Below are 56807 nucleotides of genomic sequence, written 5' to 3'. Positions count from 1 at the left end.
GTCGAATCCATCGGACACGGCCCTTGTGTTTTCCGTCCCCCGGTCCGGGGCAGGACGCCGGAATGACTATTGGTTCTGCCAGGCGGCCGTGGCCTTGTGAAGAGTGTCCGCCACAGTTCCCTGGCCCAGGCACATGGAGGCCATGTCGGTCGCGACCTTGCCCGCCAGCGGTGTGGTGTTCAGGTCGGTCCCGAAGATCGTGGCGTCGGCCAGGATGGGTTTGATGGTCGCGGCCAGGGTCTCCTCCTTGACGGAGCCGTCCAGAGGAATGCCGCCCAGGATCTTCTGGAGTTCCTCCATGCGGGGGTCGGGGCTGAGTTTGATGGACCGCCCGGCGTCGTCGGTTCCCTGTCCATCCGAACCGATCAGGAGCCGCAGCCAGGCGGCGATGATCAGGGGAATGGCCTCCAGGTCGGCCGCGTCCAGCCCCTCGGTTCGGATGTACTTGCTGATGGTATTGCCGTACCTGACAGGAATCTTCTGGGAGGTGTCGGTGGAGATACGCGCCGGGGTGTCGGGCAGTCCGGGGTTGGGGACCCTGATTTCGATGACCTGACGGAGGAATTCCTTGGGGGAGAAGATGCCCGGGTCCTCGACCACGGGCAACCCCTCCACATAACCAAGGCGGGTGACCAGGGCCTTCAGGTCCGGGTCGGCGATGGTCCTGGACATGGTCGGATACCCCAGGAGCATCCCGAAGACCGCCAAGGCCGTGTGGAGCGGGTTCAGACAGGTGGTGACCTTCATCTGGTCGGCGGCGTTGACGGTGTCCTTGTCGGTCATGTAGACCCCGGTCTTCTCCAGTGGCGGACGGCCTGCGGGGAAGTCGTCCTCGACCACCCAGTACCAGGTCTCCTCGGTATTGGTGTATGAGGCCATGGCGGTTCCGCCCTTGGTGCGGAAGGGTGCGGTGTCGGCGATGCCCAGGGCCTCGAGCCGTCGGCCAACCTCCCTGTCGGGGTTGGGGGTGATTCTGTCGATCATGGTCAGGGGGAAGGTGATTTTCTTCCCGTCCCTGAGGTAGTCGCCGAAGTCCTGCCCGGCCAGGTCCCTCTTGATCCACTCGTCAGCCATCTGTCTGACGGCTTGTCCGAACCGTTCCCCGTTTCGGGAGAAGTTGTCGGTGCTGACCAGGGCCAGAGGGAAGGAGCCCGCCTGGAATCGCTCCAGGAGAAGGGCCGTGATGACGCCGATGGCGCTCTTGGCCTGGGAGGGTCCTCCCTCGAATTCCGGGGCGATCCAGGGCAGGGGCTCACCCTTGGCGTCGACCAGGGCGTATCCCTTTTCTGTGATGGTGGTGGTGATCATCTGCAGTCCGGGATCGCGGAAGACCCGTTTCAGGTCCTGCAGGGGTTTCGGATCCTCCCCCAGGGGGTAGGTGCCGGCCACCGAGGCGATCAGCGAGGTTTCCATGGATCCGTCAGCCTTCAGGATGACCTGGAGGAAACGGTCGTCAAAGGGGGTGTAGGCCTGGTCGATGATGGCCGGGTCGAAGGACTCGGCCACCAGGATGCCCCTGTCGGTGGATCCCAGATCCAGGAGTTTCTGGGCGATGGGGGCGTGAACGGCCCTGAAGAGGTTGCCGGCCCCGAAGTGGACCCAGGCGGGCGAACGGTTGGTGGCCTGGCGCATCGCATCGATGTCGAACGATGGCAGGGCCACACCTGTCTCCTGCCAGACCTTGTTTTCGGTATTGATATTGTCACTCAGGTGTAGCATCAGCGTCTTCCTTTGCAAAAAGAACCGTATGCGGAGGCGGGGGCGTCTCCGTCCTGTCCTCTCTGTATATCGAACCTATCAAGCCGGTCCACATCGGCCTCCTGAGTTGCCGTTTGTTTCTCATGACTCATGAGGTTGCCATGGGAAGGCTGGGTTCACCTATACTTGGCCATAAGTAGTACTTGCGACGCAGGCGTCCATTTCGGACGCCGGGGGCCGGTGAGGGGAAGGCTGATACGGATAGATGAAGACCGAAGCGGACTCGGAGGGTGATTCCTCCAACGGCAACCACCGCGTCACCATTTATGATGTGGCCCGTCAGGCCGGTGTTTCCCCCTCCACGGTTTCACGCACCTTCTCACGTCCGGACCGCGTCAGCATCTCGACGTCTCGGAAGGTCCAGCAGGTTGCAGATGCCCTGGGCTACCACAGCGACATGGTCGACAGCCGGCCGGGCACCCAGGGGAGGGGCCTTGTGGCTGTCATCGTGCCCGATCTGGGCAACCAGTTCTTCACCGGGGTCATCCGCAACATACAGGACCAATGCGAGCGCTTTCGATTCGAGACCCTGATTCTGGAGACCAGGGAGTCCATCACCAAGGAGCGCCGCATCGTCGATACAGTGGCCCCTGTTGTTTCGGGTATCATCCTGGTTTCCCCCAGGATGCCTGATGCCATGATTCGCAAGTGTGCCCAATTGCGCCCTCTGATCAGCGTCAACCGCGACGTTCGGGGTGTCTCCAGCATCTGTATCGACGTTTCCAAGGGGGCACGCCAGGCGGTTGATCACCTCCACACCCTGGGCTACCGGAGTTTGACATACCTGGACGGGCCGGCGGCCTCCTGGTCGGGGGGCATCCGGTGGCGGCACATCTTCAACGAGTGCGATGCCAAGGGGATAACCGTCAAGCGTTCGCTACCCTGCGCCCCTACCTTCTATGGCGGCTACTCATACGCCGAGAAGTATCTGGATGACCCCACCGGGGCGGTCATCGCCCATAACGACCTGATGGCCATTGGACTGATTGTGGCCCTGAGGCGGCTGGGTTGTGAGTGCCCGCGAGACGTTTCGGTTATCGGATTCGACAACGACACCATGTCCATGGTCAGTAGTCCACCCTTGACCACCATTCATATGTCCCTGTCGGCCTTGGGCAGGGGGGCGGCCGACCTTCTCATGCAGCGTTTGGCCGGTACGACTTCGACTGCAGCCACTCCGATCGTCCCGGCTCACTTGATCATCAGGCAGAGCACCGGTGCCAGACTGGATAAGCCCTCAGGGCGGAACGTGGCGGAGAGTGAATCCCTATCATGAGTTCCCACTCCCGGCCTCATCGCGTAACCATTAGGGAAGTAGCCGAGAAGGCTGGTGTCTCCCCCTCGACGGTATCCAGGGCTTTCGCCCGGCCGGACCGGGTCAGCGCTGCCACAACCAGGCGGATATTCGTAGCGGCTGATGCCCTGGGGTACTATACGGAGCTGGTCGACACGGTCCCCTCCCGGACCCTGCGCGGAATGGTGGCCATAATCGTTCCCGATATCGCCAACCAGTTCTTCTCCGACATCATCCGTTCAGTACAGCACGAGTGCAACGAGGCCGGTTTCGCTCTTATCGTTGCCGAATCCGAAGAGAGCGCAACCAGGGAGAGGGCGGCTTTCAACAAGATTGCGGCCTATGTTGACGGGGTGATTCTGACATCCTCCCGGATGCCTGAGGCCATGATCCGCAAGTGTGCCCAGACCAGGCCCATCGTCGTGGTCAACCGGACCGTGCGGGGGGTACCCAGCGTGGCAATCAATATCACGATAGGAATCCGACAGGCGGTTGATCTTCTGGTGTCCATGGGATTCGAGCGGGTGACCTACCTGGATGGTCCCTCCTCGTCATGGTCCGTCGGGGTCAGGTGGAACCATACCTCCGAGGAGTTCCGTAAGCGTGGGGTGACGGTTCGGCGCATCTGGCCCGGTTCTCCCACCTTCGTCGGAGGGTATGCCATGGTCGGGCGGTACCTGAAGGACCCCACCGGGGCGGTCATCGCGCACAACGACCTCATGGCTCTGGGTTTCATGGCGGCCATGCGTCGTCATGGTCGCCGCTGCCCGGAGGATTATGTGATCATCGGGTTCGACAATGACACCATGGCCCAGGTCAGTGAACCGCCTCTTTCGAGTGTGGGTAATTCACCGCCAAAGCTGGGCAAGACCGCGGCCACCCTCCTCTTGGAACGGCTGAATGGTCGGACCGACCTGGGGCAGAGCATCATGGTCCCCTCCTACCTGATCGTACGGGAGAGCGTAGGGAAGACCGGAACCCGGTCATCCTGAGGAGGACGGTGTCCCGGCAAATCATGGCAACACCATCCCCATACCTTTCCCGGCGCGGATAGGCTGACCCATGGTATATACGAGTTCCGATTCCATGCGGTCCCGACTGCCTCCTTGCCCTGTGCACAGGCGGCTCCTGAATTCATGGGGGCAGGAATCCCGGACTCGCCATTTTCGACTAAGGAGTTTGCAGTGGCTTTCCTGGATGATGACTATCTGCTCGGGACGCAGCTTTCCCGGGAACTCTTCCATGATGTGGCTGAGGATCTGCCCCTGGTGGATTATCATTGCCACCTCCACGCCAAGGAGATCTACGAGGATCCCAACTTCGGCAATATTGTCGATGCCTGGCTTACTGATGGGCATAACTACGGCGATCACTACAAGTGGAGGTTGGAGAGGGCCAACGGGGTGCCTGAACGGCTGATAACCGGTGACGGTGACCCATGGGACAAGTTCCTGGCCTACGCACAGACCATGGAAGAGGCCGTGGGCAGCCCCGTCTACCTCTGGACCCATATGGAGCTCCGTCGTTACTTCGGCATTACCGAGCCCCTGACCGGCAGGTCCGCCAAGTCCATCTTCGAGCAGACCAACGAGCAGCTGGCCACCCCGGAGTTTTCGCGCAGGGCCCTCCTACGCCGGATGAAGGCCAAGGTAGTCTGCACCACCGATTCTCCCGAGGACAGTCTGGAATACCATGAGCTCTTTGCCAAGGAGGGGGAGTCCTTCAGGATGGTTCCCGCCTTCCGTCCGGATGTGGCCCTGAATCCGACTGCCGACGACTATGGGGAGTGGATCGGTGTCATGGAGTCGGTCTGTGGCAGGTCAATCAACGGTTTCGGCGACCTGGTCGATGCGCTGAGGGAACGTGTGGACTACTTCCATCGGCACGGTTCCAGGCTTTCCGACCACGCCGTCGATGTGGTGGAGTTCGCACCGGCCACGACCGGGGAACTGGACGCCATCTTCGGCAAGGCCAGGGCGGGCCAGGTTCTCGACGACCACGAGCAGTCCCAGTATCGAGCGGCCCTTCTTCTGGAGCTGATGAGGATTTACAAGGACAAGGGTTGGACCATGCAGCTCCACCTTCATGCCAGCCGCAACAACAATTCGACCGCCTTCCGGGAGCTGGGGGCCGACACGGGCTACGATGCCATTGCCGATGGCCTGGTGGCAGCCCCGCTGGTGGCCCTCCTGGACCAGGCACAGAGCTCGGGCACCCTGCCCAAGACCATCGTCTACTCCCTCAACCCCAATGATTACATGGCCATAGCCACTGACCTGGGCTGCTTCGGAGGCGATAATCGCGGCCAGCTCCAGCTGGGCAACGCCTGGTGGTTCAACGATACGGTCACCGGGATGCGCCGCCAGCTTGAGGTTGTGGCCGAGACATCCCTCCTGGGCAACGCGGTGGGGATGACCACGGACTCCCGCAGCTTCCTCTCCTTCCCCAGGCATGAGCTCTTCCGCAGGGTGCTCTGCGGTCTCCTGGGCGACTGGGCGGCACAGGGTACCATCCCCGATGACAAGGAGTATCTGGCTCCTCTGGTCCGTGCGGTCTCCTATGAGAACGCCCTGGCCCTCTTCGAGGACTGATATATCAGTAGGTTGTGAATAACGTGTTTGCCTATATGAATTGATAATCCGTATAAGCAGGCACGTTCTGTCCTGGAATATTGGGCTGGTTGTCTGTCGACCGTCGGCGGCTGACGGATTGCCGTCCCCTAAGGCCGTGAGCAGGCGTTGGTCCACCAGTTCGGCAGGGTCCTTCATGAATATCCTGTTAGGGTATCCGGCACATCCGAGTGCTCATTTCCCCGCCTGTCCTGCTTGGTATTCAAAGGATCGGCGACAATCGCGCAAGACGGCACGATCCTGATTTCCATGGAACAACCTCTGGTTGATATTGCTGTTTAGGTTCCTCGCCAATCGTTCCCCGACTATGAGGTATCCACTCAAGGAAATGTTTCCATCTGCCCTGGATTGGTCCGGTTCCTCTTTCCGGTGTGCATGGAAAGATGGTATTCATTGCGGGTTGCGGTTCTCTGCCGGTACCCTTGCGCATTGAATTCCTATCTAGGCCGAACATAAGCAATGCGGCTTACGCAGCGGTGTCTTTCTTCATGCTGAGACGTAACCGGCCGTGTGCGCGATGATGCATGTGTACTTGTCGGAATCGCGGATATGACAGCCACGATGTTGCCACGTGGAGAACTGGTCCGGACCGGCGGTCGCAACCTTCGCAAAGGCTGGCAACAAAGTGATTCGTGTCTGAAGCCGCCCATTAGCTTGAAGGTATGAGTGAGACAACGCGACAGTGCATGGTTCCAGAGGGTGGCTCCACGGGATTCGTTCCCACCTGTGATACGGGAGATGACACCGGCCTGAAACATGACTATGTCAAGGAGATACCGGAACGGACCGGGCGGGATACGATCCTCCTGAATCCGAAGGATATGGTGGCCGTGGCCGCCAGAAGCCTGGAACCGGGCGAGAAGGTTCAGGTGGAGGGCCATGGCGAGGTGGTCGTGCTCGACAAGGTCCCCCGTGGACACAAAGTGGCCCTCCGGGACATCCCCAGGGGGGAGGACGTCGTCAAGTACGGCTATGCCATCGGCCATGCCAAGGAGGACATCCATAAGGGGCAGTGGGTCCACACCCACAACCTGGCCACCAACCTGGGGGCCAACCTGGATTACCGGTACCGGCCGGTCACCGACACGGTCAAGCCGGGCAGTCCGTCCGGAACCTTCCGGGGGTACAAGCGTTCGACGGGCAAGGTCGGCATCCGTAATGACCTCTATATAGTCCCCACGGTCGGTTGCATCAACAGTCTCTGCAATGCCATGGCCCGGTCCTTCTCGGCCCGCCACCATGGCAACGGGTCCTTCGACTCAGTGGTTGTGGCCCGTCATCCTTATGGGTGCTCCCAGTTGGGAGGCGACCTTGTCTACACCAGGCGTTGTCTCCAGGACATCGCCACCCATCCCAATGCTGGCGGGGTCCTCCTGGTCGGCCTGGGTTGTGAGAACAACCAGATGGAGGACATGCTGGCAACACTGGGTGATTACGACAAGGACCGTGTCCGTTGGATCATCTGCCAGGAGGTGGAGGACGAGCTGGACGAGGCCGATGCCCTCCTGGACCAGATCAACGAGGCCGCGGCCGGTGACCACCGTGAAGAGGTTCCCCTCTCCGAGCTCAATGTCAGTGTCAAGTGCGGTGGGTCCGATGGCATGTCAGGCATCACGGCCAACCCCCTGGTGGGTCGGTTTGCGGAATGGGTGGTCTCCCAGGGTGGTTCGGTGGTCCTGGCCGAGGTACCCGAGATGTTCGGGGCGGAGCAGGTCCTGATGAGTCAGGCTCGCGACGAGCAGGTCTTCCATGACATCATTGATCTGATCAACGATTTCAAGGGATTCTTCCGCAAATACGACGAGGTCATATCCGACAACCCTTCTCCGGGGAACAAGAAGGGCGGAATCACCACCCTGGAAGACAAGTCCCTGGGGTGTATCCGCAAGGGCGGTCGTTGCGAGGTGGAGGATGTTCTCCACTATGGAGACCACATTCGCAGGCCTGGTCTCTCCCTCCTCCAGACGCCGGGCAACGACCTGGTCTCCAGCACCGGGATGGCCGCGGCCGGAGCCCAGGTGGTCCTCTTCACAACCGGGCGGGGGACGCCCTTCGGAACCTTTGTCCCTACTCTGAAGGTGGCCACCAATACCCCCCTGGCCACCAAGAAACACCGGTGGATCGACTTCAACGCCGGCCGTCTCCTGGATGAGCCGGGTGACCGTGTCTTCGAAGACTTCCGCAGGAAGGTCCTCGCCGTTGTCAACGGGGAGGAGACCTGCAACGAGCGTAACGGCATGCAGGATATAGCCATCTTCAAGGACGGCCCGACCGAGTAGGTCGTATATGGGGCATCGGATACCCGGGCCATGATGGTCCGGGCATTTGCTGTGTCCCGCCGGTTTCCGCGCTTGACCAGTCCGCCGAAGCCCGCCGGGGTTCCGGGGGGTGCCATGCCATAAAAGGCAGGGTCCCAATCGGGGTCCCCCTCTCCTATAGTGATGGGCTGGAGATACTTGCGTGCACCATGATCCAAGAATCGGGAGAGCGATGGAACTTTTCAGAAAGAAGTCGGTGGAGCAGACCCTTGCCGAGACCGGTGAGGAGGGGCGTTCGCTGAAGCGGACCCTGTCCACGTGGGATCTGGCCATCATGGCCGTCGCGGTAGCCGTCGGAGCGGGCATCTTCTCCGTGGGCGCCCAGGCGGCGGCCTTCCACGCCGGACCCGCCGTCATCATCTCCTTCGTCATCGCCGGTGTCGTCTGCGGAGCGGCCGTCATGTGCTACGCCGAGTTCGCTTCGATCATCCCCGTGTCGGGATCCGCCTACACGTTCACCTACACCACGATAGGTGAGCTGGTGGCCTGGATCATCGGCTGGGATCTGATCCTGGAGATGCTGATGGCCGCATCGGTCATTTCCAAGTACTGGGGCGTCTACCTGAATGACCTCATCCATCTGATGGGTGGGAAGTCCTTCTCCAGCAGCTTCCGGCTGGGGCCGCTCACCGTAGACCTGGCACCCCTGGTCGTCGTTGCCCTCTTCACGGTCCTTCTGGTTCTGGGCACCAAGCTCTCGGCCCGTTTCGACGGCGCCCTGACCGTCCTGAAGATCGGCATCGTGGTCTTCGTCATCGTGGTCGGCTTCTTCTACATCAAGGCCGAGAACTACCATCCCTTCATCCCGCCGACCGAGCCCGCCTCCGATGTCCCCGGCGCATCCGTTTCCGGTATCATGGGGCAGCCTCTCTGGCAGTGGGTCTCCGGTATGCAGCCCACCATCTATGGCATTCCCGGCATCCTTTCGGGCGCCGCACTGGTCTTCTTCGCCTTCGTCGGCTTTGATATCGTGGCCACCACCTCCGAGGAGGCCAAGGAACCCCACAAGACCATCCCCAGGGGGATCGGACTGGGCATGCTGATCGTCATCGTCCTCTACATCCTGGTGGCCATCGTCACCACCGGCATGGTCTCCTACAAGGATCTGGCCAAGTCCAAGAGCCCGTCCCTGGCCACCGGTTTCGAGATGGTGGGAGCCTCCTGGGCCGCCAAGATCATCTCCTTCGGCATCGTCGTCGGCCTGACCACCGTGGTGATGGTCCTCCTGCTGGGTCTTACCCGTATCGTCTTCGCCATGAGCCGCGACGGTCTTCTGCCCCGGTCGTTCTCCAAGACCGGCAGGCATGGCACACCCGCCCGGATCCAGATCGCCGGAGGCATCCTGGTGGCCATAGTGGCCTCCTGCTTCCGGATCGACGTCCTCTCCGACATGGTCAACATCGGCACCCTTTCGGCCTTTCTCCTGGTGGCCATCTCCCTGCCCATCATGCGCAAGCGTCGTCCCGACCTGCCCAGGTCCTTCAAGATGCCAGGCAACCCCTGGGTCCCCATCCTGATCGCCCTGGCCTGCCTCTGGCTCATGCTCAACCTGACCGTCCTGACCTGGATCCGGTTCGTGGTCTGGCTGGCCTGCGGCTTCGTCATCTACTTCTGCTACTCCTACCATCATTCCCTCCTGGGCCGTCACCAGCTGACCAGTGACGTTTCCGAGTCCACCCGGGAGGGGATCGAGGACCAGGGGTCCCAATCCGGGGGTAGACTGGACCAAGTTATTCAGGAGGTTCACCTATGACCTACGTCATCGCCCAACCCTGCGTCGATGTCAGGGACAAGGCATGCGTGGACGAATGCCCGGTCGACTGCATCTACGAGGGTGTGCGTTCGCTCTACATCAACCCCAACGAATGTGTTGACTGCGGTGCCTGCGAGCCGGTCTGCCCGGTCGAGGCCATCTTCTACGAGGATGACCTTCCCGATGAGTGGGCCTGGTACAAGGATGCCGCCAGCGACTTCTTCGCCGAGGTCGGCGATGCGGGTGGGGCTGCCGCTGTGGGTTCCTACGATCACGACCCCGAAGGGGTCACGGCCCTCCCTCCCCAGAAGTAAGGCCGCCTGGCCTCGAGACCGATTCCGTCAAGCACGTCGTTAGGGGGTTCCATGGGCTTTCAGACCTTCTCGTCTCCCTATGACTGGTCGCGCATAGACCGCTACCGTCAGATTGCCTCGACCCGGCCCGGAGGCCTGGCCGACCTTTCGGTCGGGTCCCCGGTGGACCCTGTACCCCACTCCGTCCGGGAGGGACTGACCCGCGCAGCCGACGGAAAGGATGCCCATGGATACCCCGCAACCGTCGGGAGTCCCGAACTCCGTCAGGCCCTGACCGGGTGGTTCAGGGATGAACGCGGTGTCGACCTGGCCTCCTGCGGGGCGGCGCTCCTGCCCACGGTCGGTTCCAAAGAAGCCGTTTCGCTGATGGCCTCCCTCCTTCACCTGGGGGAGGGTGACGTGGTGGTCCAGCCGGCCGTTTCCTATCCTACCTATGCCATCGGGACCCAGCTGGCCGGGGCTCGGGTTGTTACGGTGACCGATCCCGCCGACGTGGATTCCTGGGTGTCCATTCCCCGAGTCAGAGCCATCTGGGTCAATTCCCCCTCCAATCCGACCGGCGATGTGGTCGATGTCGAGGGTCTTGCCGCCATCGTCAGGGCCGCCCGCTCCATAGGCGCGGTCGTCTTGAGCGACGAGTGCTATGCCCTCCTGACCTGGACCCCGAGCGGCCCCGCCCGGGAACCGGCTCCCTGCATTCTCGACCCCGATGTCTGCCAGGGGTCCCCGGCAGGCCTGATCTGCCTGTATTCCTTGTCCAAACAGTCCAACATGGCTGGTTACCGTTCGGCTTTCATGGCCGGGGACCCGGACATCCTCGGGCCCATGGCCACCTACCGCAAGCAGATGGGAATGATCATCAGCGGACCGGTCCAGGCGGCCATGGTGGCGGCCCTGGGCGACCAGCAGGCCGTCCAGACCCAGCGTGACCGCTATTACCGTCGCCTCCATGACCTGGTTGCGGCACTGCGATCATTCGGATACCAGGCGACCATGCCCCAGGGAGGTCTCTATATCTGGGTCGGGACCCGGGGTGGGGACTGCTGGGAGGACATGGAGACCCTGGCCGGGCTGGGTATCCTGCCCAGCCCGGGAGAATTCTACGGGGATGCCACCCACCTGCGTTTTTCGGCAACAATCAGCGATGCCGTCCTGGACCTGGTCCTGAACCGGCTCGGCAAGTGACACCTCCAGGCGGTCTGCCAGGGGAATCACTGACTGTGGATGGCCCTCGATCGGGTCTTTTCCGCCTGGTGCGGCCCCTGCCTGGTCCTGCCGGTCAGCGGGGTTCACACCCCCAGTTTCACCGACCCCTTGCCGTACCTGTTCCTGATGGTGTCCATGGCGGCCTCTGCGTGGTCCATCCTCTGGGTGCCTGAACCGGTCTTGTGGCTGCTCTCCTCGATGACATCCTCCAGGGATGGCTGAATGGGGGTCTCCTCCACCCGGCCCAGCCCGGAGGCGCTGACACCTGCCAGACGAATCAGGCGGGGGAGTGGGGTGGTCATCGGCGCCAGGTCCGGTAGTCCCAGCATGCGTTTGAGTAGAACGACCGCCTGGGGGTAGATGCGGTTGGCCGAATTGACGGGCATCTCGAGGGTCTTGGCCTTGGTCATATACCGCAGGTCATCGAAGCGCAGTTTGACAGTGATGGTCCGGGCGATCAGGTCATGGGCCCTGAGGCTGGTGGCCACCTCGTCGCTGCAGGTGCGCAGGAGGTGGCAGACCTGCTCCATGCTGGTCGTGTCGTGCAGGAAGGTGCGCTCGGCCCCGATGGACTTCTCCGGGGGGCGGGGATGCACCCTTCCCTGGTCCTGGCCGCGGGCGGAAAGGTAGAGCATCCTGGCCGTGATTTCCGAACCGGTCGCCCTGACCAGGTCATGCTCGCTCAGCTTGGCCAGGTCGGCCACGTTCCTGATGGCCCAGGCGTTGAGGCGCTTTTCCAGGGCCGGCCCGATGCCCGGAATCCCCCTCAGGGGCATGAGCCGGACGAAATCGGCCTGTCGGGCCTTGGGAATGAGCAGCATCCCGTTGGGCTTGGCGTTGGTCGAGGCCATCTTGGCCACCAGCTTGTTGGTGGCGATGCCCACCGAGCAGGTCACATTGAAGTTCCTGGCCACGGTGGCGCGGATCCACCGGGCGATGGCCGTCGGCATCCCCCATTGCATCAGGGCGCCCGACACGTCCATGAAGCACTCATCCACCGAGACCTGTTCGATCTGGTCGGTGATGTGCGAGAAAACCGTCTCGAAGATCCGATGCGATACGGATCGGTAGTAGGGCATGTCGACTGGCAGGAAGATCCCCTGAGGGCAGAGCCGACGGGCCCTGCTGACGGGCATGGCCGAGTTGACACCGTAGGGGCGGGCCTCATAGCTTGCCGCGGAGACGACGGAGCGGGTGCCGGTACCGATGATGACGGGCTTCCCTTTGAGTTCCGGGTGCCGGGCGATCTCACAGGAGGCATAGAAGGCATCCATGTCTATGTGGAGTACGGTGCATCCGGTCTCGTCATGTCCCCAGTCTCTCTTGGCGGATGCCAGCCTCGGTGCGGTGCTCATGGTTCCATGATAGGCAGGGGTCCCAATGACAACACCGGACAAAACCAACGAGTGCCGGCTGGTCGAAAGGCTTGAGGGAAAAAGGTGAGTATCCAAGATACGTATGACGAATACAAGTCGGGTGCCTTCGGAACCGGTAAGAGCCGTCTCCGGATTCAGCGGTGATCTTCTCTGCGGGGCCATGCATTGATCTGCGTGGCTGTCCGGAATCCGCTCGGCGAGTCCCATCGTGGTGGGATGGTATTCTGGTGATTTGTTCTGGCCTTATCCGGGTGTCCTCCTGATGCCGATGATAGGGTTGGATCCGGGAGACGTGCCTGAGTGGCCGAAAGGGGCACCCTGCTAAGGTGTTGACTGCGCAAGCGGTCCAGGAGTTCGAATCTCCTCGTCTCCGCAAGTGACCGGGAACCGTTGATATCCAACGGTTCCCGGTTTTTCATTGTTGTGTCAGTCAGCCGGGGTTGCCTTCCTTGGACGTGAAATGGGGCCGGGTGTTCCATCAGTGCGCGGGGACCGGGCTCTGCACGGTCTCGAGTTCGGTGGGGGACACCCTGCCTTGGAGAAGATTGGTCAGCGCCCTGCCGAACCCCTCGACCTGGTCGAGGGGGATGTCATAGGTCATGGTCACCCTGTCCGTGAAGGTCTCCTTGACGATGCCGCCCTGGACGGATTCAATGAGTCGGCGCAGGTGGTCGTGGTCGGGGTAGGCGACCGAGATCCGGTACCGGCGTGAGGTCACTATCCTGGCCGGTCTGGCGGCCTCCAGGGCCAGGGAGGCGGCCGAGGAATACGCGCGGATCAGCCCACCCGAACCGAGGAGTATGCCACCGAAGTACCTGGTCACGGTGACTACGCAGTCGGTCAGGTCCTGGCGTCTCATCACCTCGAGGATGGGTTTGCCGGCAGTGCCCGAGGGTTCCCCGTCATCGCTCATGCGCTCGCTGGTGTGCCCATGGGGACCCCAGATGGCGCTGTGGCAGACATGCCGGGCCTTGGGGTTGGCCAGACGGATCTGTTCAACGAAGTCCATGGCCGTATCCTGGTCCGTAATGTGGCAGGCGTTCCCGATGAACTCGGACTTCCTGTCGGTCAGGGATCCGGTGGAAGGGTGGTCGCAAGGGTCCAGGATGGTCTGCATGGCGGTCCCCTCCGGCTTCAGGATCGTTCGGTCTATGGTCTTCCTCCATGGTAGGGCCATACGTCATGGAGTGTCAGGGAAATCATGGAGTGGACATAAGCTTGCACCATGACCAATCCCCAGGACCAGCCGGAACCAGAATCCCAGGACCAGACGAATGATGACCGGGGGGAGGACCACAAGCCCCACGAGGCACTGACCGTCTTCTATGAGCGGCTGAGGCACTCCATTGATGCGGATGAGCTGCATGAATTCGCCCGACGACCCCTGCCCGACAGGGCGGACCAGGCGGCCTTCTCCCGGTTCACGGCACTCCTGGAGGCCGTGGCAGGCAACGGCCACACCCCGGTCGAGGATAGGATCTTCCTGGCCGAGACCATGCCCTTCCCCAACATCCTGGTCAAGCTTTCCCAGGATGCCGATCCGAAGGTGCGTCGGGCGGTGGCTGCCAACCGGGATGACAAGAACTGGCTGGTGGGCCTCCTCACCAAGGACGAGGACCCACAGGTCAGGGCAGCGGCCCTCCTCAACCCCATGACCTCATGGAAGATGCGCCTGGAGGGTGCCCAGGACCCGGCGACCGATCCGGACACCCTGGATTACCTGGCTGGGTTGGGGGTCTCAGAGGAGAAGGACGGACCGATGATTCTGGCCTCCATGGTTCGCAGGGCCGTGGCCCTGAACCCCACCACCCCTGAAGAGACCATCAGAACCCTGGCCCGGGATGACCGTGTCGAGGTCGCCCATGCGGCCCAGGAGCGATTGGGCCGGTAATGTTCGACTCGCGTTTTGACGAACGGGGCTAAGGCGTTACAATTATGGATTGTTGTGTTTCCCTAAGGGGTCCTCAAAGCGCTTTTCCCACTCGCCGTCTAGGACTTTCAGGGAGCCCACGGATAATATGGCCTCTCGCCGGCATGGCAGCATGCAGAGCGGGGAGCCCGAAACACAATGCAAGGAAAAGGTTGAATCGTGAAGACTTTCACCCCGAAACCAGCCGATCTGACTCATGACTGGTATGTAGTCGACGCCACCGATGTGGTGCTGGGCCGTCTGGCCACCCAGGTGGCGGACCTTCTGCGTGGCAAGAACAAGCCCACTTTCGCGCCCCATGCCGATTCGGGCAATAACGTCATCGTCATCAACGCGGCCAGGATCGCCCTGACCGGCGACAAGAACGACAAGGTGCTCTACACCCACTCCGGTCGTCCTGGCGGTCTGCGTCGTGACTCCTATGGCGAGCTGCTCCAGCACAATCCCGAGCGGATCATCACCACCGCAGTCAAGGGCATGCTTCCCAAGAACAAGCTGGCCAAGGTCCAGCTGACCCGCCTGCGTGTCTTCGCGGGTGAGGAGTATCCCCACACCTCCCAGAAGCCCGTTCCCTACGAGATCCACCAGGTCTCTCAGCAGGCCAAGTAGAACCAGAGGAGATAGATCATCATGGCTGAAAACAACAACAGCTCCGCGGTTCTCGAGTCCGAGGAGACCGCAGCTTCCTACACTTCGGAGACCAACGCCGGTGCCGGCACCGGAACCTCCGCCATCGAGCCGGGCTACGGCACCGGCCGCCGCAAGGAGGCCGTCGCCCGTGTGCGACTGGTCCCCGGATCCGGCAAGTGGACCATCAACGGGCACACCCTGGAGGAGTATTTCCCCAGCCGTCTGCACCAGCGCGAGGTCAACTCGCCGATCGTCCTGCTCAAGCTCGAGAACAGGTTCGACATCATCGTCCGCGTCGACGGCGGCGGCGTGACCGGCCAGGCAGGCGCAATCCGCCTGGGTGTGGCCCGCGCCCTGAACGCCATCGACCGTGACGCCAACCGTCCCGCCCTGAAGAAGGCCGGATTCCTGACCCGCGACGCCCGCGTCGTGGAGCGCAAGAAGGCCGGTCTGCACAAGGCACGTCGCGCTCCTCAGTTCTCCAAGCGCTGACCGGCAGGTCACCCCTTACGAACCCGCGGCCTTCGGGCCGCGGGTTTTGTATGTTCGGACCCGTCTCGGTGCGTCTCAGATCCCGGGTGTCCCAATACGAGCAGTGGTTGGAACCGAACGTGAAACTGAACGGAAACTGTTACGTATTAACCAGAAACGGAACGATTCCCCACACGACACGCTACAAACGAACGTCGCCACTCTCAGGGCCGATTTGGTAGCCCCTCTTCGCTATATTGTGACCTTGATCACCATACCGGCGTTGCTGTATGGCTGGTAGACATAGGGTCGTCCGGTTTTCCGGATACCTGACAACTGCTCATTAAGGGGGGCATGTGGTCTCGGACAAGAAGAATATGCACACCAATACGGGGGCTTCCGCCAAGCGGGAGAAAGCTGCGACGGTCAGCCCCGATAAGGAGGTTGATGCCCTGGTGACCAGGGCACAGGCTGCCCTGGAGAAATTTGAGGAGCTCAATCAAACCCAGGTCGACCGGATCGTCGCCAAGGCCTCCATCGCCGCCCTCAACAAGCATCTGGTCCTGGCCAAGCTGGCCGTCGAGGAGACCGGGCGAGGCCTGGTCGAAGACAAGGCCACCAAGAACATCTTCGCCTGCGAGCATGTGACCAACCACCTCGCCAAGCAGCGTACGGTCGGCGTCATCAACGAGAACGACGTGGACGGCATCATCGAGGTGGCCGAGCCGGTTGGTGTGGTGGCCGGTGTCACCCCGGTGACCAACCCGACCTCCACGGCCATCTTCAAGTCCCTGATCGCCCTGAAGACCCGCTGCCCGATCGTCTTCGGCTTCCATCCCTTCGCTCAGAAATGCTCCGTGGAGGCCGCCAGGATCGTCCGTGACGCGGCCATTGAGGCCGGTGCCCCCGAGGATTGCATCCAGTGGATCGAGCACCCCTCCGTCGAGGCCACCGGGGCCCTGATGAAGCACCCGGGTGTGGCCACCATCCTGGCCACCGGCGGCCCCGGCATGGTCAAGGCCGCCTACTCCTCCGGCAAGCCCGCCCTGGGCGTCGGCGCCGGCAATGCCCCCGCCTACGTCGACAAGGACGTGTGCGTGCCCAGGGCGGTCAACGACCTGATTCTCTCCAAGCACTTCGATTACGGCATGATCTGCGCCACCGAGCAGGCCATCATCGCCCACCAGGACGTTTACGACCGGGTGGTGGACGAGATGAAGCGCCGCCGTGCCTACTTCGTCAACAAGGAGGAGAAGGCCAAGCTGGAGCAGTACATGTTCGGAGTCACCGCCTACGCCGGCAAGGACGCCCCCGCTCCCAAGCTGAACTCGGTGGTTCCCGGTAAATCGCCCCAGTTCATCGCCCATGAGGCCGGCTTCGAGGTCCCCGAGGATGTGACCATCCTGGCGGCCGAATGCCAGGAGGTCGGCGAGATGGAACCCCTGACCCTGGAGAAGCTTGCCCCGGTACAGGCCGTCCTCAGGGCCGGCAACAAGGAGGAAGCCTTCACCATGTGTGAGCAGATGCTCCACTTCGGTGCCGGTCATACAGCCGCCATCCACACCGACAACGAGAAACTGGTGCGTGAGTTCGGCCTGCGCATGCACGCCTGCAGGATCGTCTGGAACCAGCCCAGCTCCCTGGGTGGGATCGGTGACATCTACAATTCCATCGCCCCCTCCCTGACCCTGGGCTGCGGCTCCTATGGCGGAAACTCCGTGGCTGGTAACGTCCAGGCGGTCAATCTGATCAACGTCAAGCGCATAGCTCGGAGGAACAACAACATGCAGTGGTTCAAGGTGCCGCCCAAGACCTACTTCGAGCCGAATTCCGTGCGGTACCTGCGTGACATGTTCGGCATCCACCGCGCCGTCATCGTCTGCGACAAGGTCATGGAGCAGCTGGGCATCATCGACAAGATCATCGATCAGCTGCGGGCGCGCCCCGAGTCCGTCACCTTCAGGATCATCGACTACGTGGAGCCCGAGCCCAGCGTCGAGACCGTGGAGCGTGGAGCCGAGATGATGCGTGACGAGTTCGGTCCCGACACCATCATCGCCGTGGGCGGCGGCAGCCCCATGGACGCGGCCAAGATCATGTGGCTCCTCTATGAGCACCCGGAGATCTCCTTCGCCGACGTGCGCGAGAAGTTCTTCGACATCCGCAAGAGGGCCTTCAAGATCCCGCCGCTGGGAACCAAGGCCAAGTTGGTCTGCATCCCCACCTCCTCGGGCACCGGCTCCGAGGTGACCCCCTTCGCGGTCATCACCGACCACAAGACCGGCTACAAGTACCCGATCACCGATTACGCCCTGACCCCCAGTGTGGCCATCGTGGACCCGGTCCTGGCCCGGACCCAGCCCAAGCGCCTGGCCTCGGATTCCGGTTTCGACGCCCTGACCCACTGCATGGAGGCCTTCGTCTCGGTCTACGCCAACGACTACACGGACGCCATGGCCCTGAGGGCCGCCAAGCTGATTTGGGACAACCTGGCGGTTTCGGTCGGCACCGAGGGCGGCAGGACCAAGATCCGGGCCCAGGAGAAGATGCACAACGCGGCCACCATGGCCGGCATGGCCTTCGGGTCGGCCTTCCTGGGCATGTGCCACGGCATGGCCCATACCATCGGCGCCCTCTGCCACATCGCCCATGGCCGGACCAACTCCATCCTCCTGCCCTACGTGATCCGCTACAACGGGCAGATTCCTCAGGAGCCCACCTCCTGGCCCAAATACAGCGAGTACATCGCCGCCGAGCGCTACCAGGAGCTGGCCCACGTCCTGGGCATCGAGTCCTCCTCGCCCGAGGAGGGTGTGGAACTCCTGGCCCAGGCCGTCGAGGACTACCGTGACCAGAAGCTGGGCATGGACAGGTCCTTCCAGGCCGCCGGTGTGAACGAGGACTACTTCTGGAGCGTCCTGGACCAGATCGGCATGCGTGCCTACGAAGACCAGTGCACCCCGGCCAACCCCCGGATCCCCCTGATCGAGGACATGAAGGACATCGCCATCGCCGCCTACTACGGCGTCCCCCAGGAGGAGGGACACCGTCTGCGTGTCAGCAGGGAGGGCGAGGCGGCCACCGAAGAGGCCTCACAGCGCATCTGACCTGCCCAGTGCATGATCGACCGGCCGGTCTCTCCACCGAGAGTGAACTCCCGGTGGAGAGACCGGCCTTGCCATGCCCAAAGCCATGGTACGGACGGGCTCCGGGGTCAAAGCCCGTGCGACACGCCCGGATTATGCTAGGGGTACCCTCGTGGTTAAATAAGGAAGTTGCCTGTTTTGGGCTCGCACATTTGTAATTCACAATAGCGGGTGCAGCACGGGAACCTACCCCACTGGGTTCCTGTTGGCTGTGCATGGATGCGGTTTTGGCTTGCCGGGTGGAAAACCCGCTGAGTCCCGGCCCTCGATGCCCTTGCAACAGGTTGGATAACCAGTTATATAGATCGCTAGAAAGGGCGGACGGCAATGGCGGGACAGAAAATCCGCATCAGGCTAAAGTCCTATGACCATGAGGTCATCGACCAATCGGCGAAGAAAATCGTCGAGACGGTGACGAACGCGGGCGCAACGGTTGTTGGCCCCGTTCCGCTGCCGACTGAGAAGAACGTGTATGTCGTCATCCGTTCTCCTCACAAGTACAAGGACTCCCGCGAGCACTTCGAGATGCGCACCCACAAGCGCCTGATCGACATCGTGGATCCCACGCCCAAGGCGGTGGATTCGCTGATGCACATCGATCTGCCGGCGGACGTCAACATCGAAATCAAGCTGTAAGGGAGGAGGAAACCGTATGGCTGAAGAGCAGAGGAACCGAAAGGCTCTCCTGGGCCGCAAGCTGGGCATGTCCCAGGTCTGGGATGAGAACGGCTTCTTCGTCCCGGTGACCCTGGTGGATGTCTCCACCAACGTGGTGACCGCGGTCAAGAACGAGGAAAAGGACGGCTACCAGGCCATCCAGATCGGCTACGGCCAGATCGACCCCACCAAGGTGACCAGGCCCCTGGCAGGTCATTTCGCCAAGGCCGGTGTGACCCCGCGCCGCCACCTGGTAGAGGTGCGCACCGGTGACGCCGAGAGCTACCAGCCCGGCCAGGAGCTCGGTCTGGACCTGCTGCCCGAGGGCAGCGAGGTCGATGTGACCGGCACCACCAAGGGCAAGGGCTTCGCGGGCACCATCAAGCGCTGGGGCTTCAAGTCCTACCGCCGTACCCACGGTTCGCACAAGAACGAACGTCGTCCCGGTTCCGTGGGCGCATGCGCAACCCCCAGCCGCATCCTCAAGGGAAAGCGGATGGCCGGCCGCATGGGTCACGACACCTCGACGGTCCAGAACCTGACCATCGTCTCCGCGGATGCCGAGAAGGGCGTCATCGCCATCAAGGGTGCCGTCCCCGGCCCCCGCGGCGCCATCGTCCTGGTCCGTTCGGCAGTGAAGGGAGCCTGAAATCATGGCTAAGCTGACTCTGAACATCACGGACGCCACGGGCAAGGCAGCCGGCAAGGTTGAGGCCCCCGAGAACATCTTCGGCATCGCCGAGGATGAGGTCCAGGCCCATGTGCCCCTGATCCACCAGGTCGTCGTGGCCCAGCTGGCCGCGGCCCGCCAGGGCACCCACTCGGTCAAGACCCGTTCCACCATCTCCGGTGGCGGTCGCAAGCCTTGGAAGCAGAAGGGCACGGGCCGTGCTCGTCAGGGCTCCATCCGCGCCCCCCAGTGGGCCGGTGGTGCCGTGGTCCATGGACCCCAGCCCCGCGACTACTCCCAGCGCACCCCCAAGAAGATGAAGGCTGCGGCACTGCGCTACATCCTCTCCGACAGGGCCAATGCAGGGCGCATCCACGTGGTTGATTTCGGCATCGGTGAGACCCCGTCCACCAAGGCCGCCAAGGCGGCACTCCTGCCCCTGGTCGAGAACCGCTTCACGACCATCGTGCTCTCCCGTGAGAACATCAACGAGTGGCTCTCCGTGAGGAACCTGCCCACCGTGCATGTCCTCTTCGCCGATCAGCTCAACACCTACGACGTGGTCACCGCCGAGGATGTCGTCTTCAGCAAGGACGGCTTCGACGCCTTCCTGGCTTCCAGGGGCGACACCAAGTCCGAGACCGTCAAGGAGGCCTGATTCACATGGCAGCAATCCACAAGCCCGCGCACGACATCATCCTGCGCCCGGTCGTCTCCGAGAAGAGCTATGCCAACTCGGACCGCGGCCAGTACACCTTCGTGGTGGATCCTTCCGCCAACAAGGTGGCCATCAAGCAGGCCATCGAGCAGATCTTCAATGTGAAGGTCACGTCGGTCAACACCCTGAACCGCAAGGGCAAGCGCACCCGTACCCGTACCGGATACGGCCAGCGTGCCAGCGAGAAGCGGGCCATCGTCAAGGTGGCCGAGGGGCAGTCGATCGATGTCTTCGGTAGTGGTAACTGAAGGCTAGCCGAGAAAAGTTAAGGAAGAACTACATTATGGCTATCCGTACATATAAGCCGACGACCGCGGGCCGTCGCAACGCATCGGTTTCGGACTTCGCCGAAATCACGCGCTCCAAGCCCGAGAAGTCGCTGGTTCGCAAGCTCAGCAAGACCGGTGGACGCAACTCCTACGGTCGGGTCACCAGCCGTCATCGCGGTGGTGGCCACAAGCGCCAGTACCGTCTCATCGACTTCCGTCGCTGGGACAAGGACGGCGTGCCCGCCAAGGTTGCCGAGATCGAGTACGATCCCAACCGCTCGGCACGCATCGCCCTCCTGCACTTCGCAGACGGTGAGAAGCGCTACATCATTGCTCCTCAGGGCATCAAGCAGGGTGACGCCATCGAGACCGGTCCCAAGGCCGATATCAAACCGGGCAACAACCTGCCCCTGCGCAACATCCCGACCGGCACCATCGTCCACGCCATCGAGCTGAGGCCACTTGGCGGTGCCAAGATCGCCCGCTCCGCCGGTGCGGCCGTTCAGCTGGTCGCCAAGGACGGTGCATACGCCCAGCTGCGTATGCCCTCGGGTGAGATTCGCAACGTCGACGCCCGCTGCCGCGCTACCGTCGGTGAGGTCGGCAACTCCGACCACGCCAACATCCAGCTCGGCAAGGCCGGTCGTGCACGTTGGCTCGGTCGCCGACCGATCACCCGTGGTGAGTCCATGAACCCCGTCGACCACCCGCATGGTGGACGCACTCGTGGTGGCAAGCCGCCAGTGTCTCCTTGGGGCAAGGGCGAGGTCCGTACGCGCAGGCCCAAGAAGGCATCCAACAAGATGATCGTGCGCCGCCGTCCAAATGGTAAGAACCGCAAGTAAGGGAGTGCCGAACAGATGACTCGTAGCATCAAGAAGGGCCCATTCGTCGACGCCCACTTGCAGAAGAAAGTCGACGAGCAGAACGAAAAGGGCACCAAGAACGTCATCAAGACCTGGTCCCGTCGTTCCATGATCACCCCGGACTTCATCGGGCACACTTTCGCTGTGCACGATGGCCGCAAGCATGTCCCGGTCTTCGTCACCGAGGCCATGGTCGGCCACAAGCTCGGCGAGTTCGCCCCCACCCGGACCTTCAGGGGTCACGTGAAGGACGACAAGAAAGCACGCCGCTGAGGCGAGGGAGAGTAGAGACACATGGAAGCTAAGGCAATTGCACGTCACGTCCGCGTGACGCCGCGCAAGGCTCGCCGCGTCGTCGACCTCATCCGAGGCAAGCAGGCGACCGAGGCCGTGACCATTCTGAAGTTCGCCCCCCAGGATGCGGCCATTCCGGTCCGCAAGTGCCTGGAGAGCGCCATCGCCAACGCCCGTGTCAAGGCGGACAAGGCCAATGAGCCTTTCCGTGAGAACGAGCTCGTGGTTCGTGAGACCTATGTGGACGAAGGCACCACCCTGAAGAGGTTCCGTGCCCGCGCCCAGGGTCGTGCGGCCCGCATCAACAAGCGGACCAGCCACATCACCGTCGTGGTGGCCGACAAGGAAGGAGCCCGGTAATGGGGCAGAAAATCAACCCGTTTGGGTACCGACTCGGCATCACCGAAGAGCACCGCAGCAAGTGGTACTCCGACTCCCACAAGCCGGGGGAGCGCTACAGCGACTTCGTGCTTGAGGACGACAGGATCCGCAAGGAGATGAACAAGGATCTGGAGCGCGCCGGCGTTTCCAAGATCGTCATCGAGCGGACCCGTGACCGGGTGCGCGTCGACATCCACACCGCCAGGCCGGGCATCGTCATCGGCCGTCGCGGTGCCGAGGCCGAGCGCGTCCGCGCCAAGCTGGAGAAGATCACCGGCAAGCAGGTTCAGCTGAACATCTTCGAGGTCAAGAACGCCTCGATCGATGCCCAGCTGGTCGCCCAGGGCATCGCCGAGCAGCTGACCAACCGCGTCACCTTCCGTCGTGCCATGCGCAAGGCCCAGCAGGACGCCATGCGCGCCGGGGCCAAGGGCATCAGGATCAAGCTCTCCGGCCGCCTGGGTGGAGCCGAAATGAGCCGTTCGGAGTTCTACCGCGAGGGCCGTGTACCCCTGCAGACCCTCCGCGCCCTGATCGATTACGGCTTCTTCGAGGCAAGGACCACCTACGGTCGCATCGGCGTCAAGGTCTGGATCTACAAGGGCGACATGACCGAGCGTGAGTTCGAGGAGCAGCAGGCTCAGCAGAACAACCGTCCCGGTCGTCGGGGGGACCGTCGTCCCCGCCGTGGTGCCCGCCCCGCCGAGGGTCGCACCCGTCGCGAGCAGGACGCAGCCCAGGAGAACAGCGGTGTGGCGACTCCGCCGGCGGCAGCTGAGGAACAGACCGCAGCGGCCCCCGTCGCAACGGAAGCAAAGGAGTGAGCTGTGCTTATCCCAAAGAGGACTAAATACCGCAAGCAGCATCGTCCCGGTCGTTCGGGCATGTCCAAGGGCGGCAACGAGATCGCCTTCGGCGATTTTGGCATTCAGGCCCTGGCTCCGGCTTACCTGACCAACCGTCAGATAGAGGCTGCCCGTATCGCCATGACCCGCTACATCAAGCGTGGCGGTCGTGTCTGGATCACGGTCTTCCCCGATCGGCCCCTGACCAAGCACGCCCTCGGTTCCCGAATGGGTTCCGGCAAGGGGGCGCCCGAGTTCTGGGTGGCCAATGTCCGTCCCGGCAGGGTGCTCTTCGAAATCGGCGGCGTCTCGGAGGATGTGGCCCGTGAGGCCCTCCGTCGTGCAGTCGACAAGCTCCCCATGAAGTGCCGGATTATTGCACGTGAAGGCGGTGACATCTGATGTCAGTCGGAACAGCCGAATATTCCATCAAGAATCTGAACGAGAAGACCGATGCGGAGATCGAGGACTTCCTGAAGAAGTCGAAGGAAGAACTCTTCAACCTGCGCTTCCAGTCCGCCACGGGCCAGCTGGAGAACACCTCCCGCCTCAAGGCCGTCAAGCACGACATCGCCAGGATGTACACGGTGCTGCGCGAGCGCGAACTGGGCATCAGCCAGGCGCCCTCCGAAGCAGAGGCCGATAGCAAAGCTGAGGAGAAGTAAGCATGGCTGACAAGCAGGAGCGCAACTTCCGCAAGGTACGCACCGGATATGTCGTCTCCGACGGTATGGACAAGACCATCACCGTCGAGCTGGAGCAGCGTTCGACCCACCCCCTGTACGGCAAGGTCGTCCGCAGCAACCGCAAGGTCAAGGCGCATGATGAAAAGAACGAGGCGCATGTTGGCGACTTCGTGAGTATCATGGAGACTCGGCCTCTGAGCAAGACCAAGCGCTGGCGTCTCGACTCCATCGTCGAGCGCGCCAAGTAACAAGTTCGGCCAGGCTCCGCATCCATCCGTCCTCGGGCAGGGTGTCTGCGGAGAACCAGCGCGGCTAAGGAGAATCAATGATTCAGCAGGAATCGCGGCTTCATATCGCCGACAACACGGGTGCCAAGGAGATTCTGGCCATCCGCGTGCTCGGCGGGTCGAAGCGTCGCTATGCCGGCATTGGCGACGTCATCGTCGCCACCGTCAAGGATGCCATTCCCGGCGGGTCGGTCAAGAAGGGCGAGGTCGTCAAGGCGGTCGTCGTCCGCACAGTCAAGGAGCACCGTCGTCCCGACGGCTCCTACATCAAGTTCGACGAGAACGCGGCGGTCATTCTGGGTAATGGCCGTGAACCCCGCGGCACTCGTATCTTCGGGCCGGTCGGTCGTGAACTGCGCGACAAGCGCTTCATGAAGATCGTGTCCCTCGCACCGGAGGTGATCTGAGATGGTGGCCAAGATCAAGACAGGCGACCAGGTCAAGGTCATCCGCGGCAAGGATCGCGGCAAGGAGGGCAAGGTCCTCAGGATCCTCCCCAACGACCGTCTGATCGTCGAGGGTGTCCAGATCGTCAAGAAGCACGTCAAGGCGACCCAGCAGGGCCAGGAGTCGGGCATCGTCCCCACCGAGGCCCCGATTCATCGCTCCAACGTGATGGTGATCGACCCCGAGACCAAGAAGCCGACCCGTATCGGCGTCAACATCAAGGAGGAGGCGCGTGACGGCAAGGTCAAGACCGTGCGCACCCGCTTCGCGAAGAAGTCAGGCAAGGAGCTGTCATGAGCGATACAACCGTTGAAGCACCGGCAGTCCCTCGTTTGAAGCAGCAGTACAGCGAGCAGATCGTGCCCGAGCTGGAGAAGGAGTTCAGCTTCTCCAACCCCATGCAGGTCCCCAAGATCGAGAAGATCGTGGTCTCCATGGGTGTGGGTGCCGCGGCTCGGGACTCCAAGCTGATCGAGGGTGCGGTCAAGGACCTGACGGCCATCACCGGCCAGAAGCCCAAGATCACCAAGGCCAAGAAGTCGGTGGCTCAGTTCCACCTGCGTGAAGGCCAGGCCATCGGCGCCTACGTCACCCTGCGCGGCGTGCGCATGTGGGAGTTCCTGGACCGTCTGCTGACCCTGGCCCTGCCCCGTATCCGCGATTTCCGCGGCATCAGCGACCGTCAGTTCGACGGTCAGGGCAACTACAACTTCGGTCTCACGGAGCAGTCCATGTTCCACGAGATCGATCCCGATCAGATCGATCACCAGCGTGGTATGGATATCACCGTGGTGACCTCCACCAAGAACGATCAGGAGGCCAGGGCACTGCTCAAGCAGCTCGGCTTCCCCTTCAAGGAGAACTGATATGGCAAAAACCGCTCTGAGAAACAAGGCGGCACGCAAGCCGAAGTTCAAGGTGCGTGGCTACACGCGCTGCCAGGTCTGCGGTCGTCCTCATTCCGTCTATCGCAAGTTCGGCCTGTGCCGCATCTGCCTTCGAGAGAAGGCCCACCGCGGCGAGCTGCCCGGAGTTACGAAGTCCAGTTGGTAAAGATCGACGCTGAAGGTCCGCGGTCGCAGCAGGAATCTGCACGGCGGCGGAAACCACGGCGAGGAAGGGCATAAGCCCACATGACAATGACAGATCCCATCGCAGACATGCTCACACGTCTGCGCAATGCGAGTGCGGCCAAGCATGAAACAGTCGACATGCCGTACTCCAAATTCAAGGCGAACATCGCGCAGATTCTCAAGCGCGAAGGCTTCATCGCCGATTACCGCGCCAAGGAGGCGCGCGTCGGGCAGGATCTGGAGATCACGCTCAAGTACGGTCCCGATGGCCGCCAGTCCATTCAGGGAATCAAGCGTGTCTCCAAGCCCGGTCTGCGTCGGTACACCAAGTCGGATTCCCTGCCCATGCCCTTGGGCGGGCTGGGAATCGCCATCATCTCGACCAGCTCGGGACTGATGACCCAGAAGGAATGCCTCGACCGGGGCATTGGTGGCGAGATCGTCGCCTACGTGTGGTGAGAAAGGAGAGCTGAACATGGCATCGCATATTGGTAAGCTCCCCATCGCCGTACCGGCGGGTGTGGAGGTGTCCATCAGGGGCCAGGAATTCACGGCCAAGGGTCCAAAGGGTTCAGACAGCTACACCATCCCCGACGGGGTGGTCGGCAAGGTCGAGGACAACCAGATCATCATGACCCCCGTCGATGATGAGCGTCCCACCCGGGCCAAGCATGGCCTGAGCCGCTCGATCGTGGCTTCCATGGTCGAGGGTGTCTCCAAAGGATACAACAAGCACCTGCTGATCGTGGGTACCGGTTACCGCGTGGTGGCCAAGGGCAAGGGCCTGGAGTTCTCTCTGGGTTACTCGCACACCATCACCGTGAACCCCCCGGAGGGCATCACGTTCGAGACCCCGAACGCCAACGAGGTCATCGTTTCCGGTATCGACAAGCAGGCCGTCGGCCAGGCAGCGGCCAACATCCGCCGCCTGCGCGCCCCCGAACCCTACAAGGGCAAGGGCATCAAGTACGCCGATGAGCACATCATGCGCAAGGCCGGAAAGGCTGGTAAGTGATATGACAGTCACGATTCTAGGTAAAGGCAAGAAGGTCGCCCGCCTGCGTCGTCACGCCCGTCTGCGCAAGCACGTGGTGGGAACCGCCGAGCGCCCTCGCCTGGTGGTCACCCGTACCAACCGCAACATGATCGCCCAGATAGTCGATGACTCCAAGGGGGTCACCCTGGTCAGCGAATCGACGATGGCCTCGGACTACTCCTCCTTCAAGGGGACCAAGACCGAAGCCGCCCGCAAGGTGGGCGAACAGATTGCAGCCAAGGCCAAGGATGCCGGCATCACCGCCGTCGTCTTCGACCGTGGCGGCAACAAGTACCATGGCAGGGTCGCAGCGGTTGCGGAAGGCGCCCGAGAGGGAGGTTTGGCACTGTGAGCGACAATGAGAACACGAAGGAAGCAACCCAGGTGACTGTAGATTCCAAGAACACTCAGTCCGGCCGGGGTGGCAGGAACGACCGGAACGATGATCGCCGTGGCGGTCGTCGCGGCGGCTCCCACGATGGCCGTCGTGACGGTCGCCGTGGTCGTCGCGATCGCGACGACCGCCGTGGTGACGAGCTCCTGGACAAGGTCGTGACCATCAACCGTGTGTCCAAGGTCCACAAGGGTGGACGTACTTTCAGCTTTGCGGCTTTGGTGGTCGTGGGCGATGGCAAGGGCACCGTCGGGGTCGGCTACGGCAAGTCCCGTGAGGTTCCTGCTGCCATCTCCAAGGGCCAGCTGGACGCCAAGAAGCACATGTTCACGGTTCCCCGCATCCGCGGCACCGTCACCCACCCGGTGATCGGCCATGATGCGGCAGGCACCGTCCTCCTGAGGCCTGCGGCCCCCGGTACCGGCGTTATCGCCGGTGGCCCGGTCCGCGCCGTCCTGGAGTGCGCCGGCATCACCGACATCCTCAGCAAGTCCATGGGATCCGCAACGGCCGTCAACATGGTCCGCGCCACTGTGGATGCACTCAAGCAGCTGGAGGAACCCGAGGAGATCGCGGCCCGCCGTGGTCTGCCCCTGGAAGAGGTCGCTCCCGACTCCCTGCTCCGTGCCCGCGCAGCCGGCATCGCCGAGGCCCGTAAGGAGCGTGAAGAGGCCAAGGAAAAGGCCAACGATGACGCTAAGGCAGGTGAGTGATGGCCAAGCAGATCAAGATCACACTGACCAAGGGCCTGGTGCATTCGACTGCACGCCAGAAGGAAAACGTCAAGTCCCTTGGTTTGCACAAGATCGGGCAGTCCGTCATCCGTGAGGATACGCCCGTCTACAGGGGCATGGCCAATAAGGTCCGCCACCTGGTCACCGTAGAGGAGGCTGACTGACAATGGCTAGCGAGAAGCAAGAGCCTACGATCCTGCAGATGCACGATCTGCGTCCGGCTCCCGGAGCCAAGCGCGACCGCATCCGTGTGGGCCGAGGCGAAGGGTCCAAGGGCAAGACCTCGGGCCGTGGCATGAAGGGTACCAAGGCGCGTTACCAGGTGCGTCCAGGATTCGAAGGCGGCCAGCTGCCTCTGTACATGAGGCTGCCCAAGTTGCGCGGATTCCGCAGCCCGTTCAAGAAGCAGTATCAGGTCGTCAACCTTGGGGCACTGAGCGAGCTCTTCCCCAAGGGCGGCGAGATCACCGTCGACGACCTGGTCAAGGGCGGAGCGGTCCGCAAGGGTTACCCGGTCAAGGTCCTCGGGGAAGGTGAGGCCAAGACGGCCTTCACCCTCAAGGGCATGAAGGCCTCGGCCTCTGCCAGGAGCAAGATCGAGGCTGCAGGCGGGTCCATCTCCGAAGACTGAGTATCGGAGGGACTGACCTGCACGGCAGGACATGGTTCATCGGCCCTCCCCGTCTCACGGGCGAGGGCCGATTCCAGATTCGACCAAGGTTGACAGACCCATCGGTTATGCTGGTCGGAGCACAAGGATGAGCGCGGCTTATGGAGAACTCAGGCGCGGTAGGGAAGGAACTTAGGTGAGGACGTTAATCCAGGCCTTCAGAACCAAGGAGCTGAGGAACAAGATCCTCTTCGTCTTTGGTATCATCATCATCTACCGGATCGGTTCATTCATACCGACCCCCGGAGTGGATTACCCCGCTGTGCAGAAGTGCATCACCACAGCCGGCAATGAGGACTTCATAGGCCTGGTCAACCTGTTCTCCGGTGGCGCACTCCTCCAGCTCTCCATTTTCGCACTGGGCATCATGCCCTACATCACGGCATCCATCGTCGTTCAGCTGCTGCGTGTGGTCATCCCTCGGTTCGAGGCCCTGCACAAGGAGGGCCAGTCGGGTGAGGCCAAGCTCACCGAGTACACCAGGTATCTGACCATCGGCCTGGCCATCCTCCAGTCCACCACCATCCTGGTCACCGCCAGGTCCGGCGCCCTCTTCAATGGGGCATGCCAGAGCCAGGTCATCCCCGACAGCTCGGTCTGGAACCTGATCGTCATGGTCCTGATCATGACCGGCGGCACCGGCCTGATCATGTGGATGGCCGAGCTCATCACCGACAAGGGTATCGGCAATGGTATGTCGGTCCTGATCTTCACCTCCATCTGCTCCGGATTCCTGCCGCAGCTTTGGAACATCGGCTGGGGCACCAACGGCAAGAACGGCGACTGGACCAAGTTCGGCATCGTAGTGGCTGTCCTGGTCTTCATCCTGATCTTCGTGGACTTCGTGGAGCTGGCCCAGCGCCGTATCCCGGTCCAGTACACCAGGCGCATGATCGGCAGGAAGATGTATGGCGGATCATCCACCTACCTTCCCCTGAAGATCAACATGTCCGGCGTCATCCCACCCATCTTCGCCTCGTCCATTCTGGCCATCCCCACCCTGATCGCCCAGTTCGGCAAGTCCGATCAGAACTGGGTCAAGTGGATCGACGCGAATCTGGCCGACACCACCTCGGTCTGGTACATCGTCCTGTACTCGGTCATGATCGTCTTCTTCTGCTTCTTCTACACCTCGATCACCTTCAACCCGGACGAGACAGCAGACAACATGAAGGAATACGGTGGCTTCATCCCCGGTGTCAGGGCCGGACGTGCCACCAGCCAGTATCTGAACTATGTCATGAACAGGCTGAATACCGTGGGTGCCATCTACCTGCTCTTCGTGGCCCTGATTCCCACCGTCCTGATCATGCTGCTCAAGATCAATTCCAAGCTGCCCTTCGGAGGCACCACCATCCTGATCATCGCGGGCGTCGGTCTGGACACCCTGCGCCAGGCCAAGGCACAGACCGAACAATTCCAGTACACCGGTTTCCTCCTGGAAGGTGACCACAAGGAGGGCTGAACCCTCCGACCGGGTCCCCCTCGGGAGGATTCGACCACAGACTCTGAAAGGTCTGGCCAGCGGTTTCGTACGGTCCGTTGACCAGACCTTCTTGAATTCGGGAACCGGTCCGCCCTCTTGGACCGGGCAATCACTAGCATACGTAGGTGAGGGTTCCGGCGGACGATTCGCTGAGGACCGGAAAAGCAAGGAATCAAGCAAAGGACAAGGAATGGCACAGCGACTGTTGATCATGGGACCTCAGGGAGTCGGAAAGGGCACGCAGGCGGCCCTGCTCAGCAAGCATTACGGGATTCCGGCCATCTCCACCGGTGACATCTTCCGGTACAACCTGAAGAACGGGACCGATCTGGGCAAACAGGCCAAGGCCTATACCGACAAGGGTGAACTGGTGCCCGACGAGCTGACCAACAAGATCGTCAAGGACCGCCTGGGCATGGATGACGCCTCCCATGGATGGATCCTGGACGGGTACCCTCGTTCCGCCACCCAGGTCGAGGCCCTGGACCAGATGCTCCAGGAGTTGGGCACCCCACTGACGGCCGTGGTGGCCCTGGACGCGGACCACGACATCCTTATGCAACGCATCGCCAAGAGGGCCGAGGAGGAGGGTCGTGCCGACGACACCCCTGAGGCCATCGCCAAGCGTCTGGACATCTATGCCAAGGAGACCGCACCCCTCCTGGACACCTACAGGTCACGGGGTCTCCTGGTGGCCGTGGACGGTCAGGGGGAGGTCGACCAGATCTCCAAGGCAATCGTCGACGAGCTGGACAGGCGCTGAAGGCGCGGAGGGTATTTATCCTTTCTGGCACCTCCAGAGCGTCGATAGCAAAGGGTACGAACCGCAGATAGGATGGTTCGTACCCTTTCGTTTAGCGGAATATGGATTACTGGACCTTCTTGATGAACATGATGACCACTGCACCAACCAAGACGGCAGCCATGGCGACCGGGAAGACCAGGAAGTAGCCACCCGTGGCAACCACGATGGATGAGGTGACGATGGGGGCGATGACTTGGCCCAGGGTGTTGGCCAGGTTGAGGATGCCCAGATCCTTGCCGGCCTCATCAGGATTGGGAAGGACATCAACGTTCAGGGCCTGGTCGACGGCCATGTAGATGCCGTATCCGAGTCCCATGACCGCTGCATAGATCATCATCGAAATCTTGGTGGGCCAGAGCCAGGGGACGGCGATGCCAACGGCGATGATGACCGAGGAGATGAAGACCGGGATCTTGCGCTTGCCGATTCTGTCCGAAAGGGGGCCGGACAGAAGGGAGACAGCCAGGGAGACGAACATGGTGATAACGGCCATGGTCGACACGGTGGATGCCGCCACCGTGTCGCTCTGTTTGATGTACTTCATGCAGATGTAGAGCTGATAGCCCACAATCATGTTGTAGCCGAAGATCATCATCAACCGGCCGATCAGGGCCTTGTAGAAATCACTGGCCCCTTGAGTGGGGGGCCTGAACTGGACGATGACCTGTTTGAGGCTGAAGCGCTCGTTCTCGGCGGTCTTGCCGGGCAGTTCGCGAGGAATCAGCAAGACGGTCCCCACACCGCAAAGGAACCAGCAGATGGTGCCTATAAGGAATCCGACAGTCGGGGTCTTGATGAAAGCGGAACCTATGATTGTGCCAAGCGATTGTCCGACGATCTGGCCGGCTCCATAGAAGGCGCTCATGGTGCCTCGGTACTTCTGTGGGATTCGGTCCGACAGGATGGCCACGCAAGGTGCCAGCATGCAGTTCAGTCCGATTTGGAGCAGCGACCAGGAGGCAACGATGGTGACCAGCGTAGGTGAGATCGAGGTCAGGTAGAACCCGATACCGGCTATGGGGCCACCAATGATGATCCAAGGGGTGCGCTTGCCGAATCTGCTGTTGGAGGCGTCCGACAAGGCGCCGAAGATCACGTTCGATATCAAGGCGAAGATGATACCGATGGAATTCATCGTGCCCAGGATCGTTTCCCCCTGACCAATGCCCAAGGTGTTGAACCGGGCAGGGAGGAGAACTGTGGAGCCGATGGTGCCGGACATCATGAATACGATGCAGAAGAATATGAATCCAGCGCCGAAACGTCCAAGATTCAATGTGCTGACTGGCTTGCCTGTATCTGGTGCCAGTTCGTCCTTGTTTGTAATTGCTGTTTCCATCCCGCACCTTCCTTGGCATTGAAGAATCGGTACAACACTGTTCCGGTTAGTAGTTAGCCATTACTACTAAGTAACTTAGAATATAGGCGGTGCCTTACCTCTTGTCAAAAAACTGGGTATAAAGGCTTCAATTCATTTGGATTCTCATACTGGTCCAATACAATCAGTCTGTGTCTTGTCTGTTCGGGTTGAGAGGGGAGACTGGGATGCCGGAGAGCACCGACGAATCAGGTAGAGGCGGGTCTGGTCGTGTGGTTGTGGAAGATGAAGAGCGAGCCAGTATCAGTCGTCTGATCGGTGGTGAACAGGCTCATCCTGTCCATCCCAGGCGTATGAGTGCGGAGGACCGCTTCGAGCAGATAGTTGATGTAGCCGTACGGCTGATCGGCGAAAAAGGCTACTACGGGATGTCCCTGCAGGATGTCGCCAAGGAGATAGGGATATCCCAGACGGCGGTGATCCATAGGGTCAAGAGTAAGCGGGGCCTCCTTATTGCGGTCGTTGAGCGACACTACGATCGCGATGATGCCATTGATTCCTACCTTGGACAGTTTGAAGACAATGGCCCCATGGCTGGCCGGCTCCCCAGGATTCCCCAAGCGCTGAGGTGCGTGGTTGAGCAGAATGTGCGTCAACCTGAATTGGTCAGGGTCTTCGAGATGCTCAATTCCGAGGCCATGGCCCCCGATCATCCCGCTCATGATTACTTTGCGAGCCGCCCTGCCCGCATGGCGGATTTATACAACAGGCATGAGTGGGCCCTTCCCGACGGGGTGGATGGAGAGTTCGTCTATATGCTGGCCAATGCCGCCATGTATGGCCTGGAGGGACGCTGGCTGGCCAATCCTGAAACCATCGATTTCCTGGCCGAGTGGGATCGCTACGCTGATTACCTTTTCCCTCTGCCGATCTGGGCCGGGTATCGCTGAGACACGTCCTCTAGTTGACAGTCCTTGTCTCTTCAATTAAATTACTCGTCAGTAACTAATAATAACTAGATCAGTTCCGGTATCCAGGGCTTATCGGTTACCACAACCGTATATAAGGCGCACGTTGGTGTGCGCCGGTTCAGGAGAGGCAGAATCATGACAGAGTCAGAGGCAACAGAGCAATATGGCTTATATGAAATCAACCTTCAGGGGAGCGAGCGGGGAAACCCGTACGTCGAGACGCAGCTTAGGGCGGATTTCCGTTCGCGGGAAACCGGTGAGCTGATCAGCGTCAAGGGATTTTATCGCGGCAAGGGGCATTTTTCCATCAGGTTCATGCCATTGACAACCGGCTTGTGGACCTACGAAACCCACAGCAATGATCCGAATCTGGATGACTGTCAGGGTACTCTTGAGGCCGCACCGGCCCGAGGCGAAAACCACGGTCGTGTCCTCCCGGCCAAGGACGTGGTTTCAGGGGAGCGGGCCCAGGTATACGGCAGGGAGCTGCCCTTTCGCTTCGCTTACGAGGACGGCACTGATTACGTCCCCTTCGGCACCACATGCTATGCCTGGATTAGCCAGGACACTGCCGTTCAGGACCAGACCCTGCAGACCCTGGCCACATCGCCTTTCAATAAGGTGCGTATGTGTGTCTTTCCCAAGTTTTATGACTTCAACACGGCCGATCCACCCATGTTCGCTTATCAGGGTTCCATGGCCCAGGGGTTTGACCACAGCAGGTTCAACGAGGACTTCTTCGAGAATCTCGACAGGCGCATAACCCAGCTCGACCAGCTTGGCATTCAGGCGGACGTCATCCTTTTGCATCCCTATGACAAGCCGGAGTGGGGGTTCTCCAGGATGACCACCGACGAGGACAGGTTCTATCTGAGTTATATGGCCCGCAGATATGGTGCCTACAAGAACGTCTGGTGGTCACTCGCCAATGAATATGACCTCATGCCCTACAAGTCCCTCGAGGATTGGCGCAGCTATGCAAGGGTCGTTATGGCAGACGATGCATTCGGCCATCTGCGCTCCATCCACAACTGCCTCACGATATACGATTACAACGAGCCTTGGTGCACCCATTGTTCCATCCAGCGCACGGACGTGACCAGGACCACCGAGGACATCGAGGATTGGAGGCAGCGCTTTCACAAGCCCGTAATCTGTGATGAAGCAGGATACGAGGGCAACATTTACTGGGGCTGGGGAAATCTCTCCGCCCAGGAGATGGTGCGCCGGTTCTGGCAGGGTTGCATGAGGTGCGGGTATGTAACACATGGTGAGACCTTCATCGACAAGGGCCCTCAGATCTGGTGGGCGCATGGAGGTCGTCTGCATGGGGAGTCACCTGCCCGTATCGCCTTCATGCGTGACATCTTTGAGCAGATGCCACGGGATGCAACTCCCCTGGATGCGGGAACGCCCCAGGATGCCGTCTGGCCCCTGTCCTCACCCAAGGCCCCGAATGCCGTCAGTGATGCAGCCTGGGAGAAGGCCGGCCAGTACTGGGATGTTCCTGTGATTCGTAGCGGCGTTGATTACAGCCTGGTCTATTTCGGCTGGTATCAGCCGCTCTACCGTGAGTTCGCCCTTCCCGAGGGGCATCGCTACAAGGTTGATGTGATTGACACCTGGAACATGACCGTGACGACACTGCCTGAAGAATGTCGGGATCGGATCCGGGTCAATCTGGGACAGCGCCAGTACATGGCAGTCCGACTCAGCAGAGTCGCCTAGGATGGTGTGTCGGGGAAGCGGTAGAGGAGGGGTCGGCCTATCGGAGGAATTCGCCTTCGGTATGGGTGATTTCTGGACATCCATCGGCAACATCGCGATGGCTACCTATCTGACCATGTTCTATACGGATGTGATTCATCTGAATCCTGCCAATGTCGCCTTCATGCTCCTGCTGGTGCGATTGGCGGCGGCGATCTGGGATGTGGTGGTCGGCGTGTTGATTGACCGAACAAGGACCAGGTGGGGGAGGGCCCGGCCATGGATGCTGGCCGGGGGTGTCCTTTATGGTCCCTGCTTTTTCCTGCTCTTCCTTGATCCGTGCAGAACGTCCGCTGGCAGGCTCGGATACGCCTGGATATCCTTCATCCTGGTGAATCTGGCTTACTCGACGGTGAACGTGGCATACGCTTCCCTTACCTCACTGATAACCAGTGATGTCGACGAAAAAACCCGGCTCAACATCTTCCGGATGACCACGGCCAACATCGGAGCCATGCTCGTCTACCTGCTGGCCATGCCACTCATTGCTCGACTCGGCGGGGGTGCGACCGGTTGGGGCGTCTTCTTCGGGTGCATAGCGTTCATGATTCCCTTCGGGTACTGGTATACCTTCCGGATGACACGCGAACAGGACCTTGGTGGTGGCCGGGAGGACAGGGTTACCCTAGGCAGCCAGTTTGCCGCCCTGTCGAAGAACCGGTACTGGTGGATCACCCTCGGACTCAATTTCCTCCTATGGGTCTACAACGGCATAGCAAATGGAATGGCGGCCTATTTGGCCAAGTATGTCCTTGGTAATCCGAGCCTTACCTCGGCATTGGGGTTTGCCACGGTCTTGCCGATGATTCTCGGCCTGCCCCTGTCAGGACCCATCATTGCGCGGTTCGGGAAGCGTACCACTTCCCTGGCGGGTCTGGTTCTCGTAGTGGCGGGGAGTCTGCTAATCCGTATCGATTCCTCCAGCCTTGGCATTTTCTTTCTATCCATCCTACTCAGGATGACAGGTATGGTTCCTCTGAATGCATCGTTGAATTCCATGAGTGCCGATGTTGTGGACTATGGCCAGTGGCGTTACGGTGTCCGCTCGGACGGAATGGTCTTCAGCTCCTCCAGCTTCTCCATGAAGGTGGCCATGGGGGTATCGTCGGCGGCCATAGCCTGGGTCCTGTCCGCTTCCGGTTACAAGGCCGAAACCAGCCACCAGACAGAAAGGGCCCTTTCGGCCATGGTGGGAACCTTCGTATGGGTTCCTCTGGTCATGGTTCTCCTTATTGCCATCCTTTTGGTACGATACGATTTGGATGGCAAGATGCGGCGAATCGTCGCGGAGCCCTCTTATTTCCAGACGCGAGCGAATGAACGCTCAGATTGAGCTTTTTCTCTTCCTTCTCTCTTCTTCCCCCCCCCCCCATATCATCTGTACCGGTTGGCTGAAATGAGCGGCCCGGGTCGGGCCTGGTGATAGCCTGATGGTCGACCGGATTCGGGCCGGAAATGCCCGGAAACTGTGTTGAAACTAATGAGGGAGGGCGACTTGAAGGGTTCTACGGCATCCGAGCTCAGATCGGACAAGCAGGAACCGACCCATCCGCAGCACACCATCCGCACCATTTTGCACTCCTTGCGGGAATACCGGAAGGCCAGCCTCCTGACCCCGGCCTTCGTCTTTCTGGAAAGCGTCCTGGAGATCGTCATCCCGACCATCATGGCCTCCCTGATCGATCAGGGTGTCTCCGGGAGATCCATGCCGGCCATCTTCAAGTTCGGCCTGATCCTGTTGGCCTGCTCGGCCGTTTCCCTGGTCTCCGGATTCATGTCCGGAAGGTACGCGGCCATCGCCTCATCGGGCCTGGCCAAGAATCTTCGCAGCGACCTCTTCGCCAAGGTCCAGTCCTTCAGCTTCACCAACATCGACCGTTTCTCCACCGGATCCATCATCACCAGGCTGACCACCGATGTGACCAACCTGCAGAACGCCTACCAGATGGTCATCAGGGTGGGGGTCAGGGCCCCGATCATGGTCATCGTGGCCTGGATCTTCTCCTTCAGGATCTCCAGGCCCATATCCATGGTCTTCCTGATTGCCATCCCCATCCTCGGGTTCGGCCTCATCGGCCTCTCCCTCCTGGTCCATCCGATCTTCGAGCGGGTCTTCCACACCTACGACCACCTCAACAACGTGGTCGACGAGAACCTCCAGGGTATCCGGGTGGTCAAGTCCTACAACCGGGAGGACCACGAGGAGCGCAAGTTCGACGGGATCTCCCTGGCCATATACCGGGCCTTCTGCAAGGCCGAACGGATCATGAGCCTGAACCCTGCCCTGCTCAACTTCTGCATCTACGCTTCGCTTCTGGTCATCTCCTGGATGGGCGCCTCCCAGATCGTGGCCTCCGGGAACAACGCCTCCCTTGGGCTGACCACGGGTGACCTGACCGCCCTGGTCACCTATGCCATCCAGATCATGATGGCCATGAACATGGTCTCCATGATCGTCGTGATGGTCGTCATCTCCCAGGCGTCCGCCGAACGCATCTGCCAGGTCCTGGACGAGGCCAGCACCGTGCACGATCCCGCGAACCCGGTCATGGAGGTGGCTGACGGTTCAATCAGCTTCAGGGACGTGACCTTCCGCTATTCCGACCGGTCCGAGCGCCCGGTCCTGAACCACATCGACCTGGACATCCCCTCGGGCTCCACCCTGGGCATCGTGGGCGGGACCGGGTCCTCCAAGTCCAGTCTGGTCCAGCTCATTCCCCGCCTCTATGACGTGACCGAGGGATCCCTCCAGGTGGGCGGGGTCGACGTGCGCCAGTATGACCTGGCCGTCCTGCGCGACCAGGTGGCCATGGTCCTCCAGAAGAACGTCCTCTTCAGCGGGACCATCGCCGAGAACCTGCGTTGGGGCAATCCCCAGGCCAGCGACGAGGAATTGGTGCATGCCTGCACCCTGGCCCAGGCCGATGGTTTCGTGAATGAGTTTCCCGACGGTTACCAGACCCACCTGGACCAGGGTGGCACCAACCTTTCCGGCGGGCAGCGTCAGCGCCTCTGCATAGCCCGGGCCCTCCTGAAGAAGCCGAACATCCTGATCCTGGACGACTCCACCAGCGCCGTCGACACCAAGACCGACCGGCTGATCCGCCAGGCCTTCAGCCAGGAGATTCCGGACACCACCAAGATCATCATCTCCCAGCGCGTGGCCTCGGTCGAGGACGCCGACATGATCGTGGTCCTGGAGGAGGGTCGGATCCTCGACAGGGGCGCCCACCAGGACCTTCTGCGAACCTGTCGGGAATACCGGTCCATATACGAATCGCAGACCAGGAACCGGGGCAAGGAGGACGAGGACCATGAGTGACGAATCATTCAAGGACCGCAAGCCCCGCCTGGACCGGGCCGCCCCGGGAACCACGCGTCGTCTCCTGGGCTACCTGATGGCCTATCGCTGGCAGCTGGTCGTGATCGTGGTGTGCATCATCATCAGCGCGGGGGCCCAGGCGGCCTCGGCCTTCTTCCTCCAGCCTCTGATCGACCACTACATCCTCCCCCTGGTGGGAGCCACCGACCCGGACTGGGGCCCCCTGATGCGTACCCTGATCCTGATGGGCTGCCTCTATGCTGTGGGGACCTTCTGCTCCTGGTTCTGGAACTGGTTGATCGTCAAGGTGGAACAGGGCACCCTGAAGACCATCCGCGACCAGATGTTCGCCCACCAGCAGGAGTTGCCCATCGGCTTCTTCGACACCCATGAGCACGGCGACACCATGAGCCGCTACACCAACGACACGGACACCCTCCGTCAGGCCATCTCCCAGTCCTTCCCGCAGATGGTCTCCTCGGTCCTCTCCGCCCTGGCGGCCCTGATCTCCATGCTCTGGCTCTCCATCCCCTTCACCGTCCTGACCCTGGTCTTCTCGGCCGTCCTGATCGTGGTCGTCCGGGTGCTGGTCACCCGAAGCGGACGGTACTTCGTCCACCAGCAGCGCTATCTGGGCCAGGTCAACGCCTTTGTCGAGGAGGCCGTCAACGGGCAGAAGGTGATCAAGGTCTTCAACCATGAGGATGCCACGGCCAAGGTCTTCGAGGCCCGGAACGAGGAGCTCTTCCATGCCTCGGCCCAGGCCAACACCTACGGGAACGTGACCATGCCGGTCGTGGGCAACATGGGTTACCTCCTCTATGTCATCCTGGCCATCGTCGGTGGTCTGGCCGGCATCGCGGGGATGAGGAATGCGGGTCTGACCGGGGCGGGGCCGCTCACCCTGGGGACCATCGTCTCGCTCCTGACCCTGTCCCGCTCCTTCATCAACCCCATCGGTCAGGTCTCCATGCAGTTCAACATGGTCATGATGGCCCTGGCCGGTGCCTCCCGGATCTTCGACCTGATGGACCAACCCGCCGAGTCCGACCATGGTACGGTCAGCCTGGTCAGCGTCGAGCTGGCCTCGGACGGCCGCACCATGACCCCGGTCGACCACGAGACCGGGCACTGGGCCTGGAAGCGTGACGTGAACGATGACGGCAGGCGCTCGCTGGAGGCCGCCATGAAGCTACCCGGGGAAGCCCGTGATGTGGCCCTGAAAGCCAAGGACCAGGCCATTACCTCGCCTGACGGGCGCTACACCCTCCTCCAGGGGGATGTGCGGTTCACCGATGTCAGCTTCGGCTATGACCCCAAGAAGCCCGTCCTGCATGACATCACCTGGTTCGCCAAGCCGGGGCAGAAGGTGGCCCTGGTCGGCGCCACCGGTGCCGGCAAGACCACGATCACCAACCTGATCAATCGCTTCTACGACATCCAGCAGGGCCAGATCCTCTACGACGGGATCGACGTGAGGAACATCCGTAAGCCGGACCTCCGTCGTTCCCTGGGCATCGTCCTCCAGGACGTCAACCTCTTCACCGGTACAGTCCTGGACAACATCCGCTATGGTCGCCTGGACGCCACCGACCAGGAGTGTATGGAAGCGGCCAGGATGACCAACGCCGATGGTTTCATCCGCATGCTTCCCCAGGGGTACCAGACCGTCCTGGAGGGGGATGGGAGCGGCCTCTCCCAGGGGCAGCGCCAGCTGATCTCCATTGCCAGGGCCGCCGTCGCGGACCCCCCGGCCATGATCCTGGACGAGGCCACTTCTTCGATCGACACCAGGACCGAGGAGGTGGTCCAGCAGGGTATGGACGCCCTGATGCGGGGGAGGACGGTCTTCGTCATCGCCCACAGGCTCTCCACGGTCCGCAACTCCGATGTGATCATGGTCCTGGACCATGGGCGGATCATCGAACGCGGCAACCATGATGAGCTCATCGCCAAGCACGGTGAGTACTACCAGCTCTATACCGGAGCCTTGGAACTGGAGTAGGTCTCCCTGCCGGTCCGGGGACGGGCGAGGGCCATGAATGTCAGTGGAGGGGGCCGACCCCGATGGGTCGACCCCCTCCATTCGTATCTCAGCGGGTTCCGGGGCGGGTCTGCGCCCTTTCCGGACTCACCGCCCGTGGGTTCAGAGCACGCCCTGGGCCACCATGGCATCGGCGACCTTGGTGAAGCCGGCCACGTTGGCGCCCAGCATCAGGTCACCGGGCTTGCCATACTCCTTGGAGGCCTCGTAGGACTTCTGGAAGATGTCGGTCATGATGTCCTTCAGCCGTTGGTCCACCTCGTCGAAGGTCCACTGGAGGCGGAGGGAGTTCTGGCTCATCTCCAGACCGGAGACGGCCACGCCGCCGGCGTTGGCCGCCTTGGCGGGGCCGTAGAGCAGTCCCTGCTCCTGGTAGACGGCAATGGCCCCGGGGGTTGAGGGCATGTTGGCACCCTCGCAGACCACGGTGCACCCGTTGGCGACCAGGGTCCCGGCGGACTCCTCGTCGATCTCGTTCTGGGTGGCGCAGGGCAAAGCGATATCGCAGGGAACGGTCCAGACGCCCTTGCAGCCCTCGTGGTATTCGGCACCCTGGACCCGGTCGGCGTACTCCTTGATTCGGCCGCGGTGACCCAGCTTGATGTCCTTGACCAGGTTCAGGTCGATTCCATCGGGATCGTAGACGTACCCGTCGGAGTCGGATGCGGTCACCACCTTGGCGCCCAGCTGCTGGGCTTTCTCGGTGGCGAAGATGGCCACGTTGCCCGAGCCGGAGATGGAGACGGTCTTGCCCTGAAGGGAGTCCTGGCGCAGGGCCTTCAGGGCCTCCTGGGTGTAGTAGCAGAGGCCGTAGCCGGTGGCCTCGGTGCGGGCCAGGGATCCGCCGAAGGTCATGTCCTTGCCGGTCAGCACGCCCGAGTACTCGTCGCGCAGGCGCTTGTACTGGCCGAAGAGGTAGCCGATCTCTCGGCCACCCACGTTGATGTCGCCGGCGGGCACGTCGGTGAACTGGCCGATGTGGCGCTGCAGCTCGGTCATGAAGGCCTGGCAGAAGCGCATGACCTCGGCATCCGAACGCCCCTTGGGGTCGAAGTCCGAGCCGCCCTTGCCGCCGCCCATGGGCAGGCCGGTCAGGGAATTCTTCAGGATCTGCTCGAAGCCGAGGAACTTGACGACCGACTCGGTCACGGTGGGGTGGAAGCGCAGACCACCCTTGTAGGGCCCGATGGCCGAGTTGAACTGGACCCGGTACCCCCGGTTGACCTGGACCCTGCCCTGGTCATCCGTCCAGGCCACGCGGAACTTGACCACCCGTTCCGGTTCGACCAGGCGCTCCAGGACGCCGTTGGCCTCATATTCGGGATGCTTGGCCACCACCGGCTCCAGGCTCTCGAACACCTCCCGGACGGCTTGGAGGAATTCGGGCTGGTTCCCGTCGCGGCGCTCTACCTGCTGGTAGACACGCTTGACATATTCATTGGTAAACATGCAAGGCTCCTTAGGTCTTGATGATTCTTGATGGTCGGCTGTGCGACGGGAACCGTGTCCCCATCCACCGGTGTCGTGATTGAGTGAATCGGTCTCATTCTAAAGTCCTGCGCCACCCTGGAACAAGAGCCGGACCGCAATGTGTCTTAGGATGTGGGCACTTGCCTCTCGAAAGCCGGAAAGACCAAGATTCAAAGTTGAGTCTGTCTGACTCAACTTTTTATTCCCTGGGTGAAAACCGGGCATGAAGAGGGCACCCGGGGAATTGAAGATAGTGACAGGCAAGGAAGAGGTCACAGGCCTCGGATGTCCCGTCGGTCGCAGGTTTCTGGGGGCGGCATCGGCGGGGCGCTTGCCGCGGTAACGACTTGACAGCATTAAGGAGTGCAATTATGGCAATGTTCCCTGCATTGATGAACAACTCGATTTTCAGTGATTTCTTTGACGATCCCTTCTTCAACAACTGGCGTGACGCCCGTCGTCAGGATGACGGCAAGGGTGTCGCCATGGCCGGCCCGCTGATGAACACGGATGTTCGTGAGAAGGATGACCAGTATCAGATCGACGTGGATATGCCCGGCTTCGACAAGAAGGACATCTCCCTGCGGTTGGAGGACGGCTACCTGGTGGTCTCGGCCCAGAAGAACGCCGATCAGGGCGACAAGGATGACAAGGGTCAGTGGATCCGTCGCGAGCGGTACACCGGTTCCTGCTCACGCAGCTTCTACGTCGGCGATAATGTCCGCCAGGAGGACATCCACGCCAAGTACACCAACGGCACCCTGGAGATCAGCCTGCCCAAGGCCAGCGTCAAGCAGGTCGACAACAAGCAGTCCATCGCCATCGAGGACTGAGGGCCGCTTTCTGCTCCGGTCCGGCGACGGTCCGGGGTAAAGCCGTATAAGAGCTCCGCGGGTCGATTCGGGATTTCTCCACCCCCTGTCGGTCCGCGGTTTTCCGGTTTGTTCTTCGATTCGGGAGGGACCGCGCCGGTGTCCTGCTATGATGGTTGTGCATGGCAGGCCACATTGGTGCGGCCCCTTTGCTATATCAACACGCCACTTAACCGAGTTGTATCCATTGATGCTATACTTGCAATTTGGCGTGTCTTCTGACGCGTTGTGTAATCAGCCGAGGATCGGATAGAAGGCTTATGGCAAAAGATGGTGTGATTGAAGTTGAGGGGCGGGTCGTCGAGGCGTTGCCGAATGCAATGTTTCGCGTCGAGCTCGAGAACAAGCACATTGTCCTGGCCACCATTTCAGGCAAGATGCGCAAGAACTACATCCGCATTCTGCCCCAGGACAGGGTGGTGCTTGAAATGAGTCCCTACGATCTGAACCGCGGTCGTATTACGTACCGGTACAAGTGATAGGTACACAAGTAAAGGAAAACCATGAAGGTCAGCCCTAGTGTGAAGAGAATCTGCGAGAACTGCCGCGTGATTCGTCGACACGGCCGCGTCATGGTGATCTGCAAAAACCCGCGCCACAAGCAGCGCCAGGGCTGAGCGGATTTCCAGCGGCAACGAAACACAAAGGCGCTGAGTCACAGTCGTCAGACTGAACCCCGGGTGCGCAGGCCCGGGCCGGGAGACCGGAAGACTTGGTGCACGACCTGCGTAGAACAAAAAGGAATCGCAATGGCACGTCTTGCCGGAGTCGACATCCCCAACGAGAAGCGCATCGAGATAGCCCTCACCTACATTTTCGGTGTCGGGCGTACTCGTGCCAAGGAAACACTTGCCGCGACCGGAGTGAATCCGGACACCCGCGTCAAGGATCTCACGGATGAGCAGCTCATTACGCTGCGTGATTACCTCGAAGGCAACTACAAGATCGAGGGTGATCTGCGTCGTGAGATCGACGCCGATATTCGCCGTAAGATCCAGATCAATTGCTATCAGGGCCAGCGCCACCGCAGGGGTCTGCCCGTGCGCGGTCAGCGTACCAAGACCAACGCCCGTACCCGCAAGGGACCGAAGCGCACAGTCGCCGGAAAGAAGAAGGCGACGAAGTAAGGCCGGATTCGGGACAGGGGTTCGCCCCCGCTTATCCCGAGCAAGCAATCAGTAATTCGTTAGAAGGAAACGAGGATCAATGGCAGCAGCAAAGCAGGCCGCGCGCAAGCCTCGTCGCAGGGACCGCAAGTCGGTTCCCGTCGGGCAGGCGCATATCAAGTCAACGTTCAACAACACCATCATCTCCATCACGGACCCCTCCGGCGCGGTCGTCGCCTGGGCATCAGGTGGCGATGTCGGCTTCAAGGGCTCCCGTAAGTCCACCCCGTATGCAGCGGGTATGGCAGCCGAGTCCGCAGCCCGCAAGGCCATGGAGCACGGCGTCAAGAAGGTCGATGTCTTCGTCAAGGGCCCGGGCTCTGGTCGTGAGACAGCCATCCGTTCCCTGCAGTCCGCAGGTCTCGAGGTCGGGTCCATCTCCGATGTGACCCCCCAGGCACACAATGGTGTCCGTCCTCCCAAGCGCCGTCGCGTCTGAGCACTAGAAAAACCATGAATCCACCCGCGAAGACCGGTGTGTGCACCGCCGGTCGGAGCTGAAAGGATAGCAACAGTGCTTATTGCACAGCGTCCGACACTTACCGAAGAAGTCGTCAATGCCCAGCGCTCCCGCTTCACCATCGAGCCCCTGGAACCCGGATTCGGCTATACCCTGGGTAATTCCCTGCGTCGTACCCTGCTGAGCTCCATTCCCGGTGCGGCCGTCACCTCGGTCCGTATCTCCGGAGCCCTGCATGAGTTCACCACCCTGCCGGGTGTGGAAGAGGACGTCACCGAGATCCTCCTCAACATCAAGGGCATCGTGCTGAACAGCGAGTACGACGAGCCCGTGGTCATGTATCTGCGTAAGAGCGGCAAGGGCGAAGCCACCGCCGGGGACATCACCCCGCCGGCAGGCGTCACCATCGCCAACCCGGATCTCCACATCGCCACCCTGGCGGATGATGGAGAGCTGGAGATCGAGTTCACCGTCGAGAGGGGTCGTGGATACGTCCAGGCCCAGCTCAACAAGCAGGACAGCGATGAGATCGGCCGCATCCCGGTCGATTCCATCTACTCCCCGGTTCTCAAGGTCAGCTATAAGGTCGAGGCCACCCGTGTCGAGCAGCGCACGGACTTCGACAAGCTGGTCCTGGATGTGGAGACCAAGCCCGCCATCTCGCCGCGCGACGCCGTGGCATCGGCAGGTTCCACCCTGGTGGAGCTCTTCGGTCTCTGCCGCGAGCTCAACACCCAGGCCGAGGGTGTCGAGGTCGGGCCCGAGCCCGTCGTCGAAGAGGCCGATCCGGAGATGTCAGTGCCGATCGAGGACCTGAACCTGACGCAGCGTTCCTATAACTGCCTCAAGCGCGAGGGTATCCACACCATCGGTGAGCTGGTTTCGCACACCGAGCAGGACCTGCTCGACATCCGCAACTTCGGTATGAAGTCCATCGACGAGGTCAAGGAGAAGCTCGAAGGCATGGGTCTTTCCCTGAAGGCGTCGCCTCTGGGCTTCGACACCAACAATCTCGAGGGGGGCACCTTCTTCTCGCCTGACGACGAGTGAGGTTGCCGTCAACCTTCGTGGGAGCGGATGCCCGAGTTCTGTTATGGTGCCCGTTGAAGTAAGAAATCCCCGGAATCGGATGTTCGGGCGAATGCCCACCTGATTACCGGGGCCTGTAAGGAGATAATCCAATGCCAAAACCCAGCAAGGGCCCCCGTCTGGCCTCCAGCCCGGCCCATGAGCGTTTGATGCTGGCCAACATGGCCACCAGCCTGTTCGCCCATGGTCGTATCACCACCACCCTGCCCAAGGCCAAGAGGCTTCGCCCCCTGGCCGAGCGCCTGATCACCTTCGCCAAGCGTGGTGACCTGGCTTCTCGCCGCAGGGTCATGAGGGTGATCCGCGACAAGTCCGTGGTCCACATCCTCTTCACCCGGATCGCCGAGCAGATGGAGCAGCGCGAGGGTGGCTACACCCGTATCACCAAGATCGCCCCCCGCCGTGGCGACAACGCCCCCCAGGCCGTCATCGAGCTCGTTACCGAGCCTCTGTCCGCCAAGAAGGCCACCGTCAAGGAGGCCGAGGCTGCAGCCAAGGTCGCTGCCAAGGATGATGATGCCGAGGTTGCCGCAGCAGCCGATGCAGCCGTCGCCGAAGGTGCCGCCGACGACGCCGTGAACCAGGCCGTCGAGGCCAACGAGTCCGACACGGACGTGGCCCAGGCCGATGAGGCCGCCGAGGACCTGGAGAAGACGGCCGATGAGGCCGACCAGGCCGAGGCAGCCGCCGAAGAGGACGCCGACGTGGCCGAGGACGCCAAGAAGGCCTCCAAGAAGTAGGACTCACAGGGAAGTCTGCAGGTGCCGGTTCGGACCTGTGTAAAGGGTCGGGAATCACTTCCCGGCCCTTCTCCTTATCAGTGGGCCTATATCCCGTCCCGCCTGGCCCTAAGCCGGGGCTAAACGTCAGCGCGATACGAAGAGCAAAGGACAACCGGTGGCAGAAGTTCGGAAAGAAGGCGGGGCGCCCCAGGTGGAAGGCTCGACCGGCACCGTCCGGCTGCGCCTAGAACTCGCCTACCAGGGTGGGGCCTTCTATGGATGGGCACGGCAGCCCACGCTGAGGACCGTCCAGGGCTGTCTGGAGGAGGCCCTGGCAGTGGTCACCCACCAGCGGGGGAGGAGGGCGGGAAATCAAGGTCCGGTCTGGAACCCTCACCTGGTGGTGGCCGGACGTACCGATACCGGGGTGCATGCCTCCCACCAGGTCTGCCATCTGGATATTCCCAGGGCCCTGTTGGAATCCTGCCAGGGGCACATGGATGTGGATCCGGTGGAGGCGCTGAAACGCCGCCTGCGGCACCTCCTGCCGGCCGACATGGCCCTCCACGATCTGCGCCTGGCTCCTGAGGGATTCGATGCCCGTTTCTCTGCCCTGGAACGGACCTATGTCTACCGGGTCTGTGACCGACCGGACGACCTGGACCCGAGGATGCGAGGATTCGTCCTGCCCCTGGATGGCCAACTGAATCTCGAATCCATGAACCAGGCGGTGGCCTCCTGTCCAGGGCTGCACGACTTCGGGTCCTTCGCCACGGCCAATGAGGGTGGAACCACGATTCGCAAGGTCCTCTATGCCCACTGGGACAGGGTGCCGAGACGCTCCCTGCTTGAAAGGCCTTCCGGGGTTGGGGAGTCTTCCAACTGGGCCGGCCCTGCCTACGACACCCCCGTGCTGGAGTCGGGCCTGGTCTGTTTCACGATTGTGGCCGACGCCTTCGCCCACAACATGGTGCGCTCACTGGTCAACGCCTCCCTGAGGGTCGGGCTGGGCAAGCAGACCGTCTCCTGGTTCTGCCGGAAGGTGGAGCACCCGGTCAGGGAGGGCGCGACGGGTCCTGCCGCCGCCTGCGGACTGACCCTTGAGCATGTGCGGTATCCCTCGGACGACCGGTTGGCCGCCAGGGCGGCATCCATCAGGGCCAAGCGGACCCTTGAGACTTCCTGATTCCATGTGCCAACCGGCTTGAATCAATCGGGAACCACGAACCATTGCGGTCTTTCCGGAGGGTTGCAACAGGGGGCTTGCCGGGCACGAGGGCCCATGGCCTTTATAGGTGTCCCCATCAGTGCGCCACGCGGTTTGCCGGACGGGGAAGGTGTGGCATAATGGAAAAGTTGTTGTTCGGCAGCGTCGTGCAACGACATCGGTTGAGTGTCCGAGCGGTCTAAGGAGCACGCCTCGAAAGCGTGTGAGGGTAACCCCCTCCGAGAGTTCGAATCTCTCCTCAACCGCCATCCAAGCCCCGGGTAACCTGCGGGGCTTTTTTCTTGCCTGATGTCGATCCGGTTCTGTTCAAGTCAACCTGTGTCGTCGGTGCCCTGGAGGACGGCGGGGATGCAGGCGTGGATGGTTTTGGCCAGTTGATCAACCTCCTTGGCGCAGTCCGTCTCCACCCAATGTTTGAGGATCATCGAGAAGCCCGCCTCGAAGTAGATCAGGTAATAGTCGATATCCTCCTGCCGGTCGATGCCGACACGCAGGCAGGCCGGTCTTATTACCTCCTCCAGGAGGCGTTCCTGTCCCTGCTCGATGGGGAAGGTCTTCCTGGTCCTCAGGATCACACTGTAGAAGAAGCGATGTCGGCGTATGTGTTCCAGGAAGGGGCCGAGGGAGGCCGGGGAGAGGATCTGTCTGCTTCCCTGACCGGGTGGGGTGAAACCGGTGTAGCGGTCCAGGAGTTCCTGGCTCAGTGTGGTCTCCATGGCATCCAGCATCTCGGCCATGTCGCTGAAATGGGCATAGAAGGTCGAACGGTTGACCCCCGCTTCCTGGCAGAGGGTGGTGATGGTGATGTCATCGAAGTCCATGCGCTCCATCAGGTGGAGCATGGCGGCCTCCATCCGGGTCTCGGCATCCCGGTATCGCTGGTTGTATCTGGTGTTGGCCATGGACGGTCCCCTTCCGTGCGGGTATTAATCCAACACTTTTCGAATGATTGATGATTGTTGCCTGATTTGTATTGTTCCACAATGTCTGAGCAATTATCGAAAACCCGACAGATGTCATACGAGGGCATCGGGGTCTGGCGGAAAGGTCCATCCTCCATGACTGGACGTCGTCTCAATGCCATCTTCGGCACACTGCTGAGCGGAGCCATTGTCACATCCCTCCTGCAGACGGCCCTGACCACGGCCCTGCCGGCCATCATGGCCGACTTCTCTCTTACGGCCGACAGGGCCCAATGGTTGACCAGCGCCTTCAGCCTGACCATGGCCATCATGGTCCCGGCCACGGCCTACCTGATCAAGCGCTTCCCGACCCGGGTGGTCTTCATCTCAGCCATGAGCCTCTTCGCCTTGGGCATCCTCCTCGACCTGGTGGCCTGGAATTTCCCGATCCTCCTGGGCGGTCGGGTCCTCCAGGCCCTGGGCAGCGCCATGATCCTTCCCCTCCTGCAGGTCGTGGTCATGACCGCGTATCCTCCCGACCGCCAGGGGCTGGTCATGGGAATCTACGGGCTGGCCGCGGGTGCGGCCCCGGTGATCGCCCCCACCCTGACCGGCCTACTGGTCGATGCCCACGGATGGAGGAGCGTCTTCCTGATCACGCTGGTCCTTTCCCTCCTGGTCCTGGTCCCCTCCCTGGTCCTGGTCGGAAACATCGGGCAGACCATCTCCTTGGACTTTGACCCGGTCTCTATGGTTTTGTGCGCCCTGACCATGACTGGTCTCCTGTGGGGACTGGGGCAGATGACCGTCGGCCCCTGGCCGAATATGGTAGTCCCGTTGGCCGTCGGGCTTGTGGCAGGCCCGGTTTTCGTCAGCAGGCAGCTGAAGTCCTCCCATCCCTTCCTGGACCTGCGCGCACTGGGCAACAGGGAGTTCAGGGTGGCCCTTGTCGTCAGCATTCTTCTCTATCTGGTCATGATGGGCGGTTCCGCTATCTATCCCCTCCTGATTCAGGAGACCATGGGAGACACCGCCATGGTCTCCGGGCTGGTCATGATGCCCGGTTCCCTGGCCATGGCCCTGATGAGCCCTTTGGCAGGCCGCATATATGACCGTCACGGTATCAGGGGGCTGGCCATTCCCGGCAGTCTTCTCCTTCTGGCCTCCTGCCTGGGCACGGCCGCCGTCAATGATCCAGACCAGCTCTGGCTCCTGGCCCTCTGCTACCTGATCAGGCTCCTGGGAGTGGGGTGCATCATGACCCCGATAGTGACCTGGGGCATGCGAACCATGACCCCAGCCCAGGTGACCGATGGCAGTGCCCTCCTGACCTCCCTGAGGACCCTTGGCGGTGCTTTCGGTTCGGCCGGCTTCATGGAGGTCCAGACCCTGGCCGAGGGATACCGGGGGGTTGGTATGGCCTTCATGGCCATGGCCGCACTGGCCCTGGTCCAATTGATCCTGGTTGTGGTGGCGATGGCCGAACACGGTTCAGGCCCTCGTCAGGGTAGGGGATGACATATAGGCTTCCGCCATGTCATCCCCTACCCTGACGAGGGTGACCCCCCCCCCTGTCCCATCGGAATCACCGTATGGAACACGTTCCATGATATCACCGGTCTGCAGACTGTGCTCCTGGGGTGTACAAGCTTCAAGGTGGTTGATCCCGTCATTTGGGACTGAGTTCAGGATTTGACGGTTGGCTCGAAGATGGCGGCCTCGACATCGGGGTAGCCGAAAGCCAGGGACAGATACAGGTGCGAGATGGCCAGGTTGGTCAACACGCGCAGGGACTCCTGGTGGTCGCCGGCGGCCTGCTTGGCCGAACCGCCATGGCGCTCGCCGTTCTGCCTGAATCCGGTTGTGGTCTTTGTCATGGCATGTATGGAGGCCACGATGGTCCGGGCGGCGTTCATCTCCACCACGGCGATGGTCGGGGCCTGGAGCCCGTTGGCCTTGTCGATGATGGTATCGGGATGGGCAAGGAGTTCCTGAACCGAGTAGGTGCCGGGGCGTGGGTCGGCATCCAGGTGGGAGACCAGGGTCTGCCCGGCCGTGGTATGGGCATCGGAGAGGGCCAACATCCACTCCGCTCCGGCGGTACGGGAGGCCAGGACCGATACGGCGAACCCCGCCTGGTCCTCGCCCTCGGCTGCCTGGGTGGCCGCATCCTTCCCCATGGATGAGGCGGCGGTATCCAGATCCGCCGATGAGGCGACGGTCAGGTCCGTGGACGGTCTGGCCCGGGGGTCGTCCCCGGTCTTCTGATGCCAGGCCCGGAGGTGGGCACGGGCGCTGTAGACGGTGGCCTCGTCCCTCCTGGCCGGGCAATTGACGGCCGCATCCACCCAGGCCTGGGCGGTCTTTTCGAAGGATTCCGGGGTGGGGATGCCGAGTGGACCCCTGTCCCGATGCTCCCTGATGGAGGCCCTGGAATAGGCGGACTCACAGGCACTGGTCTTCAGCCCGTCGGGCTCCTGGCTGGCTACCCTGATGGGGGTGCGATTGGAGCAGGCCGATACGGCAGGGGTCAACAGGACCCCCACCAGCCCTGCCGACAGAAGACGAAGGATCCTCCTCCTTGCACGCCCTGTTGCGCTGGTGAGGCAAGAATCCTGGAGTGTCTGCATGAATGGTTAGGATAGTAGGGATTGCAGACCAGTAAGAAGCACGGTCTGATAACTTCATAGGAGGTCTTGACATGGAACTGGACCTGGCTGAGATTCATCAGCTGGCAAATGAGCAAGGGATTGATGCCGAGACCTTGGACCAAGCCTTGGGCGAGGCCCTCTTGCTTGCCTACCAAAAATCACCGCACGCAGCCCGTCATGCCCGGGTGGAACTGGACTCACGGGCAGGCGCCTTCACGGTCTGGGCCCAGGATGAAATTCCCCGGGAACCCACTGAGGATGACCCGCACCCAGGTTACGACCTTGGGGAGGAATACGACGACACGCCCAGGGACTTCGGTAGGCTGGCCGCCTCCACGGCCAGGCAGATCATCCGTCAGCTCTTCCGCCAGGCGGAAGATGAGCGCATCTTCGGGGCTTTCTCCGGCCAGAAGGGACGTCTGATCACCGGTGTCGTCCAGCAGGATGCCAACGACCCCAGCAATGTCCACGTGGCAGTTGGCGATGTGGAGGCCATTCTTCCCAGACGTGAGCAGGTTCCCGGCGAACGCTACAAGCACGGTGAGCGGATCAGGGTCTATGTGGTCAACGTGAACCGTGGTCTCAAGGGGCCGGAGATCGTGGTTTCGCGTTCCCACCCCGAACTGGTCCGCCGTCTCTTCGAGAGGGAGGTCCCGGAGGTGGTCTCCGGGGCCGTCTCCATCATGTCCATCGCCCGTGAGGCCGGGGCCCGCACCAAGATCGCCGTCCGCGCCAACACGAAGGGGGTCAACCCCAAAGGGGCCCTGATCGGGCCTGCCGGAGCCAGGGTGCGTGCCGTCATGGAGAATCTGGGGCCGGAGAAGATCGACATCGTCGATTGGTCGGATGATCCGGCCAAGTTCGTGGCCGCGGCCCTCTCGCCTGCGGTGGTCCGCCAGGTCGAGATCGTCAGTGAGACCAACCACACAGCCATCGCCTTCATCAAGGACGCCCAGCTCTCCCTGGCCATCGGCAAGGAGGGGCAGAACGCCCGGCTGGCCGCCAAGCTGACCGGTTGGAAGATCGGAATCGAGTCCGAGGAGGCACGTCAGCAGAAACTGCGTGAACAGGAGAGGAACCAGCCTTCTTCCGCCAGTGAAGAGAAGTGACCTGCAACATCCAGTCGGACGAGTATGCTGAATGTGATATTCCGAGCCGGGTGGCCCATGCTCCCGGCTCCGGCACTGAGACGAGGTAACACAATCATGGTCGCACGATGATACAGGATATGTTCGCCGTCATGGAAGAGTGATCGCGCCATTCATATGCGCGGTCCGGTTAGGAGAAAAGTAAGTGCCCAAAGCACGCGTGTATGAATTGGCCAAGGAATTTGGCGTGGACAGCAAGACTGTCCTTGAAAAGTTGAAGGACATGGGGGAGTTCGTCAAGTCGGCCTCCTCCACTGTAGAAGCACCGGTAGTGCGCCGTCTCAAGAGCGCTTTCCCGCAGAGCGGGTCCGATCAGACCACCGCCAAGGGTGCCAAGCCCGGGCAGTCGGCACATACCTCCTCATCACCACAGCGCACCAGCGCCAAGCCCGGCCCAACGGCAACCGCCAAGGGCCCCAAGCCGGGCCAGTCCCGCCCAGCAGCACAGACCGAGGCTCCCACCTCGCAGCCCCGGCAGTCTTCGAACACTCATTTCCCCAAGCCCGGTTCCTCCTCGTCCAGCGAGGAGGACAGATCCGAGCATGGGTCCCCGGCCCGGCCCTCCAAGGGGCATGATGGCAACGAGTCCCGTCAGGCCAGGCCCTCGTCTCCCATGGGCCGCCCTGGTCCGCAGGGGCAGCGTGGCGGGCGTCCGGGCGCAGGCGGCGCACCGGGGGCACACCACACCGGTCGTCCGGGTGCGTCCTCGCCTCGTCCGGGCAACAATCCCTTCAGCCGCAAGCAGGGCATGAAGGCACCGGTTCCTTCTGACATTCCCAGGCCGCACCCCATGGCGAGGCCCACCGTCAACGACACCCGCAGGGGTGGTCATGGCGGGTTCCGCAATGGACGTGGTGGCGCTCCCCATGGTGGCCAGGGCGCACGTCCGGGCCAGTGGGGCCACAACCGTCCCGGCGGCCAGCAGCGTCAGGGTGGCGGTGGCGGCAAGTTCGGAGCCTCCTCAGCCCCCGCCTCGGGTGGATTCCATCCCGGTGGCGGCGCCCCCCGTGGCCGTGGTCGTGGTGGTGCCGCAGGTGCCTTCGGTCGTCAGGGAGGCAAGTCCTCCAAGGCCCGCAAGAACCGGATGGCCAAGAGGCAGGAATTCCAGGAGATGAAGGCACCCGTCATCGGCGGTGTCCGCATCCCCGCCGGTAACGGTCGTACCGTCCAGCTGCGTCAGGGCGCCACCCTGGCCGACCTGGCCGACAAGATCAACGTCAACCCCGCGGCCCTGGTCACGGTCCTCTTCCACCTGGGCGAGATGGCCACGGCCACCCAGTCCCTGGACGAGGCCACCTTCCAGATCCTTGGTGAGGAGATCGGCTGGAAGATCAGGATCGTCTCCGCCGAGGAAGAGGACAAGGAACTCCTCCAGCAGTTCGACATCGACCTGGACGAGGAGCGTCAGGACCAGGACGACGAGAACCTGAAGCCCCGTCCGCCGGTGGTCACGGTCATGGGCCACGTGGATCACGGCAAGACGCGACTCCTGGACACCATCCGCAAGACCAACACCACCACCCACGAGGCCGGTGGCATCACCCAGCGCATCGGCGCCTACCAGGCCACAGTCAAGCTGGAGGGCGAGGACCGCAAGATCACCTTCCTCGACACCCCTGGTCACGAGGCCTTCACGGCCATGCGTGCCCGCGGTGCCGAGCTGACCGACGTCGCCATCCTGGTGGTGGCGGCCGATGATGGTGTCATGCCCCAGACCGTCGAGGCCATCAACCACGCCCAGGCGGCCCACGTGCCGATTGTCGTGGCGGTCAACAAGATCGATGTGGACGGGGCCAACCCCGAGAAGGTGCGCGGCCAGCTCACCGAGTTCGGTCTGGTCTCCGAGGAGTACGGCGGCGACACCATGTTCGTCGACATCTCCGCCAAGCTGGGTACCAACGTGGACAAACTGCTCGAGGCCGTCCTTCTGACGGCCGATGCCGACCTGGACCTGAGGGCCAACCCCGACATGGACGCTCGTGGCGCCACGGTCGAGGCCCGTCTGGACAAGGGCCGCGGAGCCGTGGCCACGGTCCTGGTCCAGCAGGGGACCCTGCATGTGGGAGACGCCATCGTCGCCGGTTCGGCCTATGGCCGTGTCCGCGCCATGCTGGATGAGAACGGTAATCAGATGGATGCCGCCGGTCCCTCCACCCCTGTTCAGGTGCTCGGTCTCACCTCCGTGCCCACCGCCGGCGACCTCTTCCTGGTGGCCCCGGACGATCGCACCGCCCGTCAGATCGCAGAGAAGCGTGAGGCCACGGCCCGTGCGGCCCAGTTGGCCAAGCGCCGCAAGGTGGTCTCCCTGGAGAGTCTCAAGGAGCAGTTCGCCAAGTCCGAGGTCGACATGCTCAACATCGTCATCAAGGGCGATTCCTCCGGTTCCGTCGAGGCGCTGGAAGACTCCCTGATGAAGATCGAGGTCTCCGACGAGGTCGGCATCCAGGTGATCCATCGCGGTGTGGGTGCCATCACCCAGAACGACGTCAACCTGGCCACCGTCGACAAGGCCGTCATCATCGGCTTCAACGTACGGCCCAACCGTCAGGTCCAGGAGCTCGCGGACCGCGAGGGTGTGGAGATCAAGTACTACTCGGTCATCTACAACGCCATCGAGGACATCGAGGCCTCCCTCAAGGGGATGCTCAAGCCGGAGTACGAGGAGGTCACCACCTCCCACTCGGAGATCCGCGAGATCTTCCGTTCCTCCAAGTTCGGCAACATCGCAGGTGTCATGGTCCAGGACGGTACCGTCAAGCGCGGCACCAAGGCCCGTATCGCCCGAAACGGTGTCGTCACCGTCAACGACCTGGAGATCTCCTCCCTGCGTCGGTTCAAGGACGACGTCAACGAGGTCTCCGAGGGCTACGAGGCGGGCATCAACCTGGGCTCCTTCAACGACATCGAAATCGGCGACATCATCGAGACCTTCGAGATGCGCGAGGTCGAACGCAAGTAACCAGAGACACACAAGGTGGCCGGAGGTCGGCGGCAGCGGTCGTCGACCTGACCGGACACCGGGTCTGGTCCTCCGCCCCGGTTCGGGTCATCCCGACCGGGGCGGACTTCCATGACAGGGCATGAGAAAGGAACGGGGATGGGATCCAATCCGCGCGCCGTACGAATCGCGGCGCTGATTCAGCGGGTCATTGCGTCATCCTTGGAATCACAACTGCATGACAAGCGGCTGAACGGTGTCACCATCACCGAGGTACGGGTGACCAACGACCTGCAGATAGCCAAGATCTACTGGACCCAGCTGGGACGGGAAGGTCGTGAGCAGGGTGATCGGAAGCGGGCCCAACAGGCCCTTCGTCAGGCCAGTGGACGCCTGCGTTCCCTGGTTGGCGCCAGGGCGGGGCTCCGTCTGACCCCGACCCTGCGGTTCATCTACGACGAGGTGCCCGCCGAGGCCAACGAGATCGAGGATGTGCTCACCGCCGCCCGTCACAGGGACGAGGAGATCGCCAAGGCCAGGGCCACCGCCCAGTACGCCGGTGACCCGGACCCCTACCGGCATGACGACGATGAGGACCAAGAGCCTGATGGCGCCGATCAGGACGAATCGAGCCTTGACGAAGATGACTCGACCAGGGACGGTGAATGGCCCGGGGATGATGCCCGGGGCGGCCGTTCAGGAAACGATCTGGATGATCGAGAGGAACAGGACGATCAGCCAAGCGGTGCTTCGGAGAAAACGGCCTCCATGCTGTCCTGGCCCGACGAGGAATGATGACGCGCGGTCGGTTCATGGACGCCGTAAAGCGTGTGGAGGCAGGGTCATTTCGGGCCAAGGAGAGACGGGAAAGGCGAATAGCATGAAAGGACCCGAACAGGCTGACCGGTCGGGGATCGTCCTGGTCGATAAGCCCAAAGGGGTGACCAGCCACGACCTGGTCGCGGCCATACGGTCCACCCTGGGCATACGCCGTGTGGGGCACGCCGGAACCCTGGACCCCATGGCCACAGGCCTTCTGATCATCGGTTTCGGCCAGGCCACCCGCCTGCTCAAGGTGATCGTCGGGCATGACAAGACGTATCTGGCCACGATCCGGCTGGGCCAGGCCACCACCACGGACGATGCCGACGGTAAGATCCTGCCGGCCAAGGCGGACTCGCGGCTGGCTGTCAAGAACCTTGGCCGAGCCATGGTGGAGAGCACCATCGCCGATCACCTTACCGGCGACATCAACCAGGTCCCCGACTCCTTCTCCGCCATCAAGGTCAACGGTCGCCGCGCCTATGACCTGGCCAGGCAGGGCAAGGAGGTCGAGCTGCAGTCCCGGCCGATTCATATCGATCGGTTCCAGGTCCTGGATTATCGACCCTTGACCCTGCATGGCGGCCCACCGGGCGAAACCTCCCAGAATCAGGGCAGAGACCTCACCGGTACCGATGCGAGCAAGACGGATGTGACCGGGGCAGAAACGGTCGGGACCGACCGGGTCGATACGGAAGTGGTCGATACTGAAGCACGTGATACGGAAGTGGTCGATCTGGATGTGGCGGTGACCTGCTCCAGTGGTACTTATA

The 56807-nt window shown here is 61.8% G+C and carries 58 protein-coding genes, 2 tRNA genes and 1 pseudogene; 54 read left to right on the top strand and 7 right to left on the bottom strand.

What is annotated here, in order from left to right; genetic code table 11:
* Window positions 1–66: 66 nt before the first annotated feature.
* Entirely contained in the window at window positions 67–1719 is a 1653-nt protein-coding gene (locus Q0K62_RS02475; RefSeq protein ID WP_297316397.1) for a mannitol dehydrogenase family protein, read from the bottom strand.
* Window positions 1720–1963: 244 nt separating this feature from the next.
* Here Q0K62_RS02475 and Q0K62_RS02470 point away from each other — a divergent pair, with 244 nt between their 5' ends.
* From Q0K62_RS02470 to dapC, 7 genes are all read left to right on the top strand, one after another.
* The gene (locus Q0K62_RS02470) at window positions 1964–3034 is read left to right on the top strand and encodes a LacI family DNA-binding transcriptional regulator (RefSeq protein WP_297316396.1); all 1071 of its coding nucleotides are present in this window, start codon (window positions 1964–1966) and stop codon (window positions 3032–3034) included.
* Complete coding sequence (locus tag Q0K62_RS02465) at window positions 3031–4044, top strand: LacI family DNA-binding transcriptional regulator (RefSeq protein WP_297316395.1); 1014 nt, start codon at window positions 3031–3033, stop codon at window positions 4042–4044. Before Q0K62_RS02470 ends, Q0K62_RS02465 begins: the two co-directional genes overlap by 4 nt.
* A gap of 192 nt (window positions 4045–4236) precedes the next feature.
* Entirely contained in the window at window positions 4237–5643 is a 1407-nt protein-coding gene (gene uxaC, locus Q0K62_RS02460) for a glucuronate isomerase (RefSeq protein WP_297316394.1), read from the top strand.
* Window positions 5644–6344: 701 nt separating this feature from the next.
* Window positions 6345–7961: an altronate dehydratase family protein gene (locus tag Q0K62_RS02455; protein WP_297316393.1), complete on the top strand. Its 1617-nt coding sequence runs from the start codon at window positions 6345–6347 to the stop codon at window positions 7959–7961.
* Between the two features lie 211 nt (window positions 7962–8172).
* Complete coding sequence (locus tag Q0K62_RS02450) at window positions 8173–9753, top strand: amino acid permease (RefSeq protein ID WP_297316392.1); 1581 nt, start codon at window positions 8173–8175, stop codon at window positions 9751–9753.
* The gene (gene fdxA, locus Q0K62_RS02445; RefSeq protein ID WP_297316391.1) at window positions 9750–10067 is read left to right on the top strand and encodes a ferredoxin; all 318 of its coding nucleotides are present in this window, start codon (window positions 9750–9752) and stop codon (window positions 10065–10067) included. The genes Q0K62_RS02450 and fdxA overlap by 4 nt, the downstream gene beginning before the upstream one ends.
* 51 nt (window positions 10068–10118) lie before the next feature.
* Window positions 10119–11252, top strand: coding sequence for a succinyldiaminopimelate transaminase (gene dapC, locus Q0K62_RS02440; RefSeq protein ID WP_297316390.1), 1134 nt, complete (start codon window positions 10119–10121; stop codon window positions 11250–11252).
* A gap of 104 nt (window positions 11253–11356) precedes the next feature.
* Here dapC and dinB read toward each other — a convergent pair whose 3' ends face one another.
* Window positions 11357–12628 (bottom strand): DNA polymerase IV, encoded by a 1272-nt coding sequence (gene dinB, locus Q0K62_RS02435; RefSeq protein WP_297316389.1) that lies wholly within the window; start codon window positions 12626–12628, stop codon window positions 11357–11359.
* Between the two features lie 307 nt (window positions 12629–12935).
* Here dinB and Q0K62_RS02430 point away from each other — a divergent pair.
* Window positions 12936–13022: transfer RNA gene (locus tag Q0K62_RS02430), tRNA-Ser, on the top strand.
* A gap of 105 nt (window positions 13023–13127) precedes the next feature.
* Here the strand turns inward: Q0K62_RS02430 and Q0K62_RS02425 are convergent.
* On the bottom strand, window positions 13128–13766 hold the full coding sequence (locus Q0K62_RS02425) for a YigZ family protein (protein ID WP_297316388.1): 639 nt from the start codon (window positions 13764–13766) through the stop codon (window positions 13128–13130).
* 108 nt (window positions 13767–13874) lie between these two features.
* On the opposite strand from Q0K62_RS02425, the gene Q0K62_RS02420 reads away from it, so the two are divergent.
* The 27 genes from Q0K62_RS02420 to Q0K62_RS02290 all read left to right on the top strand — a co-directional run bounded on the left by Q0K62_RS02420 (window position 13875) and on the right by Q0K62_RS02290 (window position 31102).
* Complete coding sequence (locus tag Q0K62_RS02420; protein WP_297316387.1) at window positions 13875–14540, top strand: AbrB family transcriptional regulator; 666 nt, start codon at window positions 13875–13877, stop codon at window positions 14538–14540.
* A gap of 198 nt (window positions 14541–14738) precedes the next feature.
* Window positions 14739–15188, top strand: a complete 450-nt coding sequence (rplM, locus tag Q0K62_RS02415) for a 50S ribosomal protein L13 (protein ID WP_297316386.1) — start codon at window positions 14739–14741, stop codon at window positions 15186–15188.
* 21 nt (window positions 15189–15209) lie between these two features.
* Entirely contained in the window at window positions 15210–15701 is a 492-nt protein-coding gene (gene rpsI / locus Q0K62_RS02410; protein WP_297316385.1) for a 30S ribosomal protein S9, read from the top strand.
* A 356-nt stretch (window positions 15702–16057) separates the two neighbouring features.
* Window positions 16058–18787, top strand: coding sequence for a bifunctional acetaldehyde-CoA/alcohol dehydrogenase (gene adhE / locus Q0K62_RS02405; protein WP_297316384.1), 2730 nt, complete (start codon window positions 16058–16060; stop codon window positions 18785–18787).
* A 366-nt stretch (window positions 18788–19153) separates the two neighbouring features.
* On the top strand, window positions 19154–19462 hold the full coding sequence (gene rpsJ / locus Q0K62_RS02400; protein ID WP_006295278.1) for a 30S ribosomal protein S10: 309 nt from the start codon (window positions 19154–19156) through the stop codon (window positions 19460–19462).
* 16 nt (window positions 19463–19478) lie between these two features.
* Window positions 19479–20132 (top strand): 50S ribosomal protein L3, encoded by a 654-nt coding sequence (gene rplC / locus Q0K62_RS02395; protein WP_297316383.1) that lies wholly within the window; start codon window positions 19479–19481, stop codon window positions 20130–20132.
* Between the two features lie 4 nt (window positions 20133–20136).
* Window positions 20137–20811, top strand: a complete 675-nt coding sequence (gene rplD, locus Q0K62_RS02390) for a 50S ribosomal protein L4 (protein ID WP_297316382.1) — start codon at window positions 20137–20139, stop codon at window positions 20809–20811.
* A 5-nt stretch (window positions 20812–20816) separates the two neighbouring features.
* Window positions 20817–21119: a 50S ribosomal protein L23 gene (gene rplW / locus Q0K62_RS02385; RefSeq protein ID WP_297316381.1), complete on the top strand. Its 303-nt coding sequence runs from the start codon at window positions 20817–20819 to the stop codon at window positions 21117–21119.
* A gap of 35 nt (window positions 21120–21154) precedes the next feature.
* Window positions 21155–21985, top strand: coding sequence for a 50S ribosomal protein L2 (rplB, locus tag Q0K62_RS02380; RefSeq protein ID WP_297316380.1), 831 nt, complete (start codon window positions 21155–21157; stop codon window positions 21983–21985).
* 15 nt (window positions 21986–22000) lie between these two features.
* Window positions 22001–22279: a 30S ribosomal protein S19 gene (gene rpsS / locus Q0K62_RS02375; RefSeq protein WP_015022355.1), complete on the top strand. Its 279-nt coding sequence runs from the start codon at window positions 22001–22003 to the stop codon at window positions 22277–22279.
* Between the two features lie 21 nt (window positions 22280–22300).
* Entirely contained in the window at window positions 22301–22660 is a 360-nt protein-coding gene (rplV, locus tag Q0K62_RS02370) for a 50S ribosomal protein L22 (protein WP_297316379.1), read from the top strand.
* Window positions 22660–23505, top strand: coding sequence for a 30S ribosomal protein S3 (gene rpsC / locus Q0K62_RS02365; RefSeq protein ID WP_297316378.1), 846 nt, complete (start codon window positions 22660–22662; stop codon window positions 23503–23505). The genes rplV and rpsC overlap by 1 nt, the downstream gene beginning before the upstream one ends.
* Window positions 23506–23508: 3 nt before the next feature.
* Window positions 23509–23928 carry a 50S ribosomal protein L16 gene (gene rplP, locus Q0K62_RS02360; protein ID WP_297316377.1) on the top strand — a complete coding sequence of 140 codons (420 nt, stop codon included), beginning with the start codon at window positions 23509–23511 and terminating at the stop codon, window positions 23926–23928.
* Window positions 23928–24191: a 50S ribosomal protein L29 gene (rpmC, locus tag Q0K62_RS02355; protein WP_297316376.1), complete on the top strand. Its 264-nt coding sequence runs from the start codon at window positions 23928–23930 to the stop codon at window positions 24189–24191. The genes rplP and rpmC overlap by 1 nt, the downstream gene beginning before the upstream one ends.
* Window positions 24192–24193: 2 nt before the next feature.
* On the top strand, window positions 24194–24460 hold the full coding sequence (gene rpsQ, locus Q0K62_RS02350) for a 30S ribosomal protein S17 (RefSeq protein WP_033490658.1): 267 nt from the start codon (window positions 24194–24196) through the stop codon (window positions 24458–24460).
* A 77-nt stretch (window positions 24461–24537) separates the two neighbouring features.
* Window positions 24538–24906 carry a 50S ribosomal protein L14 gene (gene rplN / locus Q0K62_RS02345; RefSeq protein WP_297316375.1) on the top strand — a complete coding sequence of 123 codons (369 nt, stop codon included), beginning with the start codon at window positions 24538–24540 and terminating at the stop codon, window positions 24904–24906.
* A 1-nt stretch (window position 24907) separates the two neighbouring features.
* Window positions 24908–25243 carry a 50S ribosomal protein L24 gene (rplX, locus tag Q0K62_RS02340; RefSeq protein ID WP_297316374.1) on the top strand — a complete coding sequence of 112 codons (336 nt, stop codon included), beginning with the start codon at window positions 24908–24910 and terminating at the stop codon, window positions 25241–25243.
* Window positions 25240–25812 carry a 50S ribosomal protein L5 gene (gene rplE, locus Q0K62_RS02335; protein ID WP_297316373.1) on the top strand — a complete coding sequence of 191 codons (573 nt, stop codon included), beginning with the start codon at window positions 25240–25242 and terminating at the stop codon, window positions 25810–25812. The genes rplX and rplE overlap by 4 nt, the downstream gene beginning before the upstream one ends.
* 1 nt (window position 25813) lies before the next feature.
* Window positions 25814–25999 (top strand): type Z 30S ribosomal protein S14, encoded by a 186-nt coding sequence (locus Q0K62_RS02330; RefSeq protein WP_015022346.1) that lies wholly within the window; start codon window positions 25814–25816, stop codon window positions 25997–25999.
* Between the two features lie 80 nt (window positions 26000–26079).
* Entirely contained in the window at window positions 26080–26478 is a 399-nt protein-coding gene (rpsH, locus tag Q0K62_RS02325) for a 30S ribosomal protein S8 (RefSeq protein WP_220236261.1), read from the top strand.
* Between the two features lie 16 nt (window positions 26479–26494).
* Window positions 26495–27034, top strand: a complete 540-nt coding sequence (gene rplF, locus Q0K62_RS02320; RefSeq protein WP_297316372.1) for a 50S ribosomal protein L6 — start codon at window positions 26495–26497, stop codon at window positions 27032–27034.
* Between the two features lies 1 nt (window position 27035).
* Window positions 27036–27407 (top strand): 50S ribosomal protein L18, encoded by a 372-nt coding sequence (rplR, locus tag Q0K62_RS02315; protein WP_297316371.1) that lies wholly within the window; start codon window positions 27036–27038, stop codon window positions 27405–27407.
* Window positions 27404–28162 carry a 30S ribosomal protein S5 gene (gene rpsE / locus Q0K62_RS02310; RefSeq protein ID WP_297316370.1) on the top strand — a complete coding sequence of 253 codons (759 nt, stop codon included), beginning with the start codon at window positions 27404–27406 and terminating at the stop codon, window positions 28160–28162. Before rplR ends, rpsE begins: the two co-directional genes overlap by 4 nt.
* The gene (gene rpmD, locus Q0K62_RS02305) at window positions 28162–28347 is read left to right on the top strand and encodes a 50S ribosomal protein L30 (protein WP_297316369.1); all 186 of its coding nucleotides are present in this window, start codon (window positions 28162–28164) and stop codon (window positions 28345–28347) included. Before rpsE ends, rpmD begins: the two co-directional genes overlap by 1 nt.
* 2 nt (window positions 28348–28349) lie before the next feature.
* On the top strand, window positions 28350–28814 hold the full coding sequence (gene rplO, locus Q0K62_RS02300; RefSeq protein WP_297316368.1) for a 50S ribosomal protein L15: 465 nt from the start codon (window positions 28350–28352) through the stop codon (window positions 28812–28814).
* A gap of 175 nt (window positions 28815–28989) precedes the next feature.
* Window positions 28990–30318 carry a preprotein translocase subunit SecY gene (gene secY, locus Q0K62_RS02295; protein WP_297316367.1) on the top strand — a complete coding sequence of 443 codons (1329 nt, stop codon included), beginning with the start codon at window positions 28990–28992 and terminating at the stop codon, window positions 30316–30318.
* A 211-nt stretch (window positions 30319–30529) separates the two neighbouring features.
* The gene (locus Q0K62_RS02290) at window positions 30530–31102 is read left to right on the top strand and encodes an adenylate kinase (RefSeq protein WP_297316366.1); all 573 of its coding nucleotides are present in this window, start codon (window positions 30530–30532) and stop codon (window positions 31100–31102) included.
* A gap of 106 nt (window positions 31103–31208) precedes the next feature.
* Here Q0K62_RS02290 and Q0K62_RS02285 read toward each other — a convergent pair whose 3' ends face one another.
* Window positions 31209–32483, bottom strand: coding sequence for an MFS transporter (locus tag Q0K62_RS02285; RefSeq protein ID WP_297316365.1), 1275 nt, complete (start codon window positions 32481–32483; stop codon window positions 31209–31211).
* A 332-nt stretch (window positions 32484–32815) separates the two neighbouring features.
* Here Q0K62_RS02285 and Q0K62_RS02280 point away from each other — a divergent pair, with 332 nt between their 5' ends.
* The 5 genes from Q0K62_RS02280 (at window position 32816) to Q0K62_RS02260 (ending at window position 40527) form a co-directional block, all read left to right on the top strand.
* Window positions 32816–33412, top strand: coding sequence for a TetR/AcrR family transcriptional regulator (locus tag Q0K62_RS02280; RefSeq protein ID WP_297316364.1), 597 nt, complete (start codon window positions 32816–32818; stop codon window positions 33410–33412).
* 156 nt (window positions 33413–33568) lie between these two features.
* Window positions 33569–35161 carry a DUF5605 domain-containing protein gene (locus Q0K62_RS02275; protein WP_297316363.1) on the top strand — a complete coding sequence of 531 codons (1593 nt, stop codon included), beginning with the start codon at window positions 33569–33571 and terminating at the stop codon, window positions 35159–35161.
* 61 nt (window positions 35162–35222) lie between these two features.
* Window positions 35223–36533: a glycoside-pentoside-hexuronide (GPH):cation symporter gene (locus Q0K62_RS02270; RefSeq protein ID WP_297316362.1), complete on the top strand. Its 1311-nt coding sequence runs from the start codon at window positions 35223–35225 to the stop codon at window positions 36531–36533.
* A gap of 162 nt (window positions 36534–36695) precedes the next feature.
* Window positions 36696–38522: an ABC transporter ATP-binding protein gene (locus Q0K62_RS02265; protein ID WP_297316361.1), complete on the top strand. Its 1827-nt coding sequence runs from the start codon at window positions 36696–36698 to the stop codon at window positions 38520–38522.
* Window positions 38515–40527, top strand: coding sequence for an ABC transporter ATP-binding protein (locus tag Q0K62_RS02260; protein ID WP_297316360.1), 2013 nt, complete (start codon window positions 38515–38517; stop codon window positions 40525–40527). Before Q0K62_RS02265 ends, Q0K62_RS02260 begins: the two co-directional genes overlap by 8 nt.
* A gap of 141 nt (window positions 40528–40668) precedes the next feature.
* On the opposite strand, the gene gdhA is transcribed toward Q0K62_RS02260, so the two are convergent.
* The gene (gene gdhA, locus Q0K62_RS02255) at window positions 40669–42015 is read right to left on the bottom strand and encodes an NADP-specific glutamate dehydrogenase (RefSeq protein WP_297316359.1); all 1347 of its coding nucleotides are present in this window, start codon (window positions 42013–42015) and stop codon (window positions 40669–40671) included.
* Window positions 42016–42407: 392 nt separating this feature from the next.
* Here gdhA and Q0K62_RS02250 point away from each other — a divergent pair, with 392 nt between their 5' ends.
* The 9 genes from Q0K62_RS02250 to Q0K62_RS02210 all read left to right on the top strand — a co-directional run bounded on the left by Q0K62_RS02250 (window position 42408) and on the right by Q0K62_RS02210 (window position 47821).
* Window positions 42408–42869 carry an Hsp20/alpha crystallin family protein gene (locus Q0K62_RS02250; RefSeq protein WP_297316358.1) on the top strand — a complete coding sequence of 154 codons (462 nt, stop codon included), beginning with the start codon at window positions 42408–42410 and terminating at the stop codon, window positions 42867–42869.
* A gap of 299 nt (window positions 42870–43168) precedes the next feature.
* The gene (infA, locus tag Q0K62_RS02245) at window positions 43169–43387 is read left to right on the top strand and encodes a translation initiation factor IF-1 (protein WP_004268611.1); all 219 of its coding nucleotides are present in this window, start codon (window positions 43169–43171) and stop codon (window positions 43385–43387) included.
* Between the two features lie 24 nt (window positions 43388–43411).
* Window positions 43412–43525, top strand: a complete 114-nt coding sequence (gene rpmJ / locus Q0K62_RS02240; RefSeq protein ID WP_015022330.1) for a 50S ribosomal protein L36 — start codon at window positions 43412–43414, stop codon at window positions 43523–43525.
* A gap of 132 nt (window positions 43526–43657) precedes the next feature.
* On the top strand, window positions 43658–44035 hold the full coding sequence (rpsM, locus tag Q0K62_RS02235) for a 30S ribosomal protein S13 (protein WP_015022329.1): 378 nt from the start codon (window positions 43658–43660) through the stop codon (window positions 44033–44035).
* A gap of 79 nt (window positions 44036–44114) precedes the next feature.
* Window positions 44115–44513 (top strand): 30S ribosomal protein S11, encoded by a 399-nt coding sequence (gene rpsK / locus Q0K62_RS02230; protein ID WP_015022328.1) that lies wholly within the window; start codon window positions 44115–44117, stop codon window positions 44511–44513.
* 75 nt (window positions 44514–44588) lie between these two features.
* Window positions 44589–45584 carry a DNA-directed RNA polymerase subunit alpha gene (locus tag Q0K62_RS02225; protein WP_297316357.1) on the top strand — a complete coding sequence of 332 codons (996 nt, stop codon included), beginning with the start codon at window positions 44589–44591 and terminating at the stop codon, window positions 45582–45584.
* 131 nt (window positions 45585–45715) lie between these two features.
* On the top strand, window positions 45716–46363 hold the full coding sequence (gene rplQ, locus Q0K62_RS02220; RefSeq protein WP_297316356.1) for a 50S ribosomal protein L17: 648 nt from the start codon (window positions 45716–45718) through the stop codon (window positions 46361–46363).
* Between the two features lie 220 nt (window positions 46364–46583).
* A complete protein-coding gene (locus tag Q0K62_RS02215; RefSeq protein ID WP_297316402.1) occupies window positions 46584–47531 on the top strand; it encodes a tRNA pseudouridine synthase A in 948 nt (315 codons plus the stop codon).
* A gap of 201 nt (window positions 47532–47732) precedes the next feature.
* Window positions 47733–47821, top strand: a tRNA-Ser gene (locus Q0K62_RS02210).
* A 63-nt stretch (window positions 47822–47884) separates the two neighbouring features.
* On the opposite strand, the gene Q0K62_RS02205 is transcribed toward Q0K62_RS02210, so the two are convergent.
* Window positions 47885–48475 carry a TetR/AcrR family transcriptional regulator gene (locus tag Q0K62_RS02205; RefSeq protein WP_297316355.1) on the bottom strand — a complete coding sequence of 197 codons (591 nt, stop codon included), beginning with the start codon at window positions 48473–48475 and terminating at the stop codon, window positions 47885–47887.
* 156 nt (window positions 48476–48631) lie between these two features.
* Between Q0K62_RS02205 and Q0K62_RS02200 the strand changes: the two genes are divergently transcribed.
* Window positions 48632–49993, top strand: coding sequence for a DHA2 family efflux MFS transporter permease subunit (locus Q0K62_RS02200; RefSeq protein ID WP_297316354.1), 1362 nt, complete (start codon window positions 48632–48634; stop codon window positions 49991–49993).
* A 167-nt stretch (window positions 49994–50160) separates the two neighbouring features.
* Here the strand turns inward: Q0K62_RS02200 and Q0K62_RS02195 are convergent, their stop codons facing one another.
* On the bottom strand, window positions 50161–51021 hold the full coding sequence (locus Q0K62_RS02195; RefSeq protein ID WP_297316353.1) for a hypothetical protein: 861 nt from the start codon (window positions 51019–51021) through the stop codon (window positions 50161–50163).
* 155 nt (window positions 51022–51176) lie between these two features.
* Between Q0K62_RS02195 and nusA the strand changes: the two genes are divergently transcribed.
* The 4 genes and pseudogenes from nusA to truB all read left to right on the top strand — a co-directional run.
* Window positions 51177–52235 (top strand): transcription termination factor NusA, encoded by a 1059-nt coding sequence (nusA, locus tag Q0K62_RS02190; protein WP_297316352.1) that lies wholly within the window; start codon window positions 51177–51179, stop codon window positions 52233–52235.
* Between the two features lie 184 nt (window positions 52236–52419).
* Entirely contained in the window at window positions 52420–55233 is a 2814-nt protein-coding gene (infB, locus tag Q0K62_RS02185) for a translation initiation factor IF-2 (protein ID WP_297316351.1), read from the top strand.
* Between the two features lie 138 nt (window positions 55234–55371).
* Window positions 55372–55797: pseudogene (gene rbfA, locus Q0K62_RS02180) on the top strand (30S ribosome-binding factor RbfA); the annotation flags it as partial.
* 295 nt (window positions 55798–56092) lie between these two features.
* The coding region (gene truB / locus Q0K62_RS02175) for a tRNA pseudouridine(55) synthase TruB (RefSeq protein WP_297316349.1) at window positions 56093–56807 on the top strand (715 nt) is incomplete at its 3' end.

Source organism: uncultured Bifidobacterium sp. (assembly GCF_945269915.1).
Classification (GTDB): domain Bacteria; phylum Actinomycetota; class Actinomycetes; order Actinomycetales; family Bifidobacteriaceae; genus Bombiscardovia; species Bombiscardovia indica.
This window is presented reverse-complemented; position numbering and strand designations above follow the sequence as displayed.

Bases quoted from the DNA above. Each gene is read 5' to 3' on its own strand.
- adhE (WP_297316384.1), top strand. From the start codon at position 16,058: ATGCACACCAATACGGGGGCTTCCGCCAAGCGGGAGAAAGCTGCGACG.
- Q0K62_RS02205 (WP_297316355.1), bottom strand. From the start codon at position 48,475: ATGGCCAACACCAGATACAACCAGCGATACCGGGATGCCGAGACCCGG.
- rplB (WP_297316380.1), top strand. From the start codon at position 21,155: ATGGCTATCCGTACATATAAGCCGACGACCGCGGGCCGTCGCAACGCA.
- Q0K62_RS02425 (WP_297316388.1), bottom strand. From the start codon at position 13,766: ATGCAGACCATCCTGGACCCTTGCGACCACCCTTCCACCGGATCCCTG.
- rplQ (WP_297316356.1), top strand. From the start codon at position 45,716: ATGCCAAAACCCAGCAAGGGCCCCCGTCTGGCCTCCAGCCCGGCCCAT.
- Q0K62_RS02290 (WP_297316366.1), top strand. From the start codon at position 30,530: ATGGCACAGCGACTGTTGATCATGGGACCTCAGGGAGTCGGAAAGGGC.
- rplW (WP_297316381.1), top strand. From the start codon at position 20,817: ATGGCAGCAATCCACAAGCCCGCGCACGACATCATCCTGCGCCCGGTC.
- Q0K62_RS02465 (WP_297316395.1), top strand. From the start codon at position 3,031: ATGAGTTCCCACTCCCGGCCTCATCGCGTAACCATTAGGGAAGTAGCC.
- rplO (WP_297316368.1), top strand. From the start codon at position 28,350: ATGGCTAGCGAGAAGCAAGAGCCTACGATCCTGCAGATGCACGATCTG.
- rpsJ (WP_006295278.1), top strand. From the start codon at position 19,154: ATGGCGGGACAGAAAATCCGCATCAGGCTAAAGTCCTATGACCATGAG.
- Q0K62_RS02200 (WP_297316354.1), top strand. From the start codon at position 48,632: ATGACTGGACGTCGTCTCAATGCCATCTTCGGCACACTGCTGAGCGGA.
- Q0K62_RS02270 (WP_297316362.1), top strand. From the start codon at position 35,223: ATGGGTGATTTCTGGACATCCATCGGCAACATCGCGATGGCTACCTAT.
- gdhA (WP_297316359.1), bottom strand. From the start codon at position 42,015: ATGTTTACCAATGAATATGTCAAGCGTGTCTACCAGCAGGTAGAGCGC.
- rpsI (WP_297316385.1), top strand. From the start codon at position 15,210: ATGGCTGAAAACAACAACAGCTCCGCGGTTCTCGAGTCCGAGGAGACC.
- rplF (WP_297316372.1), top strand. From the start codon at position 26,495: ATGGCATCGCATATTGGTAAGCTCCCCATCGCCGTACCGGCGGGTGTG.
- rpsQ (WP_033490658.1), top strand. From the start codon at position 24,194: ATGGCTGACAAGCAGGAGCGCAACTTCCGCAAGGTACGCACCGGATAT.
- rplR (WP_297316371.1), top strand. From the start codon at position 27,036: ATGACAGTCACGATTCTAGGTAAAGGCAAGAAGGTCGCCCGCCTGCGT.
- Q0K62_RS02470 (WP_297316396.1), top strand. From the start codon at position 1,964: ATGAAGACCGAAGCGGACTCGGAGGGTGATTCCTCCAACGGCAACCAC.
- rpsS (WP_015022355.1), top strand. From the start codon at position 22,001: ATGACTCGTAGCATCAAGAAGGGCCCATTCGTCGACGCCCACTTGCAG.
- nusA (WP_297316352.1), top strand. From the start codon at position 51,177: ATGGAACTGGACCTGGCTGAGATTCATCAGCTGGCAAATGAGCAAGGG.
- rplN (WP_297316375.1), top strand. From the start codon at position 24,538: ATGATTCAGCAGGAATCGCGGCTTCATATCGCCGACAACACGGGTGCC.
- rpmD (WP_297316369.1), top strand. From the start codon at position 28,162: ATGGCCAAGCAGATCAAGATCACACTGACCAAGGGCCTGGTGCATTCG.
- Q0K62_RS02280 (WP_297316364.1), top strand. From the start codon at position 32,816: ATGAGTGCGGAGGACCGCTTCGAGCAGATAGTTGATGTAGCCGTACGG.
- rplX (WP_297316374.1), top strand. From the start codon at position 24,908: ATGGTGGCCAAGATCAAGACAGGCGACCAGGTCAAGGTCATCCGCGGC.
- rplC (WP_297316383.1), top strand. From the start codon at position 19,479: ATGGCTGAAGAGCAGAGGAACCGAAAGGCTCTCCTGGGCCGCAAGCTG.
- Q0K62_RS02260 (WP_297316360.1), top strand. From the start codon at position 38,515: ATGAGTGACGAATCATTCAAGGACCGCAAGCCCCGCCTGGACCGGGCC.
- rpsC (WP_297316378.1), top strand. From the start codon at position 22,660: ATGGGGCAGAAAATCAACCCGTTTGGGTACCGACTCGGCATCACCGAA.
- rplE (WP_297316373.1), top strand. From the start codon at position 25,240: ATGAGCGATACAACCGTTGAAGCACCGGCAGTCCCTCGTTTGAAGCAG.
- rplD (WP_297316382.1), top strand. From the start codon at position 20,137: ATGGCTAAGCTGACTCTGAACATCACGGACGCCACGGGCAAGGCAGCC.
- Q0K62_RS02285 (WP_297316365.1), bottom strand. From the start codon at position 32,483: ATGGAAACAGCAATTACAAACAAGGACGAACTGGCACCAGATACAGGC.
- rpsM (WP_015022329.1), top strand. From the start codon at position 43,658: ATGGCACGTCTTGCCGGAGTCGACATCCCCAACGAGAAGCGCATCGAG.
- Q0K62_RS02420 (WP_297316387.1), top strand. From the start codon at position 13,875: ATGACCAATCCCCAGGACCAGCCGGAACCAGAATCCCAGGACCAGACG.
- dapC (WP_297316390.1), top strand. From the start codon at position 10,119: ATGGGCTTTCAGACCTTCTCGTCTCCCTATGACTGGTCGCGCATAGAC.
- Q0K62_RS02475 (WP_297316397.1), bottom strand. From the start codon at position 1,719: ATGCTACACCTGAGTGACAATATCAATACCGAAAACAAGGTCTGGCAG.
- rpmJ (WP_015022330.1), top strand. From the start codon at position 43,412: ATGAAGGTCAGCCCTAGTGTGAAGAGAATCTGCGAGAACTGCCGCGTG.
- rplV (WP_297316379.1), top strand. From the start codon at position 22,301: ATGGAAGCTAAGGCAATTGCACGTCACGTCCGCGTGACGCCGCGCAAG.
- rpsH (WP_220236261.1), top strand. From the start codon at position 26,080: ATGACAATGACAGATCCCATCGCAGACATGCTCACACGTCTGCGCAAT.
- Q0K62_RS02450 (WP_297316392.1), top strand. From the start codon at position 8,173: ATGGAACTTTTCAGAAAGAAGTCGGTGGAGCAGACCCTTGCCGAGACC.
- Q0K62_RS02455 (WP_297316393.1), top strand. From the start codon at position 6,345: ATGAGTGAGACAACGCGACAGTGCATGGTTCCAGAGGGTGGCTCCACG.
- fdxA (WP_297316391.1), top strand. From the start codon at position 9,750: ATGACCTACGTCATCGCCCAACCCTGCGTCGATGTCAGGGACAAGGCA.
- Q0K62_RS02330 (WP_015022346.1), top strand. From the start codon at position 25,814: ATGGCAAAAACCGCTCTGAGAAACAAGGCGGCACGCAAGCCGAAGTTC.
- Q0K62_RS02275 (WP_297316363.1), top strand. From the start codon at position 33,569: ATGACAGAGTCAGAGGCAACAGAGCAATATGGCTTATATGAAATCAAC.
- dinB (WP_297316389.1), bottom strand. From the start codon at position 12,628: ATGAGCACCGCACCGAGGCTGGCATCCGCCAAGAGAGACTGGGGACAT.
- rpmC (WP_297316376.1), top strand. From the start codon at position 23,928: ATGTCAGTCGGAACAGCCGAATATTCCATCAAGAATCTGAACGAGAAG.
- rpsK (WP_015022328.1), top strand. From the start codon at position 44,115: ATGGCAGCAGCAAAGCAGGCCGCGCGCAAGCCTCGTCGCAGGGACCGC.
- Q0K62_RS02250 (WP_297316358.1), top strand. From the start codon at position 42,408: ATGGCAATGTTCCCTGCATTGATGAACAACTCGATTTTCAGTGATTTC.
- infA (WP_004268611.1), top strand. From the start codon at position 43,169: ATGGCAAAAGATGGTGTGATTGAAGTTGAGGGGCGGGTCGTCGAGGCG.